This window comes from Acinetobacter sp. YH01006, assembly GCF_013420445.1.
Lineage (GTDB): Bacteria > Pseudomonadota > Gammaproteobacteria > Pseudomonadales > Moraxellaceae > Acinetobacter > Acinetobacter pseudolwoffii.
In genome coordinates this window covers 1-57,671 of record NZ_VOYB01000016.1, presented here as the reverse complement: position 1 = coordinate 57,671, position 57,671 = coordinate 1, and the positions used below count along the sequence as shown (strand labels likewise).

Below are 57,671 nucleotides of genomic sequence, written 5' to 3'. Positions count from 1 at the left end.
TAGAAATAACCAGTATTAATCAGGCATACCTTGAAAGAGGTGATTTGAATGTTGAGTTGCTGGGGCGTGGTTTTGCTTGGTTAGATACGGGTACGCATGAAAGCTTACATGAAGCTTCATCATTTGTTGAAACAATTCAAAATGTACAGGGATTAAAGGTTGCATGCTTAGAAGAAATTGCTTGGCGTAATGGTTGGTTAAGTAATGATGACCTTAAGAGTCTAGCGAAATGTATGCTTAAAAATGATTATGGTAAGTATTTAATGCACTTGGTAGATAGTAAATAAAATGCTGAAATATGATTATAGTGTTGTAGGAGCAAGTGGCTTTATTGGCTCTAATATGGTCAATTTTTTAGAAAAACTTGGATTTAATGTTTTAAAAATTGGCCGAAACTTAGAAGAAATAAAAGTAAACCATTTAGGCGTGGTTGTATATTGTGCTGGTTTTGGTGATTGTCTTAATAACCCAAATAATGTTGTTGACGCTAATGTTTCTTTTTTAAGAGAAGTCTTAAATAAATTTTCTTATGATAAATTATTTTATATATCATCTACTAGAGTTTATTTAGATAATCAATCTGGTGAAGAAAAGTCTAGTTTAAAGCTTTCTATGGAAGATTCTAGAAGATTATTCAACTTAACTAAGCTTACAGCTGAAGCATTAATGTCGCAATATGCTAATGCAATTGCGCTTAGAGTAAGTAATGTTTATGGAAATGCATTTAAAAGCCCACTTTTTTTACCATCTATAGTACGTGATGCAATTTCCAAGAAAGTAATGAATATTTATACCACACCAAATTATGCCAAAGACTATATAAATGTGGAGGATGTTTGCGCTGTAATATATCAACTTTCGCAAATAGAAAACCTGCAACATAAGGTTTATAATTTAGCATCTGGAAAAAATATATCTTCAGAGCAGATCGTTTCAACTATTATAAATAAAACAGACACAGATGTTATTTGGCATGATGTAAAGCATGAAGATCACTTTCCACCTATTTCAATTAAGAGGATTCAACAAGAAATTAATTATAACCCTTCATGTGTATTACATGACTTAGGTGAAATGATTAACTTATTTAGTGTGAAATTTCATGAGTAATGTTATTGTTGCAATTTCTTCTTTTCGCTCAGATCCAAAGGTTTTAGATTTATTGGATCTTATATTCTCCTGTAATCCTACACTTTTTTTAGAAATCATTGTTGTTGATTCTAAACCGACTGGTTTAATTGACGAGTTTATTTTAAAAAAAGGGTATCAAGTAAAATATATAATAAGTGAGAAAAACTTAGGCTCGGCAGGAAATTTAGATTTACGATTAAGAGAGGCCTTAAAAAACCAGAGTGCTCAATGGTGTTTGTGTCTTAATCATGATGCTTTTTTTTCAGAGGAGTTTGTTATTAGCTTTCTTGCGAAAGCAGAAAATATTCAAGGTAAAGTAGGTGCTGTTTTTCCAACACGTACTTACGATAATGGTAAAGTAAAAAAGACTGACTCTATAGAAAAAATGTTATGGAGCAGCTCAAATGGATGTTTATATTCTTTAGCCCCATTAAGAAAAGGACTATATATTGATAGTGCTTTATGGATGGGATGGGAAGACTATTTATATTGCACTCTCTTAAAAAATAAGGGTTATGAAAATTATATTGTGAATAGTCTACCTTTTGTGGATTCTTATGAGTATGAGACGTTAAATTTTGGTGTGATGAAATTTAGATTGAATAATAAACCTGCTTGGTATGATTATTATTCTATTAGAAATTTAATCTATATTGGGAAAAAAATAAAACCAGATAATGTATATTTTAGACTTTTGTTTAAGGTGTGTATTAATTCAATATTTATGTCTTTTTTTAAAGAAAAAACAATAGAAAGACAAACCAATTTTATAAAAGGTACGATTGACGGTTTTAAGGGAAAAATGGGCTTTAAGGATATTATTTAATATGAAATTAGTTAGAACAGCTATACCTGATGTTATAGTCATAGAACCGAAAATTTTTAATGATACTCGAGGCTTTTTTTATGAAAGCTTTAACCAACAGGCTTTTGATGAAGCAACAGGTACGAATTACCAATTTGTACAAGATAATCATAGCAAGTCGAGCCGTGGTGTACTGCGTGGTTTGCATTATCAATTATCCCCTAAAGCACAGGGTAAACTTGTAAGAGTCGTGCAAGGGAAAGTTTGGGATGTTGCTGTTGATATTCGAAATGGCTCACCTACATTTGGACAGTGGGTTGGTGAAGAATTAAGTGCTGATAATCATAAACAACTTTGGATTCCACCCGGTTTTGCTCATGGTTTCATAACTTTAAGTGAAACTGCTGAATTTTTATACAAAACCACGGATTATTATAGTCCTGAACATGAGCGAGCCATTCGTTGGGATGATCCACAACTTGCAATAGCTTGGCCGTTGTACACAACTGATATACAGATCTCTGCCAAAGATCAGCAAGCTTTAGCCTTTTCACAAGCTGAAGTATTTGAGAATGTGGAGTGTTCGATATGAGTTTAATTCAATGGATTCATTTTCCTCCACTTGGGGATGAGCGTGGTTCACTTGTTGTACTTGAAGCTAAAAGAAATGTACCTTTTGATATTAAACGTGTGTATTACGTTTTTGGGACTAAAAAAGGTATTGCTCGAGGATTCCATGCACATAAAAATCTAAAACAAGTTGCTGTCTGTATTGCAGGTAAGTGTCGAATGGTGATGGATGATGGTCGAAAAAAAGAAAGTATATGGCTTGACTCACCTACACAGGGTATTTTAATAACAACTGAATGGCATGAGATGCATGATTTTTCAGAAGACTGTGTATTGCTGGTTTTAGCTAGTGAACATTATGATGAGAGTGATTATATTCGTGATTATAAAGACTTTATAAAAGCAGTAAGAGATAATTGAAAATGAGTTTTATTCACCCACTCGCCAGTGTAGCTGAGTTTGAATTGGGACAAGACACCAAAGTTTGGCAATTTGTAGTAATCTTAAAGGGTGCCAAAATAGGGGAAAACTGTAATATTTGTGCTCACTCTTTAATAGAGGGTGATGTCATTATTGGGGATAATGTCACAATTAAATCAGGTGTTTACGTATGGGATGGAACACGTATAGAAAATAACGTATTTCTTGGTCCGAATGCGACTCTAACCAATGATATAATGCCACGCTCTAAACAATATCCAGACTCTTTTAAGGGAATTACTTTAAAAGAGGGTTGTAGTATTGGAGCAAATGCTACCCTTTTGCCTGGAATTACGATTGGTAAAAATGCCATGGTTGGAGCTGGGGCGGTAGTGACTAAAGATGTTCCAGATCATGCTGTGGTGGTGGGTAATCCTGCAAAAATTATAAGGTATATTAAATGATCCCTTTTCTTGATCTAAAATCTATAAATGCTCAATACCGCGCTGAACTGATTGAAGCTTGTACCCGTGTAATTGATTCGGGTTGGTATATTGGTGGTAATGAATTATTCCAATTTGAAGAAAACTTTGCAGCTTACTGTGGTACTCAGTACTGTGTTGGGGTTGCGAACGGCTTAGATGCATTAATTTTAACGTTACGTGCTTGGATTGAACTAGGTAGGCTTAAAGCAGGGGATGAGATTGTTGTGCCTGCTAATACTTATATTGCGAGTATTCTTGCGATTAGTGCCAATCATCTGACTCCTGTTTTGGTAGAACCTGATACTTATACATGCAATATAGACCCAAAAAAAATTGAAGCAGCTATTACTTCTAAAACTAGAGCAATTCTTCCCGTACATTTATATGGTCAAATAGCAGATATGCCAGCTATTTTGAATATGGCAGAAAAATATAATTTGCTGGTTTTAGAAGACTCTGCTCAAGCGCATGGTGCAAGTATTACTGGTATAAAAGTGGGTAATTGGGGGCACGCATCTGGGTTTAGTTTTTATCCAGGTAAAAATTTAGGGGCATTGGGTGATGCTGGCGCAATTACCACTAATGATGCTGAGCTTGCACAAATGCTCAAAGCGCTACGTAATTATGGTTCACATGAAAAATATAAAAACTTGGTGCAAGGTGTAAATAGTCGCCTTGATGAAATTCAAGCAGCGATGTTAAACGTAAAACTTAAATATTTAGACCAAGAAATTCAACATAGACGTTATATTGCCAACTTATATTTAAATGGAATTAAAAATCCATTAGTTCAATTGCCACTTATAAATACTAATGCTGAAGTGTACGAACAGCATGTCTGGCATTTGTTTGTAGTGCGAACACAACATCGAGAAGCCTTGCAAAAGCACTTGACAAATCATGGTATTCAAACCCTTATTCATTATCCAATTCCCCCACATCAACAGCAAGCTTATCAAGAGTGGAATAATTTAAGCTATCCATTGACTGAAGCCATGCATAAAGAAGTATTAAGCCTTCCAATAGGTCCAACACTTACAGGGCAGGATGCAGAAAAGATTATAGCGCTTGTGAATGACTGGTCGATCTAAGGTTAGTCCCTCATAATGAGCCACGAAGAACAAAATAACCCTAAAGACCATAACTCTTATGGTCAAATTGTAAAATCTTCCTCAATTATGGGAGGAGCAGCTGGCATTAATATGTTGTTGAGTATGCTGCGTGTCAAGTTCGCAGCTATCTTGATTGGTACTGCGGGGGTTGGGTTATTAGCAAGCTTTACCGCTTTGCAAAATATGATTGGTACACTTGCAGGTTTAGGTTTGCAATCTAGTGCTGTGCGTGAAATTGCAGCTGCTTCATCTCGAGGTGATCATGAGGCTGTAGCACGTATTATTCTGACTTTACGCCGTATGTGTTGGCTGACGGGCTTTATGGGTATGCTGAGTATGATGTTACTCAGTTCTTGGCTGAGTCAGCTGGTTTTTGCTAAATCAGATTATGCTGTGGATATTGCTATTTTAGGTATAGCAATTTTACTTGCGAACATTTCTGGTGGGCAAAAAGCTTTAATTCAGGGTATGCGACATATTGGTGATCTGGCACGTGTCAATATTATTGCAGCTACAGTAGGGACTATTTCTGCAATCGTTCTTTATTGGACGTTCGGATTACGGGGGATTATTCCTACTATCTTAATGATAGCAGCTACCCAATTATGCTCTTCATGGTGGTATGCACGTCGTATATATGTATCAAAAATTAAACTAGGGTGGAGCGAAACCTTTAACCAAGCCAGTGATATGGTGCGGCTTGGTATAGCAATGATGTTTAGTGGCCTTTTAGCGAGTACGGTCAGCCTGATTACAATTAGCTTGGTTACCCAGCAAGAAGGAATTTCTGCAACAGGATTTTATAGTGCGGCTTTTGCATTATCGGGTTTATTTGTAGGTTTTGTATTGCAAGCTATGGGAGCAGACTATTATCCGCGTCTTACTGGTGTTACGCATGCTCCAGAGCAAATGACGAAACTGGTAAATGAACAGACTGAAGTGGGCTTACTATTGGCACTTCCTGGTTTACTTGCGACATTGGTATTTGCGCCTTGGGCGATTCATATTTTTTATTCAGCAGATTTTTTGCCCGCAGTTGAATTGCTGCAATGGTTTTTATTTGGCTGTTTGGGGCGAGTCATTTCTTGGCCGTTGGGCTATGTCATCCTTGCCTTGGGTAAAGGCCGATGGTATTTACTGACTGAAAGTGCATTTAGTTTATTACACCTGATACTGATTTATATAGGATTATCTCTCTATGGAGTACTAGGAGTAGCATTTGCTTTTTTTGTCATGTACTTAATTTATATTGTCATTATGTCTACTGTATGCCGCCATTTAATTGCATTTCGTTGGAGTCATAGTAGCTTACGAGAAATTATATTCTCAAGTCTTGCATTTGCTGCTGCTTTAATGATGTGTAAATTTTTGCCTATTATGTATTCTCTGTGGATGGGTTCTGTGCTTGTTGTTGTTGTAGGAATCATTTCTGTACGTGGGCTTGCTATAAGGTTAGGTAATGATCATCGATTGGTGCAAATGATGAAACAAATTCCAGGTTCCAAATTTATTTTACCTCATTTTTAGAATATTTAAGATATGAAAAACTCTTCTGAATTGAATGATGAACGTCCTTTAGTGACTTTTGCTTTATTTGCTTATAATCAGGAACAATACATTCGTGAGGCAATTGAAGGTGCATTTTCGCAAACTTACGAGCCGCTTGAAATTATTTTGTCTGATGATAAATCAAGTGATCGCACCTTTGAAATTATGCAAGAGATGGTTGCAGCATATAAAGGTCCACATAGAGTGATTGCACGGCAATCATCAGAAAATCGTGGATTACTAAATCATATATTGGATGTCGCTCATGAAAGTCATGGTGAATATATAGTAGTTGCAGCAGGCGATGATATATCATTACCTGAACGTACAAGTATCGTTATTCCATATTTTAAAGATAAAGAAGTATTCGCCTTATCGAGTGATGAAGTTGTGATTGATGAAAGGGGTGAAGTTAGAAATTGGAATGAAACAAGATTTGCTAAACGCGATAGTTCACATAGAAGCGACAATTCATGGTTGCACGGCGCAACTGCAGTGTATCGTGCTAATTTTTTAAAATTGATACCAAACTCCAGTAATAAAATAAATTTTGAGGACACAATTTTTTCAACTTTAATTAGTGCCGCAGGGGGAGAGTCTTTGAGACTAAAACTCTCTTTAATAAAATATCGTCACCATTCTAATAATTTATCAGCAAGAAGAATTGATAAAAAAAATATGAAAGTAATGGAAGAGAATTTTATAAATCGTTGGAAATCTTATTTAAAGGTTGAGGTTTTTTGTAATCAAGTAATTAATGAAAATCCTTTATTTTTTTATGATGATAAAAATCATTTAGTGAGAAAGCAAAAAATTGAATACTATAGTTTAATGTCTAACTGGCAGAGTTTGACACTTTATTCTAAATTGAAGTTGTTTATTATCGCTATCAGGCTAGGGCATATTAAATTCATTTTACCTAGAATTTTCGGTAAGAAATTTTTTTTTCTATTAAAGCATATTGTATTGCAGGCCCATAAAAAATGAATAAAAAGCCTTTAGTCGTTAATGTACTGACCTCACTTGATTTTGGGGGAGTAGAGTCACGTATGCAATTAATTGCCAAAAATACTAATTTTTCTAAATTTAATCATGCTTTTTGTGCAATTGGTGTTGGTGGTTCAACTCAAAAAATCTTAAAAACTTTAGGTATGCAGAGTGATGCTTTAGGTTGTAGTGTTAAAATTCCGAGTATAAGCGCAGTATTTACATTGTGGCGTTATTTCAAAAAGCACAAACCTCAAGTAGTACACCTTCGCGGAGCAGAAGCTAACTTTCATGGTGCTATAGCTGCTCGTTTGGCAGGTGTGCCTGTTGTAATTGCTGAAGAAATTGGAATTCCAAATCATTCGGCTAAGGCGAGGCGCATTTTTGCCTGGGCTTACAGTTATTGTGATTGTATTGTAGCTATTTCTCAAGCTGTTAAAGATGGAGTTATTGCTATGAATGAAGCACATGCATCACAAATTCAGGTTGTTTATAATCCGTTTTCACCTCAAAAATTTATACCTTTAACTCAACGTCGTGGTAGTTTAAGTTTAGGATTTGTTGGGCGTTTAGAGCCAGTCAAAAACCCCATGGCTGCAGTAGAGGCTATTGCATTATTAAGTGAAAAAAGTATTAAGGCTGAATTACATATTGTGGGTGATGGTAGTTTACGCTCAGTATTAGAGCAGAAAATTAAAGAATTAGACTTAGGTACACAAGTGTATTTACATGGGTTTCAGGAGAATCCTTTTACCTTGCTTGAAACCTGTCATTTTTATTTACAACCGTCATTAACAGAAGGTTTTGGTTTGGCGGTTTGTGAAGCGATGTCGGCAGGTTTGCCTGTAATTGCAACTGCAAGAGGTGGTGTACCTGAAATTATTGAACATGACAAAACTGGATGGCTCATACAGGAACCTACTGCAAAGGCATTGGCAGAGATGATCCAGTTTGCAAATAGATACAATGATGATGAATTACAGTCTATCGCAATTAAGGGGAGAGATGAGGTCTTGCAGAGGTTTGGTATTCAACAGTATTTAAATCAATTAGATGAATTATATAATAAGTTTTTAAAAACTAAAGGTATATAAGAAATGTATGATAAATCTCAACAAATCCCTTCTAACCATAATAATCAAAATAGACGTATTCGAATATTACACACTTTGGGGTGGGTAGCCTCAGGTGGAGTAGAACAACGGCGTTTAGTTTTAGCAAGCGGTTTACCCAAAGATAAATATGAGCATGTAATTCTTACCCAAGAAACTGCAGGCGGATTACCTGACTTATTAAGAGCTGAAGGATGGAAAATACATGAAATTGGAAATGCACCTCATATTTTAAGTCCTTCTTGGCATCAACGTGCTTACGAAATTGCACGTGAATTTCAACCAGATATTATCCATGGTGCTGTTTATGAGGGGGTGGGGTTAGCAAATATACTTGGTTGGCGTTTGCCAAAAGCTAAAGTGATTTCTGAAGAAACCTCAGATCCTACTAATCGTAGTTGGCGTGGTAATGTGCTATTACAATTATTATGCTTGCGTAGTTCTGCAGTAATAGGTGTGTCTCCTAGTGTAGCTGACTATCTAAGAAATATAGCTCATATTCCTGCTCGTAAAGTAAAATTGATAAATAACGCTGTGCTACCTGCACCTAATTTGACCTTACCTCAGCTACAGGAGTATCGACAAAGCTTAGGCTTGAAAGATACAGATTTTGTGATTGGTAGTGTAGGGCGTGTTTTTGATGAATATAAACGTTTTAGCGACCTAATACGTGCGCTTAAAATATTACATGATCAGGGTTTTGTACAGGCAAAGCTTCTTATTATTGGTGGCGGTCCTGATGAACAAGTATTAGCAAATCTAGCAGCTGAATTTGGTTTAACTAAAAGTGTGATTTTTGCTGGCTATCAGGCAGAAGCACGGCACTATTATCCATTGATGGATATATTTGCATTAGCTTCAATACGCGAAGCTTTTGGATTGGTGTTAGTTGAGGCAATGTTAGCCCAAGTTCCTGTTATAGCTACAAGTGTGGGTGGCATGCCATATGTATTAGGTCAAGGAAAAGCAGGTATTTTAGTTCCCCCTAATTCACCCCATGATTTTGCAAAAGCTATTTTTAGTTTGTATCAAAACCCGTTACAACGTCAAAAAATTGCTGAAGCTGGTCGTATGCGTGCTGAATTAGAGTTTTCTGCAGAACGCTATTGTAATGAAATTGACGCCTTATATGAGTCTTTAGCTAAGTTATGAAAAAATCTATTAAAAATATTTTGTTTATTACGTGGGATGGTCCAGAAACTCAATATCTTGAGCGATTGTTTTTACCTATCTTTGCAGGCTTGGAAACAAAAGGATATAAGTTTCATGTATTGCAATTTGGTTGGGGAACGCCAGAAAAGTTTGAACAACGTGCTCAAGCCTGTGCAGAATTAAATATACCGTATAAATCGGTAAAAGTTTTTCGTTTATTTAGAGCCATAGGCTCTTTTTTAACTGCCTTTTTAGGTCAATACGCTATACAAAAAGCGGTAGCGGAGTGGAATATTGATACTTTAATGCCACGTAGTTTAATGCCCGCATTGGCGGTTTTAAGTATGTCTAAAACTGCACGTAAAAAATTAAATATTGTTTTTGATGCAGATGGTCTCGCAGCAGATGAAAGAGTCGACTTTACCGGTATTTCATCTACAGGAAAAGTATATCGCCTACTACGCGATATTGAGATGCAAATGTTATGTCATGCCGACGGTGTTATTACACGTACAGAAGCATCAAGAAAAATTTTAATTGCGCGTGCTGGGGCTGGTTTGCCACCCGAAAGATGTTATCGCGTATCAAATGGAGTGGATGTCACACCATTTGTTCAAGCTTTTGAGTTACAAGCTCAACAATGTAAAGCTGATTTTATATTATGTTATTGTGGTTCTATTGGTCCGCAATATCGATTACCAGAGATGCTGGATATCGCCGTTAAACTCAAACAAGTCATACCTCAATTACGATTTAAACTATTTTCTTCAGCATTACCAGAAATTAAAAAGCAGCTCGAAGAAAAAGGGTTGATAGGACAAGACTGGATTGAATACCAAACTTTGCCAGCCGCAGAAGTACCAAAATCTTTGGCAGCTTGTGATTTAGCATTGGCTTTAAGAGAACCTAAATTTTCTACGCAGGGAGTTCTACCTATTAAGTTGGGGGAATACTTACTAGCAGGTTTACCAATATTAGGCACACCTCATGTTGGTAATGCATCTGAATTGGAAGAGACAGGAGTGTTTCATTCAGCGGAGTTAGATGGATTAGAACAGAGCATTGATTGGGTAATCAACAATTATTTACCTCAACAAAAAGAGTGGAAAAAACGTAGTCATGAAGCTGGCTTGCACTATTTTTCATTAGAAGAAACTAATGAGAGGTATAATATTGCTTTAAAAGGAATTGAAAAACTCTAGGTTGGTATATACAGAGTGTAGTTGTGGTGGGTTTTATACTGTTGCACTTGCTGCTTGAATGCACCATTGTAAATTAGACAGTCTTTTTGTTTGTAACTTGAGAAAAAAATATGGATTTTTCTAGTTCAGCTCTTCAGCTTATTAGTGCTTTTATTGTCTTTGTTGTAGGCTGGTTTGTTGTACTAAGAATACGTACATACTTTGGAAGTAATTTAAAAAGAGTATCATTACTTTATATTTGGCATACTATTCTATGTATAGTCTATTTCTGGTTTATATTTTATAAAGGTGGGGATGCTACAGGCTATTTTAAAAAAGCTATATTAGGTGGGTTCAATAACGAATTCGGTCTGGGTACTGCAGGGGTCAGTTATTTAACTACTTATTTAGTACAAATATTAGGACTTTCTTTTTTAGGTTGTTTTCTAGTCTTTAATATATTTGGTTCAATAGGCTTAATTGCTTTTGACTCCACACTAAAACAGGCGACACAAAAAAGTTCACGTCATTTAAAACTTTTAGCTACCGTTATTGTATTTTTACCATCTGTTAGCTTTTGGTCATCTGCACTAGGCAAAGATAGTATTTCATTCATGTCTGCGTGTTTAGCATTATGGGCTGCATTAAATTTTAAAAAACGTATTATTCTGTTTATTGTTGCTGTATTGGCTATGTTGTTGGTGCGTCCTCATATCGCTGCTGCTATGGTGGCAGCTTATGCCATGGCATTTATTTTTGATCAACGAATATCTATAATTCAAAGATTATTTATTGGTAGTATTGCAATCGTATCTAGTGCGGTTGTGGTTCCATTAGCAATGCAGTATGCAGGTTTGGGGGATGCTCAAAATGCTGCAGATATCGAAGCGTATATTGAACAAAGACAGGGTCATAACTTGGAGGGAGGGAGTAGTGTAGATATCAGTTCTATGAGCTTGCCAATGCAACTATTTACTTATTTGTTTAGACCTTTACCATTTGAAGCAAATAGTATTTTTGCTTTAGCAGCATCGGTAGATAATATAATTTTACTGCTTTTATTCATGTTAGGCATAATTGCTATTTTTAAGAAAAGCAAGCCTTTAGTGGAATCTAACCGTGCTTTTTTATGGATTTATGCCATGATAGTTTTATTTATATTGGCAACAACTACAGCAAACTTAGGTATTGCAATGCGTCAAAAATGGATGTTTGCGCCTATTTTAATATTCTTATTAATTAGTGTGATACGACCACGCAAAATAAGAGCAAAGGTTTAATTATGAAGTTTTTACTGATTTCTAGCTTTCTTCCTTCCGTACTTAATTTTCGTGGTAAGTTACTTGAAGCAATTAATCAACAAGGTTTAGAAATTCATATTATTGCACCTGATTTAGCATTATTTAAAACAGAGCAACAAAAGCTAGAGGCTCTAGGTTATTATGTGCACGAAGTACCTATGCAGCGTACGGGTACAAACCCAGTTGCAGACTTAAAAACATTACGGGCAACGTATAATATAATAAAAAAAATAAAACCAGACTATGTATTGTCTTACACCATTAAACCTGTGATTTATGGCACATTAGCCGCGTGGTTAGCCAAAGTACCACATCGTTTTGCACTGATTACAGGTTTAGGCTACGCCTTTCAAAATGTAGAATACGGCAGTAAGCGTAGTTTTTTTCAAAAAATAGTACATGGTTTATATCAGCAAGCACTTTCACATAGTCATAAAGTCTTTTTTCAAAATCCAGATGATTTAAAGCTTTTTCAAGATTTAAAACTTTTGCAACCTAATTTGCCTACAGTGGTGGTCAATGGTTCAGGGGTGAATGTTACGGACTTTAATGTATTGCCTTTTCCTGTTAATACACAAAATAAGTCTAAGCTTTCATTCTTACTTATTGCCCGGTTATTGGGTGATAAAGGCGTAAGGGAGTATGCAGAAGCAGCAAAACTAATTAAACAGCAGCATCCAGAAGTTGAATTCCATTTGGTGGGCTGGATTGATGAAAATCCTTTAGCCATTCGTCAGCAAGAATTGGATCAATGGGTGGCCAGTAATATATTAAAGTACTGGGGGAAACTAACTGATGTTCGCCCTGCAATTGCAGAGAGTTCGGTTTATGTTTTGCCGTCATATCGTGAAGGTACACCCCGTACAGTTTTGGAAGCAATGGCAATGGGAAGAGCAATTATTACCACAGATGCCCCAGGTTGTCGTGAAACTGTAATTCAGGGCGAAAATGGCTTTTTAGTTGAAGTAAAATCTGTGACGAGTCTAGTCGATGCGATGCAAGAGTTTATAAATAAGCCTGAATTAATTGAGCAAATGGGTCAGAGATCTAGAGAAATAGCTTTAAATAAATATGACGTACATCAAGTGAACCGACATATGATGCAAGAAATGGGTTTAATATAAATGCTAAAACGTTTCCTCGATATTATTATTGCTTCTATTGCTCTGATTTTACTGTCACCGTTGTATTTTTATGTGGCATATAAAGTGAAAAAAAATCTAGGTTCGCCTGTTTTATTTCGTCAGGTGCGCCCGGGTTTAAACGGCAAACCTTTTGAAATGATTAAATTTCGCAGTATGAAAGATGCTGTAGATGCACACGGCAACCCTTTACCAGACACTGAGCGATTGACCCCGTTTGGCAAAATGCTGCGTTCTAGCAGTCTGGATGAAATGCCAGAATTATGGAATGTCATTAAAGGCGATATGAGCATCGTCGGACCACGCCCATTACTCATGGAATATTTACCGCTATATAACCAAGAACAAGCCAAACGCCATTTAGCCCGCCCAGGCATGACAGGGCATGCTCAAGTGAATGGACGTAATGCCATTAGTTGGGAAGAAAAATTTAAACTCGATACGTGGTATGTAGAAAATCAATCGGTTTGGTTAGATTTTAAAATTATGCTGAAAACGGTTAAAAAAGTACTCGCCAAAGATGATATTAACGAAGCAGGCGAAGCGACTATGACTAAATTTACAGGCACAAAATCGGATCAACAGCATGACTGAACTGTATGCAGTATATGGTGCTTCAGGCTGTGGACGTAGTTTGATGCCAGTGGCAAGAGCCCAATTAAAGCGTTTGGGAAATCCTGCTGAAATTGTATTTATAGATGATAGCTTAGTTACAGAAACCATAATCAATTCACATCGCGTCATGAATTATGCGGCATTTAAAGCACACCCTGCGACTAAAAAACAGGTATTAATTGCGATTGCCAATAGCCAAGTACGTGAAAAAATTGCGATAAAACTTGAACAAGATGCAATTGAGCTCTGGAGTGTTCAGGCAGATAATGTAGTGCTGATGGATGAGGTTGAAATTGCTGCAGGTGCAGCATTGAGTCCTTTTGTGAGTATTACCTCAAATATACAAATTGGTAAATGCTTTCATGCCAATTTATATAGCTATGTAGAACATGATTGTGTGATTGGTGATTTTGTGACTTTTGCCCCTGGCGTTCAATGTAATGGTAATATTTACATTCATGACCATGCTTACATTGGTGCAGGTGCCGTGATTAAACAAGGTACGCCAGACCAACCTTTAATTATTGGTGCGGGTGCGGTGGTTGGTATGGGCGCAGTAGTGACTAAAAGTGTACCTGCAGGTGTGACTGTTGTCGGTAATCCTGCACGACTGCTGAAAAAGAACTAATTTTTAAGATGAATACAATTAATATTCTAGGATAAAGCATGCTAAATACTGCATTTGAACCATGGCCAAGCTTTACTCAACAAGAGGCAGATGCCGTATCTCAAGTTTTACTGTCCAACAAAGTTAACTACTGGACAGGGCAAGAATGCCGTGAGTTTGAAAAAGAATTTTCCCAATTTGCGCAAACCCAATATGCCGTGGCACTTGCCAATGGTACTGTCGCTTTAGATGTTGCACTAAAAGCCTTGAACATTGGTGTAGATGACGATGTGATTGTTACTTCACGCACCTTTTTAGCTTCGGCAAGCTCTATTGTTACAGCAGGTGCAAACCCAATTTTTGCAGATGTAGAACTCGATTCACAAAACATTTCTGCCCGTACCATTGAAGCAGTACTGACTCCAAATACCAAAGCTATTATTTGTGTACATTTGGCGGGGTGGATGTGTGATATGGACCCGATTATGCAATTAGCACAAGATAAGGGTTTGTATGTGATTGAAGACTGTGCACAGGCACATGGTGCGATGTACAAAGGCAAATCTGCAGGCTCAATTGGTCATATCGGCGCCTGGTCCTTCTGTCAGGACAAGATTATGACTACAGGTGGTGAAGGCGGTATGGTCACCACCAATGATAAAGAGCTCTGGAAAAAAATGTGGTCCTATAAAGATCATGGCAAGAACTTTGACAGTATTTATAACAAGCAGCATCCACCTGGTTTCCGCTGGCTGCATGATTCCTTTGGCACTAACTGGCGCATGATGGAAATGCAGGGTGTGATTGGACGCCTCCAGCTGAAAAAAATGCCGGAATGGACCACAAAACGCATTGCTAATATGGAAAAAATTTATAATGCATTTACAGACAGTCCGTATTTTACTGCCCATCGCCCATCTGATGACTATGTACATGCTGCTTACAAATGTTATGTGCAAGTAAATATCGAGGCTTTACCTGAAGGTTGGTCACGTGACCGGATCATGCAGGAAATCAATGCGCTGCGTGTACCTTGTTTTAGTGGTTCTTGTTCTGAAGTGTATTTGGAGCATGCCTTTGATGGCACGCCATGGCGCCCAGCACAACGTTTGCCAAATGCACAAAGATTAGGTGAAACCAGTCTGATGTTTTTGGTTCATCCGAATTTAAGTGCTGAAAGTATGAATAAAACTGTCACAGCAATTCAACAGGTCATTCATAGAATAATTGCTTAAACTTTTACATTATAAGTGCACCGAAGTTGGTGCACTTATTTATATAATAAACTCTTAACTTACGAATCAAATCGTAATTGATTAATAATTCATTACAATGAGAAGATACATCCAGTGAAATCTATCATTACGCCTTTCGTAGAGTCACCACGAGTAGCCAAACTCGCATTTTTAATTCTTCTGGATTTTTGTGCTTTTCCCATCTTGATCTGGCTGTGTTATGTCATTCGTGGCTTTGACTTAGGGGCAGACGTGGTGCCGAATCTGGCTTTTGGCACACTTTGGGTTAGCTTGATTGCAGTGGCAGCGCTTTTTTTCTGTGGAGTATACCGCTTCATTGTCCGTACCTATAATGAAGTATTTATGATTAAAATGGGACTAGCAACAGCGTTGGCTGTTACCGGCCTGTATGCCTTGGCTTATTTCACTCCAGCCTTTATTCCAACCTCGATTCCGTTGATGTTCGGCTTTATGATGTTTGCCTGGGTCTGGTTTAGCCGCGGCATCATCCGTTTTATTATCCGTTCCTATTTGCAGGCTGACGTACAGAAAAAACGCATCGCGATTTATGGTGCAGGCCATGCTGGTCAACAGGTTGCTGCAGCTTTATATCGTTCTAATGAGCATTTGCCAGTATTATTTATTGATGATAAGCGCTCGTTGACCGGACAGCAGTTGGGGCGGCTCAAAGTCTATGATGCACAGACTGCATTAAAGGTGATGACTAAGAAAAAAGTTGATGAAATTTTAATAGCCTTGCCTTCAGTAGGGCGGGTACGTAAAAGTGAAATTATCAAGTTTTTAGAACCGGCACATTTAAAAATTACTGAAATTCCAGGTCTGACTAAACTAGTCGATGGTGACATTCGGATTTCGGATATTCAGGAAGTGGATATTATTGACCTGTTGGGCCGTGATCCTGTACCGCCAGTTGCAGAACTCTTAGCTAAAAATATTCAAAATAAAGTGGTGATGGTCACTGGGGCAGGCGGTTCGATTGGTTCAGAGCTGTGTCGCCAAATTATCAAAAACCAGCCTACCAAGATTATTATTTATGAATTAACCGAATTTGCTTTATATAGTATTGATAAAGAATTACGTTTAACTGGCAATTGTGACATTATTCCAATCTTAGGTTCGGTGCTGGATGAACGCAAGCTTGAACGGGTGATTGAACAATATGGCGTGCAGACAGTTTATCATGCTGCCGCGTATAAACATGTACCACTGGTGGAGTGTAATCCATTAGCAGGTCTGAAAAATAATGCGGTCGGAACTGCTTTTAGCGTAAATGCTGCGGTAAAAAAAGGCGTGGAAACCTTTGTACTGATCTCGACCGATAAGGCGGTCCGTCCAACCAACGTCATGGGGGCAACCAAACGGATGGCAGAGCTGTATTGTCAAGCCATGGCAGAGGTGCAGGACCAGACTCAAATCAGTATCGTACGCTTTGGTAATGTGCTTGGTTCTTCGGGTTCCGTAGTACCACTGTTTAAACAACAGATTGCCAAAGGTGGCCCAATTACAGTGACCGACCCGGAAGTGACCCGTTTCTTTATGACCATTCCAGAAGCATCGCAACTGGTGATTCAGGCCGGAGCTTTGGGGACGGGTGGGGATGTGTTCTTGCTGGATATGGGTGAGCCGGTACGGATTCAGGATCTGGCACGACAAATGATTGCCCTGAGTGGTCTTAAAGTCCGTGAGGATAAAAATCCGAATGGCGATATTGAAATTCAATATACAGGATTACGTCCGGGTGAAAAGCTGTATGAAGAGCTGCTGATTGATGAAGAAAATACAGAAATTACTGTGCATACACGTATTTTACGTTCCATCGAAAAACATTATCCATTGGCAGAAATTCTGGCAGTATTTAACCGCATGCATGAACTTACAGCGACTCAGACCGACATTGAATGGGCGCTAGCACAACTGGAATATTATGTGGATGGTTATGTACGCGGTAACGAAATTAAAGTGAACTAGGTTTTTATAGATATGATCAAAAAAGCAATTCTCCCTGTGGCTGGTCTCGGCACGCGTTTTTTACCTGCCAGCAAATCTATTCCGAAAGAAATGGTAACTGTGGTAGATCGTCCCGCGATTGAATATGTGGTGCGTGAAGCAGTCGCTGCCGGGATTGAGCAGATTATTCTGGTCACGCATTCTTCCAAGGCCTCGATTGAAAATTATTTTGATCGCAACTTTGAGCTGGAAACTACGCTTGCGCAAAAAAACAAAACTGACCTGTTGAAAGAAATTACTGAAATTTTACCTGCGGGGATGAGTGTGATTAGTGTCCGCCAGCCACAACCTTTAGGTCTCGGCCACGCGGTACTATGTGCTAAAGCCGTGATTGGCGATGATGATTTTGCGGTGCTATTACCGGATGTGTTGGTCAAGGATCAGGATCCGGAAAATGACTTGAGTTTGATGATTCAGCGTTTTAACGAATCTAAAGCCTCACAAATTATGGTCGAAGCGGTACCTGATAATTTAGTCTATCAATATGGGATTGTAGATGTGGCGGAATCACCTGCCGAAGGTGAAAGTATTGTCATGCAAGGGATTGTTGAAAAGCCGGCGGTTGGTACTGCACCATCGAATCTGTCCGTGGTGGGTCGTTATATTTTTCCTGCTAAAATCATGCAGCTTTTGGAACAAACCCCAAGAGGGGCTGGTAATGAAATCCAGCTGACCGATGCGATTGCCATGTTACAGCAAACAGATTCAGTTGAGGCCTATCGTATGAAAGGTCAGACTTTTGATTGTGGTAGCAAGTTGGGGTATCTAAAAGCTGTATTGCATTATGGAGTTGATCATCCTAAGCTGGGTGCTGAGTTTAAAGCATTAATCCAGCAACTGGATGTATAAGAAAAATAAGAATAAAAAAGGAAGATTATGAAAGTCGCAGTATTAGGTAAAACCCTGTTTTCGGGGGTCATGGCTGGTCTGTTATCTGAATGTGGTCATCAGGTCGTATGGTGTAATAGCTTTAGTGCAGATGAGCCAGCTCGGATCTATTTCCAGGATGAATCTTTACAGGACTTGCTGCAAAAACAGGAAAAATCTGGCTTTTTAAATTGTTGTGATTTTCAGTATCTAGATTTTAATCAGGATGCTTTTTTCTTTAGTTTTAATGCCACCGAAGAGCAACAGGCATTCCAGATGTTGGAGACGATCCGGCATGCCTGTTTTGCTCATCCTAAACTGATGGTAAATGCTTCAACCTTTGGCTTGCACGGGACTCAACGATTCCAGCAACTTTTGCCGAATGATGACTGGATCTATCTCCCAGATATTATTCAGGAAGGCAATGCGATTCGCAGTTTTGTTCGGGCGAGTCAGTTGATCGTTGGCTGTGATCATGACGATGCGCAGGTTAAAATCAGGGAGCTATTACGCCCATTGTTCCCGCGCGCCCAGCAGTATTTATTTATGCCGGTTCTGGACGCGGAATTTACCAAACTGAGTATTTCCGGCATGCTAGCCACCCGGATCAGTTATATGAATGATCTGGCAGGTGTAGCAGAAAAACTCGGTATCGATATTGAACAGGTACGGCAAGGTATGGCGGCGGATAGCCGGATTGGTTCTGCTTATCTGTTTCCGGGAGTCGGTTTTGGTGGGGAAAATTTTTCGCATGATATCCGAACCCTGACCCATGCAGTGGCAGATTCCGGGGTAAAAAACCAGCTGTTAGAACAGGTCTGGGATATTAACGAACAGCAAAAAGAATTACTGTTCCGTAAACTCTGGAACTATTTCCGTGGAGATTTAAAAGGCAAGGTCATTGCGATCTGGGGTGCAGCCTTTAAAGAAAATACCCCGAGTATCCAGCAGTCTCCGGTACATGCCATGCTGACCGCCTTATGGGCGCAAGGTGTGACGGTCAAATTACATGATCCACAAGCACTGGCCAATATTGAAAAAGTCTATGGGCCACGGGAAGATTTAATCCTGTGTACAGACCAGTATCAGGCGGTGGAAGGGGCGCATGCCTTGTGTCTAATGACGGCATGGAAACAGTATGGCAGTCCGGACTATCCTTACCTGATGAAGCTGATGCAGCATCCCCTGATTCTGGATGGGCGTAATCTGTATGATCCGACTTATGTCAAGACACGTGGTTTTAATTACATTGGGGTGGGGCGTTAATGTTGAATCATTCAAATCCAAATTTCGACACTGAAACGGTGTGTCAGAAACTCGCCTCGAACAAAGTACAACTGCAATCTGAGCATCTGCGAGAACTATTTGCTGCCGATCCGCAACGCTTTAACAAATATTCCATTCAGTTTGAACAACTGCTATTCGATTACAGCAAACACAGAATCAATCAAAATGTGATGCAGGGTCTGATTGAATGGGCAGATGCGCAGAACCTTAGATCATGGATTGGTTCGTTATTTTCAAATCAGAAAATTAACTATACCGAGCAGCGTGCGGCCATGCATTGGGCCTTACGCTTGCCAGAGCATGATCAGCTGCATGCCGATTTGGCGGCTGAGGTACATACCCAGCTTGAGCGTATGTATGCTCTAGTCGAGCAAATTCATGCCGGGCAGCGTCGCGGTGCCACTGGTGAGGTGATTCAGGATGTGGTCAATATTGGTGTTGGAGGATCAGATCTTGGGCCCTTAATGGTCACCCATGCCCTGTCTGATTTTAAATACCAGTCCGCCCAGCCACTCAACGTACATTTTGTTTCGACCATGGATGGCAGCCAGTTGTCTGAGCTGTTGCATCAGCTGCGTCCAGAAACCACACTGTTTATTATTTCCTCCAAATCCTTTGGGACCATTGATACTCTGACCAATGCCCAAACGGTACGCTTGTGGCTGGAAAAAGCCTTAGGTCAGCATCCTTATATTCTCAAGCACCATTTCATTGGGGTATCAACTAAACCGGAAAAAATGACCGCATGGGGCATTGCTCCAGAAAATCAGCTCTTGCTCTGGGATTGGGTCGGTGGGCGTTATTCACTCTGGTCCTGTATCGGGCTGCCAATTGCCTTGAGTATCGGGATTGCAGGCTTCAAGCAGCTGCTGGCTGGTGCCTATGCAGTGGATCAGCATTTTCAGTATCAGCCTTTTGAGCACAATATTCCGGTGCTGATGGGCCTGTTAGGGGCATGGAATAACAATTTTCTGGATATCCAGACCCATGCTATTCTGCCTTATGATGGGCGACTGAAATACTTTGCGTCTTATTTGCAACAGCTGGAGATGGAATCCAACGGAAAATCGATCCAGCGCAATGGCGAGAAAGTCCAGCTGGATACCTGCCCGATTATTTGGGGTGAGGTCGGACCAAATGCCCAACATGCTTTCTATCAGCTGCTGCATCAGGGAACTCAGTCAGTCAGTTGTGATTTTATTGCACCCGTAGAGCGCTATAACAGTCAGCAATACACCTATGCAGACAGTGCTGAAGCATTGGTCGAACAGCATCATTTGGCTTTATCCAACTGTCTGGCACAATCGCGTTTACTGGCTTTTGGCAATGAAGCACTAGATCAAACTGAATTGGCGAGCTTGCCGGCCTATAAGCAGTATGAAGGTAATCAGCCGAGTACCACACTATTGATGCAAGAGTTGAATCCCTATAGCTTGGGCATGCTCATTGCATTCTATGAACATAAGGTATTTGTGCAATCCGTGCTGTGGAACATTAACCCATTCGATCAGTGGGGCGTAGAAAAGGGCAAAGAAATTGCCAACCAGCTATTGCCAATCCTCAATGGAGAGCAGACTGACTTGAGTGGTCTGGATGGTTCAACCCAAGGCTTAATTAAAATTCTGTTAGGAAAGTCACATGGCTAAAATTTTGGTAACGGGCGGTGCCGGCTATATTGGTTCACATACCTGTGTGGAATTATTAAATGCCGGACATGAAGTGATCGTACTGGATAATCTTTGCAATAGTGCTGGTGAATCCTTAAACCGGGTAGAAAACCTGACCCAAAAAAGTCTGACTTTTGTCGAAGGGGATATCCGCGATAGTCAGTTACTGGATCAGGTCTTTCAACAAAATTCGATTGATGTGGTAATTCATTTTGCCGGTCTTAAAGCTGTGGGTGAAAGTCAGCAGATTCCACTCGCTTATTTTGATAATAATATTGCCGGCTCGATCAGTCTGGTTCAGGCGATGCAGCGTGCCCAGGTGTTCAAACTGGTCTTTAGCTCTTCGGCCACCGTTTATGGTGAAAATAATCCATCCCCTTTAAATGAAGAAATGCCTACCGGAATGCCAACTAATAACTATGGCTATACCAAGTTGATTATTGAACAGTTATTACAAAAACTATCGATCTCGGATGAGCGCTGGTCGATTGCTTTATTGCGTTACTTCAATCCGGTCGGTGCACATAAAAGTGGGAAAATTGGTGAAGATCCGCAAGGGATTCCAAACAATTTAATGCCATTCGTAACCCAGGTTGCGGTGGGCCGTCGTGAAAAGTTGTCTATTTTTGGTCATGATTATGACACCGTCGATGGTACCGGTGTGCGTGATTTTATTCATGTCGTGGATCTGGCCAATGCACACTTATGCGCTTTGAATAATCGTCTGACTGCACAAGGATGTCGTGCCTGGAATATTGGTACCGGTCATGGGAGTTCAGTGCTGCAAGTGAAAAATACGTTTGAGCAGGTGAATGGCGTTGCTATTCCATTTGAGTTAGTGCCTCGTCGTGAAGGTGATGTGGCGACCTGTTTTGCAGATAATACCCGTGCAGTACAAGAGTTGGGCTGGACACCACAATATGGCTTGGAAGATATGCTGGCAGATAGTTGGAACTGGCAGAAACAGAATCCGAAGGGCTATCATTAAAATGCTTGAAGTGGCATGAATAAGAATGGGAGCAATATTGTGCTCCCATTTTATTGTAGGTGGATTAATTGGTTGTACGGTAGATTTTGGGTGTAGGCTTGTTTCATTAGAGAATTATATTGCTGAAGAAGCCTTCAGTGCTAGGATTTTGCAACACAGTCAAGTCAGATTGGTAGTAACTATAGTAATGAGATTTTTGGTAAATGCGATGATGTATGAAAAATAACAAAAAAAACACAACAGAATCACACTATTTTTACCTATCTGCGGGTAAATTGTAAGTATTTGTAAAAATTATTGATGGTTTGAGATTGTAATTACCTAAAAAATATAAAAATCATATGGTTAAGTTATAATTGATTAGTTTCTATTTTCTAAGTTCTTTTTTAGCTTTAGAGGGAGTTTTGTAAGAATTATATGTAACAATTCTTATTTTTAAATAATTTAATATAAAATAATGGCATACAAAAAATAATAATTGGGGGAAATGGAAAAATATATTGTGAATAATAAAGTATGTGTATGTTTTTTAATCAATGATAATAAGATAACTACACGCTGCATAACCTTACTCATCATGAGAAAGAGTTTTTATGCCAGTGTTACTCAAACAAATAAATATATTCTTTTTTTAAGGAATGGAGAAGATCATGAATAAAATGACTCAAGCAGTATTAGCAGCATTAGCACTAAGCTTTGGTTTTGGCTCAACAGTTGTTTATGCAGCAGATGCGGAAACTGCAGGACGCCCAGGTCATAATCCTAAACCACCAATTGACTGGAGTAAATGTAATACTTTAGGCTGTGAAAAAGAAATTCCAATTTCACTTAAAATTAACAAGAAATGTATTTTAACTGGTGGAAATGCAATACTATTATCTGCTGCCGGTGGAACTCAAAGTACAAATTATTCAATTACAACAAACACCCCTTATGTTCTGAATTTGCAAACTGCAAATGCTGGCGCTAGTAATAATACGTTTGTTAGACATGAAACAGATGCATCTGAAACAATTTCTACAACAATTGTGACAACTAAACAAGGTGCAGGTGCTGTTCCGTTTGGTAATTCAAATCATAACGGTCAAGCAGTTGATAATTATACACTTGCAGTTACTAATGCTGCAGTTGATGCTACACAGTTAGCAGGTAATTATACCGATCGCTATCTAATCAAAGCTTACTACTAATTTATTTAATCAACCTAACCTAACATTTATGTTGGGTTAGGTTGCCTTATTATATTTTTAAGTGGAAAATTATAATATGAGAAAAATAGCTAAATTATTTATTATATCTTTTTTTTCTATGACTGGGGTAAAGGCTGATGTGGCAATTGATCCAGTACAAATGTATATACTTAATGATACAAAACAAAAAACAACAACACTTACTTTAGAATCTATAAATGAAGCAGAAAAAAAGATATTTGAAATAAAAGCATTTAAATGGGATCAAAATAATAAAGGTGAAGACGTGTTGGAGAAGGATAACACTCTTATTATTAATCCAAGAAATTTTATTTTGAAACCTAATGGAAAACAAGTTATACGTGTTGGGTTTAATCGTCCAATAGCATCTGTATTAGATGGTAGGGAAGAGGGTGCCTGGCGTATTATAATTGAGGAATTACCTCAGCCTGTAAAAGAATCATCTATTACTTTTTTGATGAATTTTAACCTGCCATTATTTATTGGAAAGCAAGATAACCTAAAATTAAATTTTAATATTGAAAATGATAAGCTTGTAGTTAAAAATAAAGCAAAATCCCATGTTCAAATTTCAAAGTTACAAATCTTAGACTCGAATAAGAAAGAAGTTTTTACTAGCAACAATATGAAATATGCACTTGAAGATAAGAATATTTTCTATGAGTTGGGAGGAGTTAAAATAAATAATCCTCAGAATTATTTTGTTAAATTAATGACAGATAAGTCAAATGATGAAGTAGAGTTAAAGCTTATGGATTAAAATTATAATCAAGGATTATATTATGCAGTTAAACAGAAAAATAATTTTTTTAGTCAATATTTTATTCTTATGTAATGCTAATGCTAACCAGAATCCTGATGAAGAGTTTTTTGCTAATCTCTGGATAAATGAGCTTGATCATAATATAGATATTATTTTAATAAAAAGTGATAATAATTTTTATATAGAGTGTAGTGTGTTGTTGGAACGAGACATTGATATATCTAAATTATCAAAAATGGCTTCTCGGGATGAGTTTTGTCTTATTTCAGATCAGAATATTCAATCGAATTTTGATGTCTCTGAGCAAACAATTAATCTGACGATACCTACTCCTCTATTTAAGTCAAGTACACAGATCTCTCAGTTACAGACTATGCCAGAGAAAGCCAGCTTTGGAAGTTTTGTAAATTATGATTTTACCTATTTAAATTCAAAAATACACAGAGAAATAAATTCTGTATATAACGGCATGACAGAGCTCGGTATTTTTAAAGATTATTGGATATTTAAGAACTCAATAGCTTATTATAATCATCCTTTGAATGAGTATTTTACTCGACTCAGTACTAGTGTTGACTTTGAATTTCCTAAAAGTATGACTCAGCTTACTTTAGGAGATACAACTACAGTATATAATCCATTAATTAATTCTTTACGTTTTGCCGGTTTAAACTGGGGAACTAATTTTACTGAGCGACCAAATTTTATTTATTGGAATACTCCAACCTTACAGGGAAGTGCACGTGTTCCTTCTACAGTTGATTTGTATATTAATGGGGTAAGTATATATAGTCAAAGAGTCAGTCCTGGTGATTTTAATCTTCAAACTGGTGCACAAATTCAACAGGCAGGAAATGCACAAATTGTCGTTGAAGATGTACTAGGAAATAGAAGTGTACAAAGTTTTCCTATTCTGGTTACAAATCGGTTATTAAGGCCCGATCTCAGTGAGTATAATATTTCATTAGGGAAGTTACGTTATAACTATAATATAGAAAGTGATGACTATCGTGATTTTTTCTCTAACTTTTATTATCGTTATGGGGTATCTAATCGGACAACACTTGGTTCTAATTTTTCTTATAGCGAAGACTTGCAAAATTTAGGCTTTCTATGGACTCAAGCGATTAGTCATTATTTGGTTTTGGATAGTGTTGTTCAAGTTTCACATGATGAACTTAATAAGTTTAATTATTCATATGGATTATCTGCTGCAAAGGATTTTGGAAGAGTTTCACTTGGTGCAAGTGCAAAATATACAGAAAGAGATTTTAAATATTTAGGTGATGCTCTGGATAATTTTTATACTTATCCTAAGTATGAGTATTTAATTTATGGAGGAATGAGCAATATTCCTCTCCTACATAATATTTATTTGAATTATGCTGCCCAGAGTTTTCATCAGCAAGAAATACGCGTGGAAGATGAGATTCCTTTATTTTTTCAAAATGATCGTAAAACTTTAAATTTAGGGTTTAATCGTCGGTTAGGTAGGAAGGGGAGCCTAGGTTTAAGTTATTTTAGCTCATTCGGTGATGATCGGGATTCTGGAGTTGTCTTATCACTCAGTTATAGTTTTGATGATGATAAAGCAGTTTATTTTAGTCATTCAACAGAGGAAAGAACTAAATTACAATTTGTTAAAAGTAATCCTAATCAGGTTGGATTTGACTATGAAACAGGTGTAAATAGGCTGGATGATGAAACACTATATAATTTTAATGGGCGATTGAAAACAGATGTTGGGGATTTAGGTTTTTATCATATAGAAGGAGATAATGAGTCTGAATCACAACTAAATTATCGTGGAGCGGTTATTTTTCTGAATAATAAATTTAATTTTACCAAGTTGGTTGATAATGCATTTTCTGTTGTTAGTGTAGGAGATTATCAGGATGTCGATGTTCTAAGGTCTTTATCTGTAGTAGACAAGACGAATAAGAAAGGCTATACCTTTGTTCATGATATAATCCCTTATGTAAATTATGATATTGGTTTTGATCAGAATCAGTTACCTGTTGAAGATAAAATTCCTTATGCAACCAAGAGGCTTACCGCTTTAGATCAGCGGGGCTATATTATTAACTTTCCTATATATAATACAAAACAGGTCACGATTTTACCTGTGGATAGTAATAATAATAAATTTACAGCTGGTTCAGAATTATATATCAATAATGATGGTGGGGAGGTTTATCCTATCTCGTCTGATGGTACGGTCACATTATATGGGCTTATTCCAAATACTTACAATATTAAAATCACCAGCACTGAATCTAAAACTTGCTTTGCACAATTAATGGTTACAGAAAATCAAAAAGAAGAAAGCGGACTATCTACGCTTATCTGTAAATAAAGGATGAAAAATAATGAAACTTAAATTTATTATACTTATGTTCTCTCTATTATTGACCAATCTAAGTCATGCCCAACGTTGTCAGATTGAACGGTCGACAGCATCAGAACTTAAATTGAATTCTTCTTATCTGAGTCAAGCTGCGACTTCATTTATTGTAAGGTGTGATAGCAGTTATGCTATTCAATTTAATTCTAAAAACTTAACCAGCACTAATGGCAGCAGTTATTTGGTTAATGAGCGCAATCATAAAATAAGAACACAAATGTATATTTCTGGGGCGACCTCATCTCGTTGGAATATGCCGATATCTCAACCGGCAACTAACCTAAATAAATTTGTTGTATTGGTACAGCTGGCTGAGCAACCTTCTGCCTTGACTCCAGCTGGAGTTTATAAAGATAGTTTATATGTGGATCTTATCTACTAAATACTTATATTTAGGACAGCCCTGGTAATCCCCCCTACAAATAATAGGATCTAAAATTAGAATTTTCTCTATACAAGTAGGAGCTTCTGCATGAAAACATCTAAATTTACTGACAGTCAGATCATCATGTCCATCTTGAAACAGGCATAGTCAGAGACACCTGTAACTGCCCTTTGTCGTGAACAATGGTATGAGTAATGCCACCTTTTATAAATAGCGTGCCAAATATGGCGGTATGGATACATCATTATTGCCATCATCGAGATATCGACTTAAAGCTAGCCAACGCTTCAGACTGTAATTGATTGCCTTGGCGGTTGGAGAACTCGATGGCACCGTCAAATAATGTTGGTTGAGCTATTCATACAATTGTTGCATCACCAGTTGACTATGTTGTTATCGGTATTCGCGGCGGTGTTCTGCTGTACCCTCGGTCTTTTTCCTGAGTTCAGCTTCTATGGCATACAGTTTCTGAATCAGCACTAATGCCTGTTCAGCAATCTGACTTTTCCTGGTCACATGCAGTTCATGGAATTTACGACGTGCATGCGCCATGCAGCCACCTCAATGACCTGGCCTGATTTAAAGCGTGCTTTATAACCACTGTAATCATCACAGACCAGATGGCCCTGCCAGCCTTTCAGGAACTCTTCAGCATGCTGACCTGAACGGCTATCCTGAAAGTCATAGATTACCGCATGAACTGGATTGTACTGTGTGGTGGCATAGGCCCACACATAACCTTTCTTCGGTTTTTTCTCATCATCGCCCATCTGCATGATGGTGACCTGCGTTTCATCTGCATGAATCACCCACTTTTGCAGCATAAGCTGTTTTAAGGCATTATTCTGAATGAGGTTCAAAAAAGTGCTGGAAGTTACGGCTATGGTTATATTGCAGAAATCACTCACCGCCTTAATCACCGCCCAAGAAAAAGACTCGGCTTTAAAAGTTCGAGTCAGGTATTATGGCAACAACATGGTGTTGCACTTCAAATGCTAATCTAAGTTGTTAATGAATATTTTAATTAACTTTGAATTAGCTGAGTTAACTCATCAACATAGTCTTGCATCGGTCGCGGGTTACGATTACGACGGCTTTCAATATTCAAACGCAGTAAAGGTTCAGTATTCGATGCACGGACATTAAAACGCCATGCACCAAAATCCAGACTCACTCCATCCGTCTGGTCGATAGCAGGTTTTTGATCGGCATAATGATCAAAGAGTTTTTGAATCGTGGTTTGAGTATCTGCAACTTTAAAGTTGATCTCACCTGAACATGGGAATTTGGCAATCATTTCTTCGACTAGAGAGGATAATGATTTTCCTGTTTCAGATAGTACCGCTATTGCCAGTAACCATGGAATCATACCGCTATCACAATAGGCAAAGTCACGGAAATAGTGATGGGCACTCATTTCACCGCCATAAACCGCATTATGTTCACGCATTTTTTCTTTAATGAAAGAATGGCCTGATTTGGATTGAATTGCTTCACCTTTGAATTGTTCAACAATATCAAAGGTATTCCAGACTAAACGTGGATCATGCACGATTTTCTCGCCAGCCTGTTTCAGTAAGAAGGCTTGAGCTAAAAGACCGACAATATAATAGCCTTCAATAAACTGGCCTTTTTCATCGAATAAGAAACAGCGGTCAAAGTCACCATCCCAGGCAATACCCATGTCTGCTTGATGTTCTAATACTGCATTACGGGTGCTGTCACGGTTTTCAATTAAAATCGGGTTAGGGATTCCGTTGGGGAAATTGCCATCGGCTTCATTGTGAATTTTCACGAATTTCACTGGAATCTGCAGCTGTTGAAACTTCTGTTCAATTGCATCAACGACATGACCTGCAGCACCATTGCCGGCATTCATCACCAGTTTCATCGGGCTGATTTTTGCCGGATCAATATAAGTCATCAGGTGATCAATAAACTCAGGCAAAATATTGTATTTTTCAGTATGCCCTTTTTGTGCAACTTCAATAAACTGACCTGATTCTGCTAAAGCCTGAATCTCTTTAAGACCAGTAGCTGCACTGATTGGACGTGCATTTTCACGTACCAATTTCATGCCATTATAGTCCATAGGGTTATGACTGGCCGTCACTTCAATACCACCCTGCACATCGAGGTGGAAGGCACCAAAATAGACTTCTTCAGTCCCTGTCATGCCAAGATCAAGCACATTGACTCCAGCATCATTTAAACCACGAATGGTGGCTTGTTTTAAGCCGTCACTGCTGAGGCGTATATCACAGCCAATCACTACAGTTTTCGGTTGGTAGATCTGTCCATAGGCACGACCAATTTTATAGGCAATCTCTTCATTCAGCTCGGTGCTGAGTTTGCCGCGAATATCATAGGCTTTAAAGCAAGTCAGTTGTGTCATGTGATTTCTCAAAATTCGCAAAAAAGAGTCGAAGGTATAAAGTATTGAAATAGTATAGAGATAATGTGGCAAGATTAAAAAACAAAAAACCCCATAAAAAATTACAGAGGTTTTAGGATATAGATTCAAGCGAGCTAAAGTCTTTTATTCAAAGATAATTTAGAAACATTCCCACTGAGGCTAAACCATAACGTTTGTCTAAACGTGAAGCGGTAACGCCATTGTAGAGGAAGGTGATATCACCGACAAAATTATGCTGGAATATTTGACCTTCGACAAATCGGTAGGTACGGTTCAGTATCCTTATCTACACTGTCTCATTCTTTTCTAATTTTTTTAAGTAATTCCTTAATTATTTTATCGAATCGTTCAACCCATCGTTCGAACTCCTGACTTGATTCATTAAGTTCATTTAGATTTTTAGGATGATGTAAGGTTTTTGCCAAACCATAGTCTGCAAAATATTTTAAAGTCGGCCATCTTAGTGAACACTGCATAATTTTTTTCATCATTGCTTCAATTGATGTCTCATCAAACTCTTTTATATCATTTAAGCAGAGGACTAGGGTTGAAAGTTTTTTCACATTATCTGTGACATCTATTTCAAAGATTATGAAATTGTGATCGAATAGTTTATCCAACCTGTAAATCATTAGAGAGCGCTTGTTTCCATCCAAAGTTATGTGGAGTTTAGATCGCTGCAATCTAGGAAGTTTATAGAGTTTTGAGGTTGTCGCCTTAATATTATTTTGCTCAATAAACTTTTCTATCATGAATCTGAAGGCTTCAAAACGATCCATAAGCAAATCTAAATTATTACTCTCATCTTCTAAACCCTCAAATTCACCACGACCAATTGTTCCAACCCTAGTCGCTTCATCAGTCCCTACAGCATCATAGTCTTGGATTTCCTCTTCCAGCGAAGGCAAGGATGTGTTCTTGGCTCTTTTTTTATTATAAATTTTACGGGTGAGAACTGGATCGGAAAAGCTGAGTAATACAGGATAGCTAGGCAAAGTAAGGATTTTACGATCACTATTAGCCTCTTGACTATCATCAATTTCTGGAGATTCGGACTCTTGTCGGGTTGAGTAAGTACCTGATTTCCCTGTAGACGATGTATTTTTATTTTGAGTAAATCGCGAACTAGAAAAATCAATCTTCTTGGGTAAGTTCGATTCTAATCCTTTAATCTCTACAATTTCATTGATATAAATTTGATTCAATTTTTTAGAATAATAGGCTTTAACAGTTATTTCTACATTTGCTAAAGAAGGGGGATCAAAATTGAAATACCACCATTCTTTATTTGTACCTTGTATTTTTTCACTAAAAAAATGAGTAGCAATACTTTCATAGCTTCTTCTGATTTCAGGGTTGATTAAAATCCAAGCGAGTAAGTTGCGCATGCCAGGATGATTATATTGAGATGGGGGAAAATTACTCGAGGATAGTTCTGTAATCAGCACATGGTTTTCTGAAACTCTTTGAACGTCAAATTCCAGACTTAAAAAATTTTGTGAAAGTGCATTTCTCGCAAAATAAGCATTATGAAAAAATAATGCTCTAGCAAGTTCCAATTGTGGCAAATGTACAATTGTATTTTTAAATTTTTGATCAAGGTCAGTTAATTTCTGTGTGAGTTGAAATTGTTTTGTCGCAATATTATTGCTGACCTGCCATTTTGTGAGATCGCTAATTTTAAATTTTAGTGTTAAATGATTTTCATCTTTCAATTCAACTGAGGAATTTAAGCATCTCCGTTGTGCGACCAAGTGCATGCTTGAAAATCGAGTATGTTTAAAAAACCTTTGTTTTTCATATTCTAATCCGAGATTAATATTCCAATCTCTCTCTTGTTTATTCTTAAAAATTGCCCCAATATATGAAATTCTAGCGTTTAACGGAAAACCCCTAATAACCAAAATTAATTCTCCCAATGAATAAGTTTAATAACGTTCGTTAAAAAATTATTTGCTTCAGTTGTTATTCTTTCTTCACTTAAACCCGATTTTCGTAAGATGATCCAGCGTGACAGTTGTTCATTTGCTGAATATGATTGCAGTAATACTCGGGTTAGTCGCCTAATCTGAAAGCAGCTAATATCCTCATTATATTGATCTAAAAACTGTTTAGTTAATGGCAAATTATCTAAATTTTTTTCAATAGTAGCTGGATTCCTAAGTTGCTTGATCCACCAGTTTTTTGATTTTCTAGGTAAATCCAAGTTTTCTATAAGTTGTTGTTTAATATTGATTAATAGTTTAACGGTTTCAAGATCACGTGTACCCCAATCAATTTTATTTCCTGTAGGTATGTGAGGTTGCTGATAATGACTGTTTGTTTCAAGTAGCCATTCTTTATCATTGCGATAGAGCCATGCATATAGAGCACTATTTTGTTTTCTTGATGCATTGATGCTGTCTTGATTGATTGCCTCAAGCCATTTTTTTCGTTTTTCTAATATAATTGTATTTTGAGATTCTGTTATATCCGAGGATTGTAATTTTATAGATTGTGGTTTAATGACTGGTTGTAAAGAATTAACAGTTACTAAGATCTCATTAAATGACCAGTCTCTACCTGCATTCATAGCTTCAATTACAATTAAATGTTGAAGATAGCTAAAACATTTACGATGTTTTCGGAAAATACTACGTAGCCAACTATTTTCAGAACTGAAATTGTCCAAATGATATTGCTTTAAAAACTGTTTAGACCAGCGGGTCGAAATTTTTTCATAAATGGAGTCATATAAAATATGAGAGTTTCCTCGGACACAATTATTTTGATGAGCAAGTTTCTTATAAAAAAGACTCCATTGCTCAAAACTTGCAGATTGTTTTGGACAAAGCTGTAAAAGCTCATCTACTTTTTTACAGATGAACAGATCATCTAATTTGGCTGCTGACTGAGTGACAATCGGGCAGTTTTTAACATCAGCTGCAATAAATTCATGTTTGTGTGGTGACCTAAACTCTATATTTGTTTGTATAAGTTCACCATGTTTTTGACAACAAGTAACACCTTGGACTTGCCAAAGTCTGGACCAATAGTATTCTTTATATTGTTTAAGCTGTTCATTTATACATCCTGGGCAATATTGCAAATAGGTGGGAGTTGCTATGTAAGATGCATTAATTCCTAGGGCTAAATGTACTGAACCATTTGATTTATTCAGCATCCATTGCATGCATTCTTGTCTTCGCTCTTCTGGAACAAATGGGGCATAAAGAGGAAAAAGAGTATGCTGATAAATTAGTTTTTCTGCATCAAATTGTGTTTCAGGTAACAGCTTTAAAATTTTTGATAAATTTGCGGGCAAATCTATTGTCGCTACAACTTCACGATCTTGGAAAATCTCATCTAAAAGTTGTTTTGGGCTATTAATTGCTAATCGTATTCCAGCTCTAGCAACTGAACTATAGATTAACTCATTAGCATAAGGAACCGGAAAATTTAGCATATTTATCCTGCCTCTTTTATTAAAGTTTCCATATTGATGACATAATCAGTCTGGTTTTTTAGATGTTCATAAAAGCTTTGTTTATTTTCTTTCTGACTGAACTGAAAACGTAAATCATCATTATCAAGAGAGTGCCATAATTTGGATTGAATTCTCTGTTTTCTTATCTTTTGTGTATCTTGTGGTTTATTTGCACTAGAAGGTGAAGAGAACTCCTCATTTTGCTCATGCAGCCAGCTTAGGATAATCGACATTACTGATTTCATGTCAAATTTAGGATTCTCTCGGAATACTTTTTTAACTAGAGGTGCTAATAAATTTGATTCGTATCCCAGCTCAATCAGTAGGCGATGTAAATGAATAGATTCTTGATGTCCATCATAGATATCAATATCTTCCATGAACTCTTTTTTTTGCTCTAGTTTTGCTTGTAAGAGGAGTAGCTTTTTATCAACTTCGGGAATAATCAGATCGGAAAATTGTGAAATTTGTTCGGCATCACCTGAGCGTAGCGCTTTAATCATTGGGTGAATTGGGATTAAATCTTGTTCATATGTCTGTTTCAGTAATTTTACCGTGATACGCTCCAGCCCTGATTCAATTGCTCTCATTTGGGCTAATACAAATAATTTAACCACAATATCTGGAATGCCTTGGCTGAGATCATACCAGCAGTTCCTGATTTCTTCACTTATCATAAGATCTGCTTTTTTGAGCCACTGATACTTCCAAAGTGCTTCAGTAAATCCGACCCATTCTGATTTAATTATTTTTTTTGTCTGTGGGTGAATAAAGTTTTCTTCATTTTTAATCTGTTCCCACAGAATTGAGCCTAATCCCACCCCTCGTCTAGCAGATCTCAAATCATCTTCAAAAATAAATCGAGCTTTTGGTGTGCCAACCATCACGACTGGCAAGCCAACCACATTAACCAAAGTGACAAAGAAATTCAGCATTTTATCTGCACCTCCAGACTTGTTCACACTTAGATGCTGAATTTCATCAATAATAAGCAATCCAATTGCATGTAAATTGGCAATCTGGCGCATTAAGTTGAGTAATGTTTCAATACCATGTCTTTTTAATGCATATTTTCTTTCATAATCAGACCCTAGTGCTTGATCGATTGCTCTGAAAAAATGTAGGCACAAACTTTTTAAAGAGCCATCATGTGGGCAATCAATTTTTAAATAAACAATTTGCGTAAAATTATATTTTTCATGAAAAATGACCTGAGGATAAGTAGCGAGAATTCGATTTAATGTAGTAGTTTTGCCACTTCCTGAACAGCCAATAAAACACATACTTCGTGCAGTGGACTTAGCTGCTTCAAAGCGAATGGCATTTACATCACCAGTCATCATTCGCTCATAACCATTCTGTAGATGTGAATTAAGAGAGCCATTTGCAAGATTACGCCCTACGTAACCTTCACGAAGCATAATGGAGAGTTTTTGTTCCAATTGAATATGCCGTGCAATCGGTTGAAAAAAATTATTCATCAATTGAGCAATTAGGTGACCTCTAACTACACCTGATTCATGTTTTTCTGATGGGTTAATGGTAATTGTACTTTTTAGTGCATTTTTCACCTCTGAAAATTCACGTACAGGTGGTAATGCTTCTATAAGAGGATTTCCTTGATACTGCCCAAAACTTGGATGATAAACTGCATTAACTTTCATTTTTATTTACCTCGTTTTAATCATCATCTTCATCAAATAATGATTCGTAATAGGTTGGAAGAAGTAAGGTGGATTCTTCGTCTTCTGCTTTTTTAATTCCTGAGATTGGAATAATATTGTCTCTAACCTTCGCATTTTGTGAGCTTTGGATTTGGGTAGATTTCTTTAAATCCTCTCTTTCTTCAGTTCTTGCCTGATTACGGTTATTCCGTATCGATGAAAGACGTTGAGCATTACTTTTTTGAGTAGAAGATCTTGAAGAAATCGCTTTTTCAATGATATCTTCATTGCGTTGTTCTAAATCAGCACGTGCAAGATTTGCATTTATTTTGTAGCGAGATCGTGTTATTTTTTGCTCAAGTTGAACTTGCCATACCTCCCAAAAACTACAACCTCTAAATTCTCTAGAACGATTTGAAAGTTGTGCTTCCCAATAATCTGAATGATCTTCAGAATGAAATATATAAACTTTTTCAGCGTTAGCTGGATCGTAAGCAACTTTAAATTTAGGCCTTTGTCTTGAAGCACTTTTCCTGTGTAGCAAGCCGCGTTCAATGAGTTCTTTACAATTATAAAAGACTCCGAAAACCTTTAATCCTAGCTCAGAGAGGGTGCCATCTGTGCGGGGAAGTAGTGCAATATAAATCGCTTTTTCTGATGCTGAGCGTAACTTACCTGTTCGATTCTGTATGCCCCAATTCCATAAATGAATAGGAATGCAGGGTAAATCTGTTGGCATATCAATGTCGCGATCATAAGAAGAAAGTTCATGTGTGTTGTTGTAAATGAGAACAGAATTTAAAATGATCTGGGTAAATTCCTTAACAGTGAGTGTTGCATCTAGTCGGTAGTCTTTACCACCACGTTTCTTTTCTTTGATTGCTTGGACTACACCAGGTGCATAAGGTTTAAATTCAGCCTGGATAGTGCGGAAATAGCGCTCTACAATTGACTTTAAATCACCACGATAGGCAGGTGTGTTTTCTATTCGGATGGCAAAGTTTTTTTCGAGATTCTCAATTTGATGTCCAAGTAATTCGGCTCTATCTGCCAAGATTGCCTCAGGTAATCCAATACATGGCCAATCATTAAAAGTAATCTCATGATCAAATTTTTTACAATAATCGACCTTATCAGACATCGCCATACGAAGAACTAGCATACTCGTAACATAAGATGGATTTTCTAATCCCACGTACATGCCAGTAACCATACGGCTAAATTCATCCATCATAAAGTAAATGGTTGGACGTCCAATAATGCAGCCTCTATCTGAGTCAGAAACAAGATAGATGTCAGCTATCGTAGCATCTACTTGGTAACGAGATCCTGGTCCGAGAACATGTGTATTAACTGTTGAATATAAAACTCTTTTGTCTTTTAAATATTCAATTTTACTAGTTCGTGATTTTATTTTTAGAATAGGACTATATTCACGATCATAAAAGTATTTTAATTGCCAGATTGATGGGACTTCAGTTTCAATAATGTCGGGATATAGGCTTTGATATATACTAAGAAACTTACGATATGTGTAGGGTAGAGTATGCTTGTTTTCATTGAGCATGTACTGATTGATGACTCTCCTAAATAGTCTTTCAATATCTTCATCAATAAGAGCACCTGTCCCTTCAGAAATAATACGAGGGCGACCTAATTTTTTATTATTTACAGCCTTTTTAACACCTTTTCCTCCAGAATTGTAATACTGAGGGATTAAGGCATTGGGGGTCATTCCTCTTTGCCAATACTGGCGAAGTAAGCGATATATAGTCTGTTTAGTGGTAATCTTTTGATTTACAATTTCATTAATCAAAGATGCACGTATGTTTGAATCATAAAATTTTTCATGTTCAATTATAGGTTTTATAATAGCTAAATTCTTGTCACGTTTGATTTGATAGACAGAGTTTTCTTCTAATACCATCAAAGACATGTCTTCAAAAGGATCTGTAGTAATTTTTATGTTGCCCGATTCAATTGCCTCGATGAGTGTAGATCTTGTATACAATTCAGGTAAAGCTTTTTGATTTTCAAGTTCTATCCAAATTATATGATCTGTATATACTTTGAGGATGCGATACTTTTTCTCATCAAGCTCATAAACATCATTGATTCGAAGCATTGCAGATGACCTCCCATGAATCTTGTTCACTGAGTTTTATATTGCCACATGTGATTTTTCTATAACTAATGTTGATATCAAATACGAAGTACCTCTGAGCAATGAGCTCGCGGATTTCTAATAGTGATTCTCCTGGTTCTAATGAATATTGAACATCAATATATTTTGATAGTTCAATTAGACTCAGATGAGAATTTCTTATAAATTGCTGATAATAGAAGTTGATTTTATCTGGAGTGTGATTTTTACTTTCTGAGTAATTTGCAGGATATAACCATTTAATATTATCAACGACCGTCAGAGGGATATCTTTTTCTGTAACAAGATACCAAGGGATATTTTCTTTTTGCCAATAGCGTCTTTCTAACTCGAGACTTTCAAGAATATTTAAATTTTCTAATTCAGTATGAGAAATAGCTCTGATGACATAAACAGGGGGAGCATTAGTAGCTTCACTGACAATAAAAAATGTAGAAACTAGTGTTTGTGCAATACCATTTTTCATTGGATGATAAAGGGAAAAAGTACGCGCCAAATCCTCAGTTTCTTTTAAATTCAGTGGCATTTGTTCTCGAATATCTTTGATAAAAATATTTCTATCTAAAATCAAAAAAACAGCGAGTTCTAAATCTGAAAACAAGTGATGAGTTCGACCGGTTTTATAGCCATATACTCGACTTGAGCGGTTGTTTAGGGATTTATTATCCTTAACTGTCAAGAAGGGTTTGTATTTACTTAGAAAGCCTTGACCACGTCCTTCTTTTATCCATTTTAGTTGTTGCTCTTTGGTTAACATATTTTTTTAACCTGCTTTAGTATATTTTTGAGCATATCATTAGGTTGTTTATTATTCAATATGGTATGTATCTTTATTACTTTTTTCCAGAAATTTATATTTTGTTTTATATTTTTTATTTCAAATTATTGATATTTATAATTTAATTATATTTATTCTGGTTAATTTTAAAATGTTTCATCTTATTGTGAAAAATTTAAAAAAATAAAGTTTCATTCTTTACTTTTGAAAGTATGATTTTAAATTCCAGTGAAAACTCTAGAATAAAATGAGCTACTATTGAATTGTTTGGTAGCCAAAATATTAATTTTCCTAGGGTTTTTTATCAATCAGCTTGAGAAAAACTGACTTTTCCTCATTAGTCTTCATAAATTGCAAATTGCTGAATAAGTCCGTCACCTATTCTTGTTCGTAATCTACTACTAGTCACTCCTGTTGCTAGTAGGCCATTTAATTAAAATTAGGTATTTCACTCACTGGATATATTAATGTTAATGGATTTGATGTTAATGAAATAAAGCCAAAACGCTGATAAAATTCCATCGCTTTTTGATCCTTGGCATGTATTACAATAAAATTTACACCAATAATTTGAGCAACTTTTGAAACTTGTTTAAGCGCATGTGCTAAAAGCACTTTTCCTATTCCTCGCCCTTGGGCAGTTTGATCAACGGCAAAGCGACCTATAACTACACAAGGGAGTGGATAACGAGGTAATCGTTGAGTGAGAACCGCATCAACCCCATCAAATCCAATAGAGGTACTTGATAGGCAATAAAATCCTCGCACCTGCTGTGTATCATCATCAATAGCAACATAGGTTTTACTTGTTCCTGATTTCTGATGCTGAGATGCGTATTGTTTGATGAACTTGTTTAAATCATCTTGCCCACAATTAAATGATTTTTTCTGATGATGGGCTTGTAAAACCTCAATTTTCATCCAATAAACTCATTAATTTTTTCATCTCATCATTTGCAGGGCGTGGATTTTCAAGCAAATTCATTAACATATCACGATCAGCATTATTTACTTTTAACTCGTGATTAGATTTAAGTAATTCTTTTGCTCGTTCAAATGAGGACTGGATCATAAAGGAACTCACACTAAGACCCAATAAATTCGCAGCTTGCTCAATTACATTCTTTGCATCTACAGTTGAACGAACATTTATTCGTTCTGTTGCTAAGTTAGTCATATTTTTCCACCAATTTGTACATCAGTATGATGTACAAATTATAGCAGATTAAGGTGGTGGTTTAAGATTCAAATTTGCATATTTTGTTTTGAAATATTTGAATAGAAAATCAGTGGTTTAATATGAACCAAAATGAGGGGGGTGAATAAGAATAGGTAGTAGGTATATGAGAGTAATAAAGTTTCATCCTTTGTTGTGCATAAGTATTTGTTTTTATTGGTTCCAAAATTATATTGTATTTATTAAAGTATCATACTATAGGCAGGGCTAGTCTAAATTTAATTCTATCAAAATAAAAAAAAGTTTCATACCAAAATTACAAAATACTGAAAATAATGAATATATTTTCTTTATTTTGAAAATTCGTATGAAACTTTATTACTAAGTATGATTATTTATTACCTAGTATTTAACTTTATTACTCAAAAACATTCCCCAGCCCTGATTCAATTTTAATTATTCTACCGTAACCGATTTTGCCAGATTACGTGGCTGATCGACATCTGTACCACGCAGCACTGCCACATGATAAGACAGTAACTGCACCGGGATGCTATATACAATCGGTGCCAACACTGCATTAACTGCCGGAATATGTACCACATGCTGGCGTTCTTTGGCTTTAATGCCGCTGTTTTCATCAGCAAACACAAATAGCTCGCCACCACGTGCCTGAACTTCTTCCATATTGGATTTCAGTTTATCCAGCATGTCATCTTGCGGTGCCAGAATCACCACCGGCATGTCATTGTCGACCAGTGCCAATGGACCATGTTTTAGCTCACCTGCAGCATAACCTTCAGCATGAATATAGGAAATTTCTTTCAGCTTGAGTGCGCCTTCCAGTGCGATCGGGAAGTGCGTACCACGGCCCAGGAACAGGCAATGCTGCTTTTCAACAAACAGCTCAGACAGACCTAAAATTTCATCATCATGACGTAAAGTGTCCAGAATCACTTTAGGCAGATGCCAGAGTTCCGTGCTGATCTTCGTCATCTGTTCTGTAGAAATGCTATTTTTGACCGAACCAATTTTCAATACCAACAGCATTAAAGCAGCAAGCTGGGTGGTAAAGGCTTTGGTAGATGCCACACCAATTTCTGGGCCTGCCAGTGTCAACAGACTATGCTGGGTCTCACGTACCATCGATGATGTAGCGACATTACAGATGGTCATCGTAGTGATGTCCAGCCCTTTGGCCGCCGCACGTTTCTGTGTATCACGTAATGCAGCCAAGGTATCGGCAGTTTCACCAGATTGGGAAATACACACATAGAGTGTGTGATTCACAATCACTGGCGTACGATAACGGAACTCGCTGGCAATCTCGACCTGACACGGCAGATCAATCAGCTGTTCAAACCAGTATTTGGCGATCATGCCGGCATGATAGCTGGTACCACAGGCAATAATCTGGATTTGCTGGATTTTTGCGAAGTCCTGTTCCGCACTGGCAAGAAAGTCTTTGCGCAGGTCATTGCCATTTAAAGCCTGGGAAATGGTCTGTTTGATCGCTTCAGGCTGCTCATAAATTTCTTTGAGCATGTAGTGCTTATATTCACCTTTAGAGGCATTGCTGACCGCAGCATCCAGTTCCTTGACCGGACGATCGACCAGTTGACCATCGACGAAAACTTCAATCGTGCTGCGGGTCAAACGCGCAATATCACCTTCTTCCAGGTAGATAAAACGGTTGGTAATCGGGAGCAGCGCCAGCTGGTCAGAACTGATAAAGTTCTCGCCAATCCCCACACCAATGACGAGTGGAGAACCTTCACGTACGGTAATCAGTTCATCCGGATGATCTGTATGCACGATACCTAGGGCATAAGCACCTTTGAGTTGTGGTACCACCTGGCGCACAGCTTCCATTAAGCTTGGGGTAGATTTCAGGGCGTCATTGATCAGATGTGCAACCACTTCTGTATCGGTTTGTGAAGTAAAGACATAACCCAAAGCTTCAAGATCATCTTTAAGTTCTTGATAGTTCTCAATGATTCCGTTATGGACCACTGCCACATTTTCAGAAATATGCGGATGGGCATTTTCTTCAGTCGGTTTGCCATGGGTTGCCCAGCGTGTATGTGCAATGCCAAGTGAACCGCTGATCTGTGATTCATTCACGGCCTGTTCAAGGTTCGCGACCTTGCCGACACGACGTTCACGCAGGACCTGGCTATTGTTGATGAGTGCCAAACCTGCTGAATCATAACCCCGGTATTCCAGGCGTTTTAAGCCTTCAATCAAAATATTGGTAATGCTACGTTCTGCAATGCCACCGACGATACCACACATATTTATTCCCCCTTATTTCTTGATTTTTTGCGGACGTGGATAGTTTTCTTTGGCAAATTGCTTAGAACGTTCTACCGCTAAACTGTTGTCTTCCACATCACGAGTAATCGTCGAGCCTGCACCCACTGTAGCCCCATTGCCAATTTTCACAGGTGCAACCAATGAACTGTTCGAACCAATGAAAGCCTGATCACCAATGATGGTTTTAAATTTATTCGCACCATCATAATTGCAGGTAATGGTACCTGCACCAATATTAGAACCGGCACCGATTTCAGCATCACCGAGATAGGTGAAGTGGTTGGCTTTAGAGCCTACGCCAATCGTGGTATTTTTCACTTCTACAAAGTTACCGATATGCACCTCGGCAGCAAGCTTCGCACCCGGACGCAGTCGTGCAAAAGGGCCAATCTGGGTATCTTCACCAACGATAGCATTGTCAAAAATGCTATAAGGTTGCACTTTAGTCCCAGCTGCAATCTTGGTATTTTTGATGATACAGCCAGCACCAATTTCAACATGGTCGCCCAGCTCGCAATCACCTTCGATAATTACGTTGATATCAATCTGTACATCTTGACCGACAGTTAAATTACCACGCAAATCAAAACGGCTCGGATCAATCAGATGTACACCTTGCTGCATCAGCTGTTTGGCCTGAAATGCCTGAAACTGACGTTCTAATGCTGCCAGTTGCACACGGTCATTTACGCCTTCAACTTCAAAGGCTTGTTCAGGTTCTACCGAAGCAACCTGCATACCATCGGCCAGAGCCATCGCCACAATATCGGTCAGATAGTATTCACCCTGAACATTCTCATTGCTTAAATTTGGCAGCCATTGATGCAACTTGGCATTGCTGACCGCATAAATGCCAGTATTAATTTCTTGGATCTGACGTTGCTCGTTCGTTGCATCTTTATGTTCAACAATGGCCTGAATCTGACCATTTTTACGCACGATGCGACCATAACCATTGGCATCTGGCAAGGTGAGCGTGACCAGACCAATGCCAGTTTCTGCAGTGGCATCGAGTAATTTTTGCAAGGTGAACGGGTTAATACAGGGTACATCACCGGAAAGAATCAGCGATACGCCGTCTTGGGGCAGGACAGGTAAAGTCATTTGTACGGCATGACCGGTCCCCAGCTGTTCGCTCTGTTCAACCCATTTAATTTTTTGCGCTGTAAAAGCAGCTTGAACCTGCTCGCCACCGTGCCCGTAAATGGTAATAATATTATCTGCGTTTAATTTTTTTGCTGTGTCAATGACATGACCCAGTAAAGGACGTCCTGCAAGTGGTTGTAATACTTTCGGTAAGCTTGAACGCATCCGCGTGCCTTTACCTGCAGCAAGAATAATAACAGTCGTTGACATGTTCTAATCCTAAATATGGCTTATGCCACGGTGAAGTAAAAATAAATCAAAATACAAAGAGCCGCCCACAGGCCAGCAATGATGTCATCCAGCATGATGCCAAAACCGCCGTCGACCTGACGGTCAATGACCCGAATCGGCCACGGTTTCCAGATATCAAATAATCTGAATAGCGCAAAACCGACCAGCAGCCAGAGAAAGTTCATCTGGCCGAGATAGATCAGGGGTAAAAATGTGATGGATTGTCCGGCGAATTCATCCCAGACAATGCGGCCATCATCATGAACGCCCATGACCTTGGCAGTATGCCCGCAGATATATATGCCAATCAGGGACATGATGGCAATGGCAAAAAGACTGTTTAAAAAATCAAGATGCAGCCAAATCGGGATAAATAACAGTGCAAAAGCCGAACCAAAGGTCCCCGGTGCTTTAGGCACCAGTCCTGAGCCGAAGCCAACGCCACTAAATACAATCAGTCGGTCGGTCCATGACATGGCTTTAAAATTGATCGCAGGTTTATGCAAAATGTTGATACCCATTAAATTGAAGCAAATGATCTACGCCATCTTTTTCAAAAGTTAAGCCGTGCTGCTGCTGAATTGTGCCGACTATACTAATCGAAACATCAAGTTGTTTTTGCAATAATTTTTCGTAATTTTGCGGGCTTATTGTAAAACATAATTCATAATCGTCGCCACCGGCCAGTGCATATTGCCATTTTTGTGCTTCACTTAAGGCCTGCAGGGCAGGATTGATCGGTAAGTGTTCCAGTTGTAGCTTGGCACCGACTTGCGAGGCTTTGAGAATATGTCCAAGATCTTGGGCTAAACCATCCGAGACATCAATCATGCTATGCGCCAGACCTTTTAAGGCGGCACCGAGCTGACAGCGTGGCGTCGGATAGTCCAGACGTTTCTGTAGCGGATGACCTAAATGATTTAAGGCAAAAGCAGCATCGCCGACAGTTCCACTGACGCAGATCAGATCACCTGGTTTTGCACCTGAGCGTGGCACCGCTTGGCCGATATCGACCCAGCCTAAGGCTGTCACAGATAAAGTGAGATGCGGACTTTGGGTGGTATCACCCCCGATTAAACTCACGCCAAATTGATCGCAGCAATCATACAAACCCTGACTAAAGGCTTTGAGCCAGTCATGATCAATTTGGGGTAGGCTCAATGCCAGAAGAATACTATGCGGTTTTGCACCCATCGCGGCAATATCGGAAAGATTAACAGCAACCGATTTCCAGCCAATGGCATGCGGATTTGTATCGAGAGGAAAGTGTCGTCCAGCAACCAGTGTATCGGCACAGATGACCAGTTGTTGCTGAGGCGGAGGGGTGAGCAAGGCTGAATCGTCACCGACGCCTAAATCGACAGAATGGGTATTCTTGCGATTGAAATAGGTGTCGATAATCGAAAATTCAGCCATACAACAATTCGACTTTAATTAGTTGGCTTGTTGCTTTTCTGCTGCACGTAAAGTTGTCGCTAAACGATCCAATACACCGTTGATGTATTTGTGGCTGTCGGCACCGCCAAAATGTTTAGCCAACTCGATCGCTTCGTCTAGAACCACACGATATGGAATCTCAAGATGTTCTTTGAGTTCATATGCACCAAGACGAAGGGTCGCAAGTTCAACACCATCCAGTGCTGAAAGTTCACGATCGAGTACCGGAATTAAGAGCGCATCCAATGCTTCATGATTGGCAACCACTTGAGTCAACAATTCATGATAATAGCTCAGATCCACTTTATGCATGGCATTTTCCACACGCGTACGTGCTTCAATCTCATGCACCGGATTGTGGCTCATTTGCCATTCATAAATTCCTTGTACAGCAAAGCGACGTGCTTTACGTTTTGCTGCATAAGTTGCTTGAAGTGTTTGCGACATAGCGTTAAATAGCCTTTAACAAGTTAACCATTTCAATCGCAGTCAGGGCAGCTTCGCTACCTTTATTGCCTGCTTTTGTTCCAGAGCGTTCAATCGCTTGTTCAATACTGTCCGTAGTGAGTACACCGTTAATGACAGGTAAGCCAGTGTCCAGGCCAACCACGCCTAAACCTTTGGCACATTCGCCTGCAACGAAATCGAAGTGAGGCGTGCTACCACGAATCACGGCGCCAAGCGCGATGATGGCATCGAAACGATCTGAAGCTGCCAGTTTTTTCGCAACTACAGGAAGTTCCCAGGCACCAGGGGCATGAACAACAGTGATATTATCCTCTGATACACCATGACGTTTCAATGTATCAATGGCACCTTCTAACAGATGTTCAACCACAAAGCTGTTAAAACGACCAACTAAAATCGCATAACGGTCTTCGTTCGCGAGATGTAACATACCTTCAATACGGCGAACTGCCATAGCAACCTCGATGATTTCTTAAGATGTTTGTTGTGCGGTGATGTATTCCACCACTTCTAAGTTAAAGCCTGATAGTGCATTGAAGCGCAATGGAGAGCTGAGCAGCTTCATTTTTTCAACGCCTAGATCACGCAAAATTTGTGCACCGACACCAATGGTCTGATACTGCTGAGACAGTGCAGAATTTGATTTTACATTTTTTGGTGCATTTAAGGTATCTAAAGCCGGACCCAAATCCTGTAAATGACGTTGCCCAATCCAGACCAGTACACCACGATCACTATTGGAAATTTCTTTTAGTGCACGGTCTAAATTCCAGGCCGGTTCGCCGTCCTGTTTTTTCAGTTTGAGCAAATCACGGGTCGGATTAAAACCATGTACACGAACGGTGGTCACGCCTTGTTTAGGCTCGCCTTTGACCAGGGCCAAATGAATATCCGGGTTGCCCAGTTCACGATAACGATATAAATCAAATGTGCCGTATTCAGTGTCGAGTTTTTGATGATCGAGACGCTCAACAGTTTGCTCATTGGTCATGCGGTAATGAATCAGGTCGGCAATGGTGCCAATTTTCAAACCATGCTTTTCAGCAAAAACTTCAAGATCCGGACGGCGCGCCATCGTGCCATCTTCATTGATGATTTCACAAATCACCGAAGCCGGTTCCAGTCCTGCTAAACGAGAAAGATCACAACCTGCCTCGGTATGCCCGGCACGGTGCAATACGCCACCCGGCTGCGCCATCAGCGGGAAGATGTGTCCTGGCTGTACAATATCTGCCGGTTTGGCATGAGCAGCCACCGCAGTTTGAATCGTGTGCGCACGTTCAGCCGGTGAGATCCCGGTAGAAATACCTTTGGCTGCTTCAATTGACAGGGTAAAATTGGTTCCATGCTGGGCACCGTTTGCATCGACCATCAAAGGCAGATTCAACTGCTGGCAACGCTCTTTGCTTAAAGTCAGGCAGACCAGACCACGTGCATGGGTGATCATGAAGTTGATGTCTTCAGGACGTACGTGCGTGGCAGCAATCACTAAGTCGCCTTCATTTTCACGATCTTCATCATCCATCAGGATGACCATTTTTCCTGCACGGATATCTGCTACAAGCTCTTCAACAGTATTGAGCGGCATCAACCTTCACCTTCTTTTTTGATCTTGATCAGACCGAATCATGACATTATTGGGTACATAGTCTAACGCTTTTTAAGCAATTTTGCCTATGCTTATTAGTTTCCCTATAGTGGTTCAATGTTATACACAGTCTTGGGAATCATGAAAAGCCGACTTTAAATGAAAGCCAGGGCTTTATGCAGGTTTTTTGAACAATTAAAATGCATAAAAAATGAAAACCTTAGGCGAAGTCCTTCTAAGTTAAAGTATTCATTTGTTTTTTATACAGTTTTATTCCTGTTTTTGTGATTTTCAGACTTTTATTTTGCTGGTCAACGATCAAGAGCAGAAAAATTTACCAGATATTAAAAAACTTGAATAAAACAAAAAAGCGAACCGCAGTTCGCTTTTGAGAAAATTCATACTTAGAAGAAACCAGCCGGTTTGGTTGAATAACTTACCAGCAGGTTTTTGGTCTGTTGATAATGATCCAGCATCATTCTGTGATTCTCACGGCCAATCCCTGATTTTTTATAGCCACCGAAAGCCGCATGTGCAGGATAAATATGATAACAGTTGGTCCAGACCCGACCCGCTTGAATCGCGCGTCCTGCACGGTAAGAGGTGTGTGCTGAACGTGACCACACACCTGCTCCTAAACCATAAATGGTGTCATTGGCGATTTTAATGGCATCATCAAAGTCCTTAAATGTCGCCACCGCCAGCACCGGCCCGAAGATTTCATCCTGAAAGGTTTTCATGTCATTGGTGCCTTTGAAAATGGTCGGTTCAATATAAAAACCTTGTCCCACTTCCTGACGTGCTTCACCGCCGGTCAGAATCTGCGCACCTTCTTCACGGCCAGTGGCAATACAGCCCAGAATCTTGTCCTGCTGTTCCTGTGAGGCTTGCGCACCAATCATGGTGTCGGTGTCGAGCGGATGACCGGTTTTAATGCGTTGCACCCGTTCTACCGCACGCGCCAGAAACTCATCGGCAATACTTTCCTGCACCAAGGCACGAGAAGGACAGGTACAGATTTCACCCTGATTCAGGGCAAACATGGCAAAGCCTTCCAGTGCCTTGTCCAGATAATCGTCTTCCTGATCCATAATGTCGGCAAAGAACAGATTCGGTGACTTTCCGCCAAGTTCCAGTGTTACCGGAATAATATTCTCGGTGGCGTATTGCATGATTTGCTGACCGACTGCGGTTGAACCGGTAAAGGCAATCTTGGCAATGCGCGGATTGGTCGCGAGTGGACGACCGACTTCGATACCATAACCATTGACAATATTCAGTACACCCGGCGGCAAAATATCCTGAATCAGTTCAGCTAAAACTAAAATGCTGACCGGGGTCTGTTCCGCAGGTTTCAGCACGATACAGTTGCCTGCTGCCAAGGCAGGTGCGAGTTTCCAGGCCGCCATCAGGATCGGGAAGTTCCACGGAATGATTTGACCCACCACACCCAACGGTTCATGGAAATGGTAGGCAATGGTATCTTCATCAATCTCGGAAATGCCGCCTTCCTGAGCGCGGATACAGCCGGCAAAATAACGGAAATGATCAATACATAGCGGAATATCGGCCGCTAAGGTTTCACGGATCGGCTTGCCGTTGTCCCAGGTTTCTGCCACCGCCAGCAGTTCCAGATTTTGTTCCAGACGATCTGCAATTTTTAGCAGGATATTGGAACGGGTGGTGGGCGAGGACTTATTCCACTGTGCTTTGGCCTTGTGCGCTGCATCCAGGGCCAATTCGATGTCTTCTACAGAAGAGCGCGGCACTTTGGTAAAGACTTTGCCATCTACCGGAGAGATATTGTCAAAGTATTCGCCTTTGACTGGAGCGACCCATTCGCCGCCAATGAAGTTGTCGTATTGGGCTTTAAATTGAATTTTTGCACCGTCAGTATTGGGGTCTGCATAACGCATAATCTATTCCTTTATATGATTGTTATTGGTACATGCTGACCCTATTTTCTCAATTGAAAATGCTACAGTTTCAGCAGTCAGCTCTACTATAAAGAGGGAAAAAGACAGGTGGTGCTTTGATTACACGCTTGCTACAAAAGACAACATTTGGAATATGAAGTATAGGAATTAAATTTTATATTTAATCGAAGCTTATCCTAAGAAATAAGCATTTAACTGGCGCTTAAAAAATCGAAGGATTCATGTATTTCTGATGGTTGCGGATTACATTCAAGAGGGCCATTTTATTCAATCAAAACACTTAACAGAAAACAGGAGCCTAAAATCATCTTTCCTGTTTGCCGGCATTATAGTCCTTTGCTGTTGAGCCATTGAAACAGCTGCTGATAAACCTGTTCACGTACAGATTTGTCTGAAAGCACCAGATCGTGTAAACCATTCTGAATGCTTTGAACCGTGACATCAGCTTTAATTTTTTTGGCATATTTCTGAATGTCTTTAACTCCCAAAATCACATCACTAGTTTGCGCTGCCTTGCCCCATTTTTTTGGATATAAAGTCTGATGCGAATGCATGACCAGAACCGGAATATCGAGTTCGATGCCGCGATGAATTTCTTTTTGTGCTTCATAGATGGCACGAATAAAACTGATCCGTACCCTTGGGTAGCGGGTCTTTTTCCAGTCCAGACTGAAGTCCCATTCCCCTTTTAAATCCTTGTGCAGACTGGTGGCATACCATTTATTTAACTCACTCGGAAATCTAAGGTCGGGAAAAATTTTCGCCAGTTTGCTTAACTGCGGGATGCCGAGCGCACGTTTTATCGGATTCATATTAAAGTTATAAAATGGACTGTTGACCCAGAGTGCTTTGATTAACCGATGATTAGGGTGATGTGCCGCGAACAATGTGGTGATGAGGCCGCCGGTAGAATGACCACAGAGCAGGGCAGCATCATGGCCCTCGCTTGCGATAATATCCAGTGCCTGGCTAATTTCTGCATCATATTCAGACAGCTCATGCACATTATAATAGTTCTGATGCGGCAGAATCGAACGGCCATATTTTCTTAAATCCAGCGCATAAAAATCAAAACCTTGCTGATTAAAGCGTTCCGCCATTTCAGTCTGGAAGAAATAATCAATAAATCCGTGAATATACAAAACTGCTTTAGGAGTAGGCTGCGCTGCTTTTTTACGTATCAGGGTTGCTACAACTTTGCCCTCATAGTCATCTGGAAAGCTCAAGGTGGCTTGCTCATAGCCGATGCCTAAAATATCAGCTTGATAAAGGGGCTGGAATTCACTCATTTTTATACTCATTTATATTATTGAATTTATCCTTTATCCTTGATGAGCTTTGACTTTTTGTCAAATCAATCTTCTGCCTTAGCAGTATGAAAAAGATCAACACTATTTAAATAGGCCATAACCCATTTTAAATCAGTGAGATTTTAAAATAGAACAAGCATTTTTGATGGATAAAAGAAATTTATTACAAAATTAACCAAAATCTCTCCTATCACGCTACGTTATCAGATTATAAAATCCTGCTAAAAGTATTATCAATTTACTAAATACCCCAAAAGGCTAAAATCAGGATAGGCTATATAAAATAACGATAGTGATGTCATTGTTTTCGGCGAAGTGCCGAGGATTGATTAGAAGAGTTAAATAATGCCCAGAGAAAATTTGAACAGTAAACGCCCTTTATATATTCCTTATGCCGGAAATACCTTATTAGAACTCCCGTTACTCAATAAAGGTTCTGCATTTACTGAAGAAGAGCGTAGAAGCTTTAATTTGCATGGTTTAATTCCTCATGTGACCGAGACCATCGAGGAACAGAGTCAGCGCTCTTATCAGCAATATTGTGCTTTTAATAGTGATATCAACAAGCATATTTATTTGCGTAATATCCAGGATACCAATGAAACCCTGTTTTATCACCTGATTGAAAATCACCTTAGCGAGATGATGCCGATTATTTATACCCCCACTGTGGGGGAGGCATGTCAGCGCTTTTCTGATATTTATCGCCGTCATCGCGGGATCTTTATTTCCTATCCTGATCGCGATCAGATCGATCAGATTATTCACAATATTAATAAAAAGAACGTGAAAGTGATTGTGATTACCGATGGCGAACGCATTTTGGGTTTAGGCGATCAGGGGATTGGCGGAATGGGGATTCCGATTGGTAAATTGGCGCTCTATACTGCCTGTGGGGGAATCAGCCCGGCGTATACCTTGCCGATCACTCTCGATGTCGGCACCAATAATCAGCAATTGCTGAATGATCCGATTTATATGGGTTGGCGTGAACCGCGGATCAGCGGCGATGAATACTATGCTTTTGTCGAAATGGTAATTCAGGCCATTCAGCAGCGCTGGCCGGATGCATTGATTCAGTTTGAAGACTTTGCGCAGAAAAATGCCATGCATTTGCTGGAAAAATACCGTGATCGCATTTGCTGTTTTAATGATGATATTCAGGGAACCGCTGCGGTTTCGGTCGGAAGTTTAATTGCCGCTTCACGTGCAGCAGGTAAGCAGTTGAAAGATCAGGTGGTGGCATTTCTGGGGGCTGGTTCAGCTGGTTGCGGGATTGCGGAACAGATCATTAAACAAATGATTGCGGAAGGCTTGAGCGATAGCGAAGCACGTGCACGAATCTTTATGGTCGACCGCTTTGGTCTGATCACTGAAAATCAGCCGAATTTACTAAATTTTCAGCGTAAATTGGCGCAGCCTGCTGAACATGTAGAAAGCTGGGCAGATGCTGAAGCCATGATTTCATTAACAGATGTCGTGAAGCATGCTAAGCCAACAGTACTGATTGGGGTTTCGGGGCAACCGGGATTATTCACACAGGAAGTGGTTGAAGCTATGGCTGAGAATAGCGTGCAGCCAATTATTTTCCCTTTATCCAATCCGACTTCACAGGTAGAAGCAGTACCGGCAGATATTTTGCAATGGACCAAGGGTAGAGCGCTGATTGCCACAGGTAGCCCCTTTGCACCGGTGAATTATCAGGAAAAAATTCATCATATTTCACAGTGCAATAATTCTTATATTTTCCCCGGAATTGGGTTGGGGGTGATTGCTTCGGGTGCGAAGCGTGTTACAGATAATATGCTGATGGCTTCTAGTAATGCTTTGGCGGATTGTTCGCCTAAGTTGCAAGACCCACAAGCGGATTTATTGCCAAGTCTCGATCATTTGCAGTCTATTTCAAAGCAGATTGCGTTGAAAGTCGCCCTTGCAGCCATTGAGGATGGGGTGGCGCCTAAAGTAAGTATTGAGGACTTGCAGTTAGCGATTGAGCATAATTTCTGGACACCGCAATATCGTGATTATCAGCGGGTCACTTTCTAATTTTAAATGAAGACAAACTCTGACTTAGCACTCGTTTTGGGCTGGTCAGCGTTTATTGGTTAAAATAGACAATGCATAAAAAAAGCCCCGATCTTTCGATCAGGGCTTTTTTGAATCTGGAGCGGGAAAGGAGACTCGAGCTCTCTGATTCCAATCTCGATAAAGTCGCTGAGATTTATTTTATTAAATGATATTAATTTTAAATATATGATTTAATGTAAAATATTTTACTGACTGGTATAATTTGATGATGAGAGAGGGGCCTGGGTCTACGGTTTCTGTTTTGCCTTTTGGCGTAAGACGTACAAATATAAGCTTTCTACTTTTTCACGTGCCCATGGTGTGGTACGCAAGAATCGTAATGATGATTTAACACTTGGGTCTATGCAAAAACATCTAATTTCAATTTTACGACTTAAACCTTCAAAGCCACCGTAGTAATCCAATAATTCATCCAAAATGTCAGCAAGTTTTTTGCCGTGTAAAGGGTCATTGGGGGTGTTCATAATAGATCAATCGTATTTTGGGTGGCCATTATTATAACCTGAGCTAATTGGAAAACTAGAGCGTTTGAATGTAGGTAATGATGGACTGAATAGCCACCAAAATTCTGGAGCACGCCTAGCAATCGGATGAGGCATCATATATATGACTTGGTAATCCCATGTGCTATGTAGGAAAGTTTTTTCTTAATGGGTCACCTTTTAATGGGGGTAGGTACGAGGAGAGTTCTAAACCTTTACGGATCGCTTCAGCACTGTATTCAAAGGCAATTAATGGTCGACCTGTGATTGCTGTTGAGGAGACCAGTGTACCCCAAAGCCAATATTCACCCCATCAATTATAGTAAGCATTAAGTTTTTTGAGCGTGGATTTATTTCCAGATAAAGTCGTTCTTTACGAAGCCTCTCACATAAAACGCAACAACTTCTTCAGGTCTTTCTGAATCTTAAATCCATAATATTGGGTCTTATGTTCAGATATGGCTATTAAGCCACAAAATAATGGAGTTATAAAATGTGTCGGTTGATCGGTGAAAAGGTGCTTTATTGGGTGATTAGATCCTATTAGATTAAAGAAGTCTAATTAGACATTTACAATCTAATACAATCTATAGCAATAAAGAATCATTGTTGAGTAATTAAAATGAGTAGCATCTCCAATGATCCTTGGCATTTTCCACGTACAGAACTAGCTAAACAAATTTTAGGCATGTTTGAGACTGGACTAGCTAGTTCTCTGACTTTTTTTGCCCCACGCCGGATGGGAAAAACTGAATTTTTACGAAAAGATATTACGCCCTTAGCAGAACAGCTTGGATGGCGCGTTTTTTATTTCAGTTTTTTAGATGCAGGCCTGCATAGTGAAGGACAGTTTGTAAAAGCTCTTGATGAGTTTTCACAGCAAAATGGCTTGATTGGTAAAGCCAATCATTGGATTAAAAATATTGGCTCTTTAAGTACAGAGGTGGCAGGTGTAAAAGCCGAAGTGACTCTTGCACAAGGGCAAGTGAATTCCAGTATTTTATCTAGTATTACAAAACTGGCTCAGCAGGGTAAACCTATTTTATTGCTACTTGATGAGATTCAGGCTTTTTTTATTGCTACTTGATGAGATTCAGGCTTTAGCTAGTTCAAAATATAAAACAACTATTGCCAGTTTGCGTACTGCTTTAGATATGCATAAAGAAACGATAAAGGTAATTTTTACTGGTTCAAGTCGAGAGGGCTTGAGACAAATGTTTTCTGTGAGTAGTGCTCCATTTTTTCATTATGGGCAGAATTTACCTTTTCCAAATCTAACAAAAGCATTTACAGATCATCTGGCAGATGTATTTAATCAAACAACAGGACGTAGTTTGGATAAAGAAATTTTATGGTGTGCTTTTTTAGATATGAAGCAAAGTCCTCAACTGGTGAGGTCATTGGTTGAGCGTTTAGCATTAAACCCAATGCTGGCTATAGATTTTGCAAAGGAACAGCTTATAGCCGATACAATGGGGCACCGTGACTTTTCAGGATTATGGGGAGAGTTTAAGTTATTAGAACAGCTGCTCTTAAAAGCCATAGCTGAATCACAAGTTGAACTTTATAGTATTCAATTTAGACAGCATCTTGCTGACTCCATCGGTGTAGACAGCATTGCAGTATCAAGTATTCAATCTGCCCTACGTTCTTTATCAAAAAAACAAATTATTTTTAAACCAGAAAATGGTACTTATGAAATCGAGGATGCTCTTTTTAAAGAATGGATTATGGATGAAGCATAAATTTTTTAATAATGGTCAGTACCCGGTAAAATACCTCGTTAAGAGGATTCATGATTCCTCATCTCCGAGAAGACCCTTCCATGGGTTGGTCATTAAGTCATCCTGATCTTCGATCGTGATTTTAATTTCATCATTCAATAATTGTCTGATTAAATGAACTTTATCATCTGGAATGAGCATCAGTTGAGCATTTAATCCTGCCGCGATAATTTCTAAGGTCTCTAATCGTGGATTGCCCTGACTTTCCAGTTTTTGGTACTGCTGTCTTGAAATGCCTGTACGGGATTGCATATTAACTTGCTTTAAGCCCAATAGGGTTCGTCTTTTTTTGATTTGCTGAAGTAAAGATTCATTTATTGTAGACACATTTATTTCTTTTAGGTTCTATAAGAAATATATTAGTTTCTTTTTTAAAGCAATTTATCATTTCGATCTGTAAAACAGCCCTAGCTACGTAGTGATCTGAAATCACTCTGAAAATACGCGGTTCAATTTAACTTATCTCCTTACGGAATTGGCAGAAAGATTATCGATGCCGGATCTGAACTGTCGACAACTCTCTGGCAAAAATTCCTGGCAGCCCTGCATTTAACTGCCTAGCACAATCCGATAATAAATAATAACAAACCCGCCGCGCAGTTGGCATACAGTAAGTAAAGAAGTGGTGGACTGTGATCATAAAAATAACATCTCAAGCCGGAGGTAAACTAGATGGCCAAGTATAGTGATATCAATAGTTTTAATACCTTAGAAACATTGACCGTCGGTTCAGAACACTATCAGATTTTCAACCTGTCCAAATTGCAAGTGCAGTTGGGCGACCTGTCCCGGCTGCCAAAATCTTTAAAAGTCTTGCTGGAAAATTTACTGCGTTTTGAAGATCAGCTCACGGTGAAAACCGAGCATATTCATGCGCTGGCAGGGTGGTTAAACAACCAAACCTCAGAACAGGAAATCCAGTATCGTCCGGCACGGGTGCTGATGCAGGATTTTACCGGTGTTCCCGCAGTGGTTGATCTTGCCGCGATGCGTGCAGCGGTGGCCAAAGCCGGCGGTGATCCGGAAAAAATTAATCCGTTGTCACCGGTGGATTTGGTCATCGATCACTCGGTGATGGTCGATTACTTTGCCAGTCCGCAAGCTTTTGAGCAGAATGTCGCCATTGAGATGCAACGCAATGGCGAGCGCTACCAATTTCTACGTTGGGGGCAGGCTGCGCTCAATCAGTTTCGCGTGGTGCCGCCAGGAACCGGGATTTGCCATCAGGTTAATCTGGAACATCTGGCACAAGTAGTTTGGAGCAATGAGGTCGATGGGCAGCGCTTTGCCTTTCCTGATACCTTAGTCGGTACCGATTCACATACCACCATGATCAATGGCTTAGGCGTGTTAGGTTGGGGAGTAGGCGGCATCGAAGCGGAAGCGGCCATGCTGGGCCAACCGATCTCCATGCTGATTCCGGAAGTGATCGGCTTTAAGCTCATAGGTAAACTCAAAGAAGGTATTACAGCAACTGATCTGGTGCTGACCATTACCCAGATGCTGCGCCAAAAAGGCGTAGTTGGAAAATTTGTCGAATTTTATGGCGATGGCCTGGCCGATTTACCCTTGGCTGACCGTGCCACTATTGCCAATATGGCACCCGAATATGGTGCTACCTGTGGCTTTTTCCCGGTTGATGAGGTAACGCTTTCCTATTTACGTTTAACCGGACGTCAGCCGGAAAGAATTGCCTTGGTAGAGGCCTATAGCAAGTTGCAAGGATTATGGCGTAATCCGGGGGATGAACCCGTCTTTACCGACACTCTGGCTTTAGATATGTCGACAGTAGAAGCCAGTCTGGCGGGCCCGAAACGCCCGCAGGATCGTGTGCTATTGTCGCAAGTGCCAAAAACCTTTCATGCCTTCATGGATCTGACCTTGAAACCGGTCAAAGAAGAAAAAGAGCGTCTGGAAAATGAAGGAGGGGGAGGTACGGCTGTTGAAGCGAAACAGGCCAACCTGCCACATGAAAATGCTTTTTGTATGATTGATGGTGAAAAATATCCGTTGCAGCATGGTGATGTAGTGATTTCAGCCATTACCTCCTGTACCAATACCTCGAATCCCAGTGTCATGTTGGCAGCAGGCCTATTGGCCAAAAAAGCAATCGAAAAAGGTTTACAGCGAAAACCTTGGGTGAAAAGTTCACTGGCTCCAGGTTCCAAAGTGGTCAGCGATTATCTTGATGCAGCAGGGTTGACGCCTTATTTGAATCAACTGGGTTATAACCTGGTGGGTTATGGTTGCACTACCTGTATTGGTAATTCGGGACCTTTACCTGAAGTGATTGAAGAAGCTGTGCAATGTTTTGATTTGAATGTAGCCTCAGTGCTTTCCGGAAACCGTAACTTTGAAGGACGGGTGCATCCTTTGGTGAAAACCAACTGGCTCGCCTCGCCACCCTTAGTAGTTGCCTATGGTCTGGTCGGGAATATTCGAACTGATCTCACTGCTGAGCCGATAGGTGAAGGTTTTGATGGCCAAGCAGTTTATTTAAAAGATATCTGGCCGACACAAATGGAAATTGATGCCGCACTACAGAACGTGAATACTGAGATGTTCCATAAAGAATATGCGGAAGTGTTTGAAGGCGATGCCAAGTGGAAAGTAATCCAGATCCCACAAAGTCAAACCTATGCTTGGGATGAACAATCAACCTATATCCAGCATCCTCCCTTTTTTGCAGAAATTGATCAGCCGGTGCGACCAATTCAGCCGATCAAACAGGCACGGATTTTGGCTATATTAGGCGATTCAGTCACGACGGATCATATTTCCCCGGCGGGTAATATCAAAAAAGATAGTCCGGCCGGCCGATATTTGCAGCAACAGGGGGTTGATGTAAAAGACTTTAATTCTTATGGCTCCCGCCGTGGCAACCATGAAGTGATGATGCGAGGTACCTTTGCCAATATCCGCATCAAAAACGAAATGCTGGGTGGCGAGGAGGGTGGCAATACCCTGCATATTCCAAGTGCAGAAAAACTCTCGATTTATGATGCGGCAATGCGCTATCAGGCAGAACAAACCCCACTCGTAATGATTGCTGGGAAAGAATATGGTACCGGTTCTTCACGTGACTGGGCGGCCAAAGGCACCAACCTGTTGGGGGTGAAAGCGGTGATTGCTGAAAGTTTTGAGCGGATTCACCGTTCCAATCTGGTTGGCATGGGGGTGTTACCTTTACAGTTTGTAGAGGGTCAGAACCGGCAGATCTTGAACCTGACCGGCCATGAAACACTGTCAATTTTAGGCTTGTCTGATGATATTCATCCGCATCAAATGCTGAAAGTAGATGTGCAACATACCGATGGTACGTGTAGCCATTTTCAAGTGTTGTGTCGTATTGATACCTTGAATGAGGTGGAATACTTTAAGGCCGGTGGTATCTTGCACTATGTCTTGCGCAATTTGCTCGCTTCCTAAATTGAATTATGAAAGCCCGATACCTACCACAATGCCGGTCAGTTAAGAATTGAACCGTACCGGGTTTGTCGGAGAGTCAATATTCTGAGAGACTATTCCGATGAAAAAACCAAACTATACCCCCGAAATTAGAGAAAGAGCGGTTCAATTACTAATTGAATCTGAAAAAGATTATCCATCGAATTGGGCAGCAGTTTCCGCAATTGCTCCTAAAATTGGCTGTACTCCTGAAACACTACGTGTTTGGTATCAAAAATACTTAGATCAACAAAATCCCGCCAAAGTACAACAGGTATCTGACCAAGAAAAAATGAAGCAAATGGAACGTGAAATTAAAGAATTAAAACGTGCCAATGAAATTCTACGTAAAGCAGCCGCTTTTTTCGCCCAGGCGGAGCTCGACCGCCCACACAAATAATGGTGGATTTTATCCTTAACAATAAAGATCGATATGGTGTTGAGGCGATTTGTAGGATTTTACCGATCGCTGCTTCAACCTATTACCGGACTTTAGATCTCACAGTAAATCCAGAACATCGAGCGAAACGAGATTTACATGACTTGCAGCATGCTGAGGAGATTAAGCGAATTTGGAAAGAAAGTTCAGGTCGATACGGTGTGCGTAAGGTCTGGCAACAACTGAAACGTGAAGGCTATGTGATTGCACGTTGTACAGTTGCTCGATTGATGCAAAAGCTAGGTATACAAGGTGTTTGGCGTGGTAAGAATAAACAAACCACCCGTAACCGAGATGACCAAAAACGGGCAGATGATTTAGTGAAACGTA

The 57,671-nt window shown here is 39.3% G+C and carries 47 protein-coding genes, 4 pseudogenes and 1 other annotated feature (1 of these 52 running past the window's edge); of the genes and pseudogenes, 30 read left to right on the top strand and 21 right to left on the bottom strand.

Annotated features, from left to right (window positions below; genetic code table 11):
• The 26 genes from rfbA to FTT73_RS12455 form a co-directional block, all read left to right on the top strand.
• On the top strand, positions 1-287 hold the end of the coding sequence (rfbA, locus tag FTT73_RS12580; protein ID WP_180191521.1) for a glucose-1-phosphate thymidylyltransferase RfbA. Its footprint begins 595 nt before the window's first position; the window shows 287 of its 882 coding nt (coding positions 596-882); its start codon lies off the left edge, out of view; it ends in the stop codon at positions 285-287.
• Between the two features lies 1 nt (position 288).
• A complete protein-coding gene (locus FTT73_RS12575) occupies positions 289-1,110 on the top strand; it encodes an NAD(P)-dependent oxidoreductase (protein ID WP_180191520.1) in 822 nt (273 codons plus the stop codon).
• Entirely contained in the window at positions 1,103-1,957 is an 855-nt protein-coding gene (locus tag FTT73_RS12570) for a glycosyltransferase (RefSeq protein WP_180191519.1), read from the top strand. Before FTT73_RS12575 ends, FTT73_RS12570 begins: the two co-directional genes overlap by 8 nt.
• A gap of 1 nt (position 1,958) precedes the next feature.
• Entirely contained in the window at positions 1,959-2,528 is a 570-nt protein-coding gene (gene rfbC, locus FTT73_RS12565; RefSeq protein ID WP_180191518.1) for a dTDP-4-dehydrorhamnose 3,5-epimerase, read from the top strand.
• Positions 2,525-2,926, top strand: coding sequence for an FdtA/QdtA family cupin domain-containing protein (locus tag FTT73_RS16515; protein WP_180191517.1), 402 nt, complete (start codon positions 2,525-2,527; stop codon positions 2,924-2,926). The genes rfbC and FTT73_RS16515 overlap by 4 nt, the downstream gene beginning before the upstream one ends.
• 2 nt (positions 2,927-2,928) lie before the next feature.
• A complete protein-coding gene (locus FTT73_RS16510) occupies positions 2,929-3,390 on the top strand; it encodes an acyltransferase (RefSeq protein WP_180191516.1) in 462 nt (153 codons plus the stop codon).
• Positions 3,387-4,502 (top strand): DegT/DnrJ/EryC1/StrS aminotransferase family protein, encoded by a 1,116-nt coding sequence (locus tag FTT73_RS12550; protein WP_180191515.1) that lies wholly within the window; start codon positions 3,387-3,389, stop codon positions 4,500-4,502. The genes FTT73_RS16510 and FTT73_RS12550 overlap by 4 nt, the downstream gene beginning before the upstream one ends.
• 15 nt (positions 4,503-4,517) lie before the next feature.
• Positions 4,518-6,050 carry an O-antigen translocase gene (locus FTT73_RS12545; protein ID WP_180191514.1) on the top strand — a complete coding sequence of 511 codons (1,533 nt, stop codon included), beginning with the start codon at positions 4,518-4,520 and terminating at the stop codon, positions 6,048-6,050.
• A 12-nt stretch (positions 6,051-6,062) separates the two neighbouring features.
• Positions 6,063-7,058, top strand: coding sequence for a glycosyltransferase (locus FTT73_RS12540; RefSeq protein ID WP_180191513.1), 996 nt, complete (start codon positions 6,063-6,065; stop codon positions 7,056-7,058).
• Positions 7,055-8,152, top strand: a complete 1,098-nt coding sequence (locus FTT73_RS12535) for a glycosyltransferase (protein WP_180191512.1) — start codon at positions 7,055-7,057, stop codon at positions 8,150-8,152. Before FTT73_RS12540 ends, FTT73_RS12535 begins: the two co-directional genes overlap by 4 nt.
• A 3-nt stretch (positions 8,153-8,155) precedes the next feature.
• Positions 8,156-9,322 carry a glycosyltransferase gene (locus FTT73_RS12530; protein ID WP_180191511.1) on the top strand — a complete coding sequence of 389 codons (1,167 nt, stop codon included), beginning with the start codon at positions 8,156-8,158 and terminating at the stop codon, positions 9,320-9,322.
• Positions 9,319-10,524 carry a glycosyltransferase gene (locus FTT73_RS12525; protein WP_180191510.1) on the top strand — a complete coding sequence of 402 codons (1,206 nt, stop codon included), beginning with the start codon at positions 9,319-9,321 and terminating at the stop codon, positions 10,522-10,524. Before FTT73_RS12530 ends, FTT73_RS12525 begins: the two co-directional genes overlap by 4 nt.
• A gap of 110 nt (positions 10,525-10,634) precedes the next feature.
• Positions 10,635-11,783 (top strand): hypothetical protein, encoded by a 1,149-nt coding sequence (locus FTT73_RS12520; RefSeq protein WP_180191509.1) that lies wholly within the window; start codon positions 10,635-10,637, stop codon positions 11,781-11,783.
• A 2-nt stretch (positions 11,784-11,785) separates the two neighbouring features.
• The gene (locus FTT73_RS12515; protein WP_180191508.1) at positions 11,786-12,928 is read left to right on the top strand and encodes a glycosyltransferase family 4 protein; all 1,143 of its coding nucleotides are present in this window, start codon (positions 11,786-11,788) and stop codon (positions 12,926-12,928) included.
• On the top strand, positions 12,929-13,540 hold the full coding sequence (locus FTT73_RS12510; protein ID WP_180191507.1) for a sugar transferase: 612 nt from the start codon (positions 12,929-12,931) through the stop codon (positions 13,538-13,540). It begins immediately after the preceding gene.
• Positions 13,533-14,189: a NeuD/PglB/VioB family sugar acetyltransferase gene (locus tag FTT73_RS12505; RefSeq protein ID WP_180191506.1), complete on the top strand. Its 657-nt coding sequence runs from the start codon at positions 13,533-13,535 to the stop codon at positions 14,187-14,189. Before FTT73_RS12510 ends, FTT73_RS12505 begins: the two co-directional genes overlap by 8 nt.
• Positions 14,190-14,227: 38 nt before the next feature.
• Positions 14,228-15,403, top strand: coding sequence for a DegT/DnrJ/EryC1/StrS aminotransferase family protein (locus tag FTT73_RS12500; protein WP_180191505.1), 1,176 nt, complete (start codon positions 14,228-14,230; stop codon positions 15,401-15,403).
• A gap of 114 nt (positions 15,404-15,517) precedes the next feature.
• A complete protein-coding gene (locus FTT73_RS12495; protein ID WP_180191504.1) occupies positions 15,518-17,392 on the top strand; it encodes a nucleoside-diphosphate sugar epimerase/dehydratase in 1,875 nt (624 codons plus the stop codon).
• Positions 17,393-17,404: 12 nt separating this feature from the next.
• Complete coding sequence (gene galU, locus FTT73_RS12490) at positions 17,405-18,280, top strand: UTP--glucose-1-phosphate uridylyltransferase GalU (protein ID WP_180191503.1); 876 nt, start codon at positions 17,405-17,407, stop codon at positions 18,278-18,280.
• Positions 18,281-18,307: 27 nt separating this feature from the next.
• Positions 18,308-19,564 carry a nucleotide sugar dehydrogenase gene (locus FTT73_RS12485; protein ID WP_180191502.1) on the top strand — a complete coding sequence of 419 codons (1,257 nt, stop codon included), beginning with the start codon at positions 18,308-18,310 and terminating at the stop codon, positions 19,562-19,564.
• Positions 19,564-21,231 carry a glucose-6-phosphate isomerase gene (gene pgi / locus FTT73_RS12480; RefSeq protein ID WP_180191501.1) on the top strand — a complete coding sequence of 556 codons (1,668 nt, stop codon included), beginning with the start codon at positions 19,564-19,566 and terminating at the stop codon, positions 21,229-21,231. The genes FTT73_RS12485 and pgi overlap by 1 nt, the downstream gene beginning before the upstream one ends.
• Entirely contained in the window at positions 21,224-22,240 is a 1,017-nt protein-coding gene (gene galE, locus FTT73_RS12475) for a UDP-glucose 4-epimerase GalE (RefSeq protein ID WP_180191500.1), read from the top strand. The genes pgi and galE overlap by 8 nt, the downstream gene beginning before the upstream one ends.
• Positions 22,241-22,890: 650 nt before the next feature.
• Positions 22,891-23,430, top strand: coding sequence for a hypothetical protein (locus FTT73_RS12470; protein WP_159123841.1), 540 nt, complete (start codon positions 22,891-22,893; stop codon positions 23,428-23,430).
• 76 nt (positions 23,431-23,506) lie between these two features.
• A complete protein-coding gene (locus FTT73_RS12465) occupies positions 23,507-24,211 on the top strand; it encodes a molecular chaperone (RefSeq protein ID WP_180191499.1) in 705 nt (234 codons plus the stop codon).
• Between the two features lie 22 nt (positions 24,212-24,233).
• Positions 24,234-26,570, top strand: a complete 2,337-nt coding sequence (locus FTT73_RS12460) for a fimbria/pilus outer membrane usher protein (protein WP_180191498.1) — start codon at positions 24,234-24,236, stop codon at positions 26,568-26,570.
• A 13-nt stretch (positions 26,571-26,583) separates the two neighbouring features.
• Positions 26,584-27,000 (top strand): hypothetical protein, encoded by a 417-nt coding sequence (locus FTT73_RS12455; RefSeq protein WP_159123838.1) that lies wholly within the window; start codon positions 26,584-26,586, stop codon positions 26,998-27,000.
• A gap of 249 nt (positions 27,001-27,249) precedes the next feature.
• Here the strand turns inward: FTT73_RS12455 and FTT73_RS12450 are convergent.
• From FTT73_RS12450 to FTT73_RS12365, 18 genes and pseudogenes are all read right to left on the bottom strand, one after another.
• Positions 27,250-27,845, bottom strand: a pseudogene (locus tag FTT73_RS12450) (IS66 family transposase); the annotation flags it as partial.
• Positions 27,846-28,027: 182 nt separating this feature from the next.
• Positions 28,028-29,398 (bottom strand): phosphomannomutase CpsG, encoded by a 1,371-nt coding sequence (locus FTT73_RS12445; RefSeq protein WP_166135073.1) that lies wholly within the window; start codon positions 29,396-29,398, stop codon positions 28,028-28,030.
• A gap of 317 nt (positions 29,399-29,715) precedes the next feature.
• Positions 29,716-31,338 (bottom strand): Tn7-like element transposition protein TnsE, encoded by a 1,623-nt coding sequence (locus FTT73_RS12440; protein WP_257224500.1) that lies wholly within the window; start codon positions 31,336-31,338, stop codon positions 29,716-29,718.
• Positions 31,326-32,864, bottom strand: coding sequence for a TnsD family Tn7-like transposition protein (locus FTT73_RS12435; protein ID WP_180191497.1), 1,539 nt, complete (start codon positions 32,862-32,864; stop codon positions 31,326-31,328). The genes FTT73_RS12440 and FTT73_RS12435 overlap by 13 nt, the downstream gene beginning before the upstream one ends.
• A 2-nt stretch (positions 32,865-32,866) precedes the next feature.
• Positions 32,867-34,549: an AAA family ATPase gene (locus FTT73_RS12430; protein WP_180191496.1), complete on the bottom strand. Its 1,683-nt coding sequence runs from the start codon at positions 34,547-34,549 to the stop codon at positions 32,867-32,869.
• Between the two features lie 16 nt (positions 34,550-34,565).
• Positions 34,566-36,674: a Mu transposase C-terminal domain-containing protein gene (locus FTT73_RS12425; RefSeq protein ID WP_180075472.1), complete on the bottom strand. Its 2,109-nt coding sequence runs from the start codon at positions 36,672-36,674 to the stop codon at positions 34,566-34,568.
• A complete protein-coding gene (locus tag FTT73_RS12420) occupies positions 36,658-37,470 on the bottom strand; it encodes a heteromeric transposase endonuclease subunit TnsA (RefSeq protein ID WP_010325588.1) in 813 nt (270 codons plus the stop codon). The genes FTT73_RS12425 and FTT73_RS12420 overlap by 17 nt, the downstream gene beginning before the upstream one ends.
• A gap of 450 nt (positions 37,471-37,920) precedes the next feature.
• Positions 37,921-38,412, bottom strand: a complete 492-nt coding sequence (locus tag FTT73_RS12415) for a GNAT family N-acetyltransferase (RefSeq protein ID WP_071850529.1) — start codon at positions 38,410-38,412, stop codon at positions 37,921-37,923.
• The gene (locus FTT73_RS12410) at positions 38,402-38,668 is read right to left on the bottom strand and encodes a DUF1778 domain-containing protein (RefSeq protein WP_010325590.1); all 267 of its coding nucleotides are present in this window, start codon (positions 38,666-38,668) and stop codon (positions 38,402-38,404) included. Before FTT73_RS12410 ends, FTT73_RS12415 begins: the two co-directional genes overlap by 11 nt.
• A gap of 456 nt (positions 38,669-39,124) precedes the next feature.
• A complete protein-coding gene (gene glmS / locus FTT73_RS12405; protein WP_180191495.1) occupies positions 39,125-40,963 on the bottom strand; it encodes a glutamine--fructose-6-phosphate transaminase (isomerizing) in 1,839 nt (612 codons plus the stop codon).
• Positions 40,964-40,975: 12 nt separating this feature from the next.
• Positions 40,976-42,340, bottom strand: a complete 1,365-nt coding sequence (glmU, locus tag FTT73_RS12400) for a bifunctional UDP-N-acetylglucosamine diphosphorylase/glucosamine-1-phosphate N-acetyltransferase GlmU (RefSeq protein ID WP_180191494.1) — start codon at positions 42,338-42,340, stop codon at positions 40,976-40,978.
• Positions 42,341-42,360: 20 nt separating this feature from the next.
• Positions 42,361-42,882 carry a phosphatidylglycerophosphatase A gene (locus FTT73_RS12395; protein WP_100357692.1) on the bottom strand — a complete coding sequence of 174 codons (522 nt, stop codon included), beginning with the start codon at positions 42,880-42,882 and terminating at the stop codon, positions 42,361-42,363.
• A complete protein-coding gene (thiL, locus tag FTT73_RS12390) occupies positions 42,860-43,777 on the bottom strand; it encodes a thiamine-phosphate kinase (protein ID WP_074383718.1) in 918 nt (305 codons plus the stop codon). The genes FTT73_RS12395 and thiL overlap by 23 nt, the downstream gene beginning before the upstream one ends.
• A gap of 18 nt (positions 43,778-43,795) precedes the next feature.
• Positions 43,796-44,245, bottom strand: coding sequence for a transcription antitermination factor NusB (nusB, locus tag FTT73_RS12385; protein ID WP_004728813.1), 450 nt, complete (start codon positions 44,243-44,245; stop codon positions 43,796-43,798).
• A 4-nt stretch (positions 44,246-44,249) separates the two neighbouring features.
• Complete coding sequence (ribE, locus tag FTT73_RS12380; protein ID WP_004280926.1) at positions 44,250-44,720, bottom strand: 6,7-dimethyl-8-ribityllumazine synthase; 471 nt, start codon at positions 44,718-44,720, stop codon at positions 44,250-44,252.
• Between the two features lie 18 nt (positions 44,721-44,738).
• A complete protein-coding gene (gene ribBA / locus FTT73_RS12375) occupies positions 44,739-45,854 on the bottom strand; it encodes a bifunctional 3,4-dihydroxy-2-butanone-4-phosphate synthase/GTP cyclohydrolase II (protein ID WP_100329687.1) in 1,116 nt (371 codons plus the stop codon).
• A 404-nt stretch (positions 45,855-46,258) separates the two neighbouring features.
• Positions 46,259-47,770: an aldehyde dehydrogenase family protein gene (locus FTT73_RS12370; RefSeq protein ID WP_180050399.1), complete on the bottom strand. Its 1,512-nt coding sequence runs from the start codon at positions 47,768-47,770 to the stop codon at positions 46,259-46,261.
• A 347-nt stretch (positions 47,771-48,117) separates the two neighbouring features.
• Positions 48,118-49,080 carry an alpha/beta hydrolase gene (locus tag FTT73_RS12365; protein WP_159138732.1) on the bottom strand — a complete coding sequence of 321 codons (963 nt, stop codon included), beginning with the start codon at positions 49,078-49,080 and terminating at the stop codon, positions 48,118-48,120.
• Positions 49,081-49,446: 366 nt separating this feature from the next.
• On the opposite strand from FTT73_RS12365, the gene FTT73_RS12360 reads away from it, so the two are divergent.
• A complete protein-coding gene (locus tag FTT73_RS12360) occupies positions 49,447-51,147 on the top strand; it encodes an NAD-dependent malic enzyme (protein WP_180191493.1) in 1,701 nt (566 codons plus the stop codon).
• A 269-nt stretch (positions 51,148-51,416) separates the two neighbouring features.
• On the opposite strand, the gene FTT73_RS12355 is transcribed toward FTT73_RS12360, so the two are convergent.
• Positions 51,417-51,653 (bottom strand): VF530 family DNA-binding protein, encoded by a 237-nt coding sequence (locus FTT73_RS12355; protein ID WP_005173763.1) that lies wholly within the window; start codon positions 51,651-51,653, stop codon positions 51,417-51,419.
• 166 nt (positions 51,654-51,819) lie between these two features.
• Positions 51,820-51,957, bottom strand: a pseudogene (locus tag FTT73_RS16400) (type II toxin-antitoxin system HipA family toxin); the annotation flags it as partial.
• Positions 51,958-52,293: 336 nt separating this feature from the next.
• Between FTT73_RS16400 and FTT73_RS16505 the strand changes: the two are divergent.
• A pseudogene (locus FTT73_RS16505) lies at positions 52,294-53,416 on the top strand (hypothetical protein).
• A 48-nt stretch (positions 53,417-53,464) separates the two neighbouring features.
• Here FTT73_RS16505 and FTT73_RS12345 read toward each other — a convergent pair.
• Positions 53,465-53,773 (bottom strand): helix-turn-helix transcriptional regulator, encoded by a 309-nt coding sequence (locus tag FTT73_RS12345; RefSeq protein ID WP_005173768.1) that lies wholly within the window; start codon positions 53,771-53,773, stop codon positions 53,465-53,467.
• A 354-nt stretch (positions 53,774-54,127) separates the two neighbouring features.
• Between FTT73_RS12345 and acnA the strand changes: the two genes are divergently transcribed.
• Together acnA and FTT73_RS12335 are read left to right on the top strand one after the other, a co-directional pair.
• Positions 54,128-56,884: an aconitate hydratase AcnA gene (gene acnA / locus FTT73_RS12340; RefSeq protein WP_180191492.1), complete on the top strand. Its 2,757-nt coding sequence runs from the start codon at positions 54,128-54,130 to the stop codon at positions 56,882-56,884.
• A gap of 100 nt (positions 56,885-56,984) precedes the next feature.
• Positions 56,985-57,671 (top strand): annotated as a pseudogene (locus FTT73_RS12335) (IS3 family transposase); the annotation flags it as partial.
• Positions 57,260-57,376: a sequence feature (AL1L pseudoknot), on the top strand. It overlaps the preceding pseudogene by 117 nt.

Coding starts and splice junctions, on each gene's coding strand:
- galU (WP_180191503.1), top strand. CDS start 17,405: ATGATCAAAAAAGCAATTCTCCCTGTGGCTGGTCTCGGCACGCGTTTT.
- FTT73_RS12485 (WP_180191502.1), top strand. CDS start 18,308: ATGAAAGTCGCAGTATTAGGTAAAACCCTGTTTTCGGGGGTCATGGCT.
- FTT73_RS12355 (WP_005173763.1), bottom strand. CDS start 51,653: ATGAACACCCCCAATGACCCTTTACACGGCAAAAAACTTGCTGACATT.
- FTT73_RS12365 (WP_159138732.1), bottom strand. CDS start 49,080: ATGAGTGAATTCCAGCCCCTTTATCAAGCTGATATTTTAGGCATCGGC.
- FTT73_RS12505 (WP_180191506.1), top strand. CDS start 13,533: ATGACTGAACTGTATGCAGTATATGGTGCTTCAGGCTGTGGACGTAGT.
- FTT73_RS12420 (WP_010325588.1), bottom strand. CDS start 37,470: ATGTTAACCAAAGAGCAACAACTAAAATGGATAAAAGAAGGACGTGGT.
- FTT73_RS12520 (WP_180191509.1), top strand. CDS start 10,635: ATGGATTTTTCTAGTTCAGCTCTTCAGCTTATTAGTGCTTTTATTGTC.
- FTT73_RS16515 (WP_180191517.1), top strand. CDS start 2,525: ATGAGTTTAATTCAATGGATTCATTTTCCTCCACTTGGGGATGAGCGT.
- acnA (WP_180191492.1), top strand. CDS start 54,128: ATGGCCAAGTATAGTGATATCAATAGTTTTAATACCTTAGAAACATTG.
- FTT73_RS12430 (WP_180191496.1), bottom strand. CDS start 34,549: ATGAAAGTTAATGCAGTTTATCATCCAAGTTTTGGGCAGTATCAAGGA.
- FTT73_RS12470 (WP_159123841.1), top strand. CDS start 22,891: ATGAATAAAATGACTCAAGCAGTATTAGCAGCATTAGCACTAAGCTTT.
- thiL (WP_074383718.1), bottom strand. CDS start 43,777: ATGGCTGAATTTTCGATTATCGACACCTATTTCAATCGCAAGAATACC.
- nusB (WP_004728813.1), bottom strand. CDS start 44,245: ATGTCGCAAACACTTCAAGCAACTTATGCAGCAAAACGTAAAGCACGT.
- ribE (WP_004280926.1), bottom strand. CDS start 44,720: ATGGCAGTTCGCCGTATTGAAGGTATGTTACATCTCGCGAACGAAGAC.
- FTT73_RS12395 (WP_100357692.1), bottom strand. CDS start 42,882: ATGGGTATCAACATTTTGCATAAACCTGCGATCAATTTTAAAGCCATG.
- FTT73_RS12455 (WP_159123838.1), top strand. CDS start 26,584: ATGAAACTTAAATTTATTATACTTATGTTCTCTCTATTATTGACCAAT.
- FTT73_RS12410 (WP_010325590.1), bottom strand. CDS start 38,668: ATGACTAACTTAGCAACAGAACGAATAAATGTTCGTTCAACTGTAGAT.
- FTT73_RS12515 (WP_180191508.1), top strand. CDS start 11,786: ATGAAGTTTTTACTGATTTCTAGCTTTCTTCCTTCCGTACTTAATTTT.
- glmU (WP_180191494.1), bottom strand. CDS start 42,340: ATGTCAACGACTGTTATTATTCTTGCTGCAGGTAAAGGCACGCGGATG.
- rfbC (WP_180191518.1), top strand. CDS start 1,959: ATGAAATTAGTTAGAACAGCTATACCTGATGTTATAGTCATAGAACCG.
- ribBA (WP_100329687.1), bottom strand. CDS start 45,854: ATGCCGCTCAATACTGTTGAAGAGCTTGTAGCAGATATCCGTGCAGGA.
- FTT73_RS12525 (WP_180191510.1), top strand. CDS start 9,319: ATGAAAAAATCTATTAAAAATATTTTGTTTATTACGTGGGATGGTCCA.
- FTT73_RS12445 (WP_166135073.1), bottom strand. CDS start 29,398: ATGACACAACTGACTTGCTTTAAAGCCTATGATATTCGCGGCAAACTC.
- FTT73_RS12535 (WP_180191512.1), top strand. CDS start 7,055: ATGAATAAAAAGCCTTTAGTCGTTAATGTACTGACCTCACTTGATTTT.
- FTT73_RS12425 (WP_180075472.1), bottom strand. CDS start 36,674: ATGCTTCGAATCAATGATGTTTATGAGCTTGATGAGAAAAAGTATCGC.
- FTT73_RS12510 (WP_180191507.1), top strand. CDS start 12,929: ATGCTAAAACGTTTCCTCGATATTATTATTGCTTCTATTGCTCTGATT.
- FTT73_RS12570 (WP_180191519.1), top strand. CDS start 1,103: ATGAGTAATGTTATTGTTGCAATTTCTTCTTTTCGCTCAGATCCAAAG.
- galE (WP_180191500.1), top strand. CDS start 21,224: ATGGCTAAAATTTTGGTAACGGGCGGTGCCGGCTATATTGGTTCACAT.
- FTT73_RS12500 (WP_180191505.1), top strand. CDS start 14,228: ATGCTAAATACTGCATTTGAACCATGGCCAAGCTTTACTCAACAAGAG.
- FTT73_RS12575 (WP_180191520.1), top strand. CDS start 289: ATGCTGAAATATGATTATAGTGTTGTAGGAGCAAGTGGCTTTATTGGC.
- FTT73_RS12465 (WP_180191499.1), top strand. CDS start 23,507: ATGAGAAAAATAGCTAAATTATTTATTATATCTTTTTTTTCTATGACT.
- FTT73_RS12370 (WP_180050399.1), bottom strand. CDS start 47,770: ATGCGTTATGCAGACCCCAATACTGACGGTGCAAAAATTCAATTTAAA.
- FTT73_RS12550 (WP_180191515.1), top strand. CDS start 3,387: ATGATCCCTTTTCTTGATCTAAAATCTATAAATGCTCAATACCGCGCT.
- glmS (WP_180191495.1), bottom strand. CDS start 40,963: ATGTGTGGTATCGTCGGTGGCATTGCAGAACGTAGCATTACCAATATT.
- pgi (WP_180191501.1), top strand. CDS start 19,564: ATGTTGAATCATTCAAATCCAAATTTCGACACTGAAACGGTGTGTCAG.
- FTT73_RS12435 (WP_180191497.1), bottom strand. CDS start 32,864: ATGCTAAATTTTCCGGTTCCTTATGCTAATGAGTTAATCTATAGTTCA.
- FTT73_RS12530 (WP_180191511.1), top strand. CDS start 8,156: ATGTATGATAAATCTCAACAAATCCCTTCTAACCATAATAATCAAAAT.
- FTT73_RS16510 (WP_180191516.1), top strand. CDS start 2,929: ATGAGTTTTATTCACCCACTCGCCAGTGTAGCTGAGTTTGAATTGGGA.
- FTT73_RS12460 (WP_180191498.1), top strand. CDS start 24,234: ATGCAGTTAAACAGAAAAATAATTTTTTTAGTCAATATTTTATTCTTA.
- FTT73_RS12360 (WP_180191493.1), top strand. CDS start 49,447: ATGCCCAGAGAAAATTTGAACAGTAAACGCCCTTTATATATTCCTTAT.
- FTT73_RS12545 (WP_180191514.1), top strand. CDS start 4,518: ATGAGCCACGAAGAACAAAATAACCCTAAAGACCATAACTCTTATGGT.
- FTT73_RS12540 (WP_180191513.1), top strand. CDS start 6,063: ATGAAAAACTCTTCTGAATTGAATGATGAACGTCCTTTAGTGACTTTT.
- FTT73_RS12415 (WP_071850529.1), bottom strand. CDS start 38,412: ATGAAAATTGAGGTTTTACAAGCCCATCATCAGAAAAAATCATTTAAT.